The sequence below is a fragment of the Paraburkholderia sp. J94 genome (assembly GCF_905220285.1).
Taxonomy (GTDB): domain Bacteria; phylum Pseudomonadota; class Gammaproteobacteria; order Burkholderiales; family Burkholderiaceae; genus Paraburkholderia; species Paraburkholderia tropica_A.
On record NZ_CAJMZH010000006.1, the window covers coordinates 461,373 to 519,043 of the forward strand.

Below are 57,671 nucleotides of genomic sequence, written 5' to 3' on the forward strand. Positions count from 1 at the left end.
GGTGCGTCGTCATGCGCACGCGTTGCAGTTCGCCTTCCTTCAGTGCGAGGTAGGCGTCGATCATCGAATCCGTGAACACGCCACCGCGCGTCAGGAATTCGCGATCCTTGTCGAGCGCTTCCAGAGCCTGGTCGAGGCCGGCGCAAACGGTCGGGATCTTTGCATCCTCTTCCGGCGGCAGGTCGTACAGGTTCTTGTCGGCGGCTTCGCCCGGATGGATCTTGTTCTGCACGCCGTCCAGACCTGCCATCATCAGTGCCGAGAAGCACAGGTACGGGTTGGCCATCGGGTCCGGGAAGCGCGTTTCGATACGGCGGCCCTTCGGGTTCGAGACGTGCGGAATACGGATCGATGCCGAACGGTTGCGTGCCGAGTAAGCCAGCTTGACCGGTGCTTCGAAGTGCGGAACCAGACGCTTGTACGAGTTCGTCGACGGGTTCGTGATGGCGTTCAGCGCGCGAGCGTGCTTGATGATGCCGCCGATGTAGAACAGCGCGAATTCCGACAGGCCTGCGTAGCCATTGCCTGCGAACAGGTTCTGGCCGTCCTTCCAGATCGACTGGTGAACGTGCATGCCCGAACCGTTGTCGCCAACGATCGGCTTCGGCATGAACGTAGCCGTCTTGCCATACGTGTGCGCCACGTTATGGATGATGTACTTCATCTGCTGCGTCCAGTCCGCGCGCTGAACCAGCGTCGAGAACTTCGTGCCGATTTCGTTCTGGCCTTGACCAGCGACTTCGTGGTGGTGCACTTCGACCGGGATGCCGATCTGTTCGAGCAGCAGACACATTTCCGAACGGATGTCCTGGAACGTGTCGACCGGCGCGACCGGGAAGTAGCCGCCCTTGACGCCCGGACGGTGACCCGTGTTGCCGCCTTCGAATTCCTTGCTCGACGACCACGGTGCTTCTTCCGAGCCGATCTTGACGAACGAGCCCGACATGTCCGTGTTCCACTGGACCGAGTCGAAAATGAAGAATTCGGGTTCCGGGCCGAAGAAGGCCGTGTCGCCGAGGCCCGTGCTCTTGAGGTACGCTTCAGCGCGCTTCGCGAGCGAGCGCGGGTCGCGCTCGTAGCCCTTGCCGTCAGCCGGTTCGACCACGTCGCAGGTCAGGACCAGCGTCGGTTCTTCGTAGAACGGGTCGATGAAGGCCGTGTTCGCGTCCGGAACGAGCAGCATGTCCGAGGCTTCGATGCCCTTCCAGCCGGCGATCGACGAACCGTCAAATGCATGACCCGACTCGAACTTGTCTTCGTCGAAGTGCGACAGCGGAACCGAGACGTGTTGCTCTTTGCCGCGCGTGTCGGTAAAGCGGAAGTCGACAAACTTGACGTCTTCGTCCTTGACGAGTTGCATGACGTCGGCCACGGATTTACTCATAACCTATTCTCCTGATTAACGATTTCGGCGAACGCTGCCGCCGTCCCAATCCTTGTTAGTCGCCGGTTGCTGCCCGGCCCGCTTGCGCAGACCGGCTGCGAACGATCGCGACAGATAAAGCAGCTTCCGTGCCAAGTATGCGCCAACCTGGAACAAACCCAATGCTGACGCGCACCTGGACGAAAAATCCGCGCCTCGTCGGCGAGCGGACCCGCCGGCCGAAGCGCCTTCATGCACCACATCCGTGCAATCCCGGATTTGGCGCGTGAAACTCACTTCATTATGGTGCATAACGTCAATCATGCACCACGCTTGCGCAAAATTACCTCGCGGCTTCTGACGGCCCGCATGCGGCCGACCTGACTTGCCTTGACGCCGCCCCGCAAGCGGTCATGCGCGCGCCGTCATTGCGCGAGTATGCCCCGCAATGCGGGGTTCCCGCACCCATGCAGCGCGCTAGAATGATCTTTTGGACCCACCCTACATCCGAGGAGATCCGCTGTCATGAGTACGCTCGAACAGTTGCACGCCCAGGCCGACCAGCGACGCGTCGAGAACCAGCTGCCCTACGCGGGCGCGCTCTCGCCCGCCGAGGCGTTCGAGCTTCTGCAACTCGATCCGCGCACCCGCCTCGTCGACGTGCGCACGCGCGCCGAACTCGACTGGGTCGGCCGCCCCGTGATCGGCGACGGCCAGTACGCCCACGTCGAATGGACCCGCTATCCCGGCGGCGTGCCGAACACCGACTTCGTCGCCCAGCTCAGGAGCGCGGTCGGCGACACCGACGCCCCCGTGCTGTTCCTCTGCCGCAGCGCGGCCCGCTCGAAGCTCGCGGCCATCGAAGCGGCCAAGGCGGGCTTCACGCGCGCCTACGACCTGCTCGAAGGCTTCGAAGGCGACAAGAACGCCGAAGGTCACCGCAAGTCGGTCACGGGCTGGTGCTTCCGCGGCCTGCCCTGGCTCGGCGCCTGACCTGCGGCGGGGCGGCGCCCGCCGTCCGCCCAGCAGGCCACTCTGAGCGCCGCATGTGACACGCCGATGATCCGGCGCGGCGCGCTTACTGTGCGTTTTCGGCGGTGTTTGCATCGACGTTTGCATCGATTCACCCGCCCGCGCGCGCATCGGCGAACAGCCTCAGAACCCCGCGCGCGGGCCGCTGCGGCGCTCGCGGTCCGGCGATCCCTCGCCGGGCGCGGGCGGTTCCACGACATCACCGCCCAGCAGGTGCACGCCTTCGCGCAGCTTCACGAAGGCCGCCGCCACCGCCTCAGGCTCGCCCTTCACGCCCAGATCGATATGGCGGCGCGCGTAAATGCCGCCGCGCTCCGTGTCGCCGACGCTCGGCAGGCTGAACACGCGCACGCCCGGAAAATCGTGCTCGATGCGCTCCATCAGCGGCGTGAGCGTCGACTCCGGCAGCTCGAACACCAGCAGCGACTTCTCCGCATGCGGCGTCTGATGATGCAGATGCGCGTACTTCGTATCGAGCACCCATTCGATCATCGGCCAGGCCATCACCGGAAAGCCCGGCACGAAATGGTGATCGCGGATCGAAAAACCCGGAATCTTGTTATAGCCGTTCGGAATGATCTCGCAGCCCTGCGGGAAGGTGCCCATCTGAAAGCGATGCAGATTCTCCGGCGACGCGAAGTCGACCGGATCGGCGCCCGTATGCATGTCGCGGATGCGCTCACTGATCGCCGCCTCGGCGTCCGGGTGCAGCGCGAGCGGCACGCCCAGCGCGGCCGCCGCGCACTGACGCGTGTGGTCGTCGGGCGTCGCGCCGATGCCGCCCGTGGAGAAGACAATGTCGCCCGATTCGAACGAACGCTTGAGCGTGGCGGTGATACGCGCCGGATCGTCGCCGACGTATTCGGCCCAGTCGAGCGTGAGACCGCGCGCGCCGAGCAGTTCGATGACCTTCGGCAGATGCTTGTCGGTGCGGCGGCCGGACAGAATCTCGTCGCCGATGATGATGACGCCAAATGCCATGAGTTGCCTCGTCGAGGAAATGAAGTGATGGAGTTCAGTGGACGATGGTGACGTCGTGCCCGCTATGCTGCGCCTCTTCGTGACGCAGGCGCTGCAACGCGCGCAGGCAGTACTGGCCGAACCAGAGCGCCGTGAACACCAGAATGAAAGCGTAGATCCAGATGGTCAGCGCGGCGACCACCGGAAACAGCAGCACGAGCCACGCGGAAGCCACCCAGATCGCCGTGGGCAGCGAGCCGAGCAGACCGCTCGCCACGCCGATCGCGAGCAGCGGCAGGCGGTGGCGGCGCACGAGTTCGCGGCGCTCTTCGGGGCTCGCGTGCAGCGCGAGCGCGTCGTAGGTCATCACGCGATACGTGAGCCAGCCCCACAGCAGCGGCGGCACGAGCACGCAGAACGGCGGAATGAACCAGAACGGCAGCGTCACGATCAGCAGCACGATGCACAGCAGCGTGGTCCAGAGCGAATGCGCCATGCTGCCGAACCAGCTGCCGCCGCGCCGAGCCTCCAGGCCGGCGTACTGCCGCGCCGTGAGATGGCGGATCACGCGCGGCATCGCCACGGCGACGATCAGCAGCAGCACCGTGATGACGATCAGCGGAATCGTCAGGATGATGATCACGAACGGCCCGATCATGCTGCGCAGCGCCCCGAAACCGAGCGCGTCGAACGCGTGATAGAGCCAGGACATGGCCGGCCAGTTTTCGAAGGTGATGCGCACCGCGTCGATGAGCGGCTGCCAGAAGATATAGAGCAGGACGCCCCACGCCCCCGCCGCCACGACGAACGGCACGAAGGTCAGGAGCAGCATGGCGGGATGGAACACGCCGGAAAGCGCGCGGCCGAGCGAGCGCAGCAAATCGTTCATGCGAGCGGGAAAATAGCGGGAAGACGGTGAAGCGTCACGAAACCGGTGGATTCACTGCGACAAAACGACAGCATAAACCACGGCGCGCCGGTCGGGCGAAACGAGGCACAGGCGGAGGTTGAGACGGAAGAACAGGCGCAGGCGCAGCACAGGCGCAAGAAGCGCCCGGCGAAACGATGCGCGCGAGAAAGCGCGGCGAAAAGGTCTACGCAGCGAACGTGTCGTCGCGCGCGGCGGCCTTGCGCCCGCGTGCGCCAAGCCGACGTGCGATGCGCAGGAACGCGAGCCCCTGCTGCGCCCAGAAACCTTCGCCATAGCGCACGCCGTCGAGCTGGTCGCGAATGCCCGTAGGTTCGAGCTCGCGATTGAACGACGCGCTGCCGAACAGCATGTCCCACCACGGAAACAGCACGCCGAAGTTGCAGCCATACGTGGTGCCTTCGTGCCCATAACCGATGGCGTGATGGCGGCGATGAAAACGCGGGCTCACGATCAGCCGCTCGCCGAGCCAGCCGAAATGCGCGCGGATATTGGCGTGCTGGACGTTCTGCACGAAATTCGTGAGCGCGACGAGCACCACGAACTGCGCGGGCGGCACGCCTATCACGAGCGCGATGCCGGCGAACATGCACGACTGCATCAGCACGTCGAGCAGATGGTTGCGGTTATCGCACCAGAACGACATCCGGCGCTGGCTGTGATGCACCGCGTGCAGTTCCCACCAGATGCCGAAGCGGTGCGAGAGCCGGTGATACCAGTAGCCGAAGAAGTCGAGCACGATCAGATAGATCGCGAACGCCACGATGGGCTGCGTGGTCACGCCGGGCCAGAGATTGTCGATATCGACGCTCATCACGCCGTGCAGGCGCAGCCAGCCCTGCGCACGGTCGAACACCGGCTGCATGGCGAAGAAGAACAGCAGATTGAGAATGCCGAGCCGCGTGATCCATGTGTAGATGGCGTCCACGGCCACACCCTTGCGGTCGGGCCACTTTTCCGCGGGCATGAGCGCTTCGAGCGGACGCAGGATCGCGTACATCACGCCCACCTCCAGCACGCCGACGATCACCCAGTACAGCGCGTCGAAGGTGTCTTCGTCCACGTTCATCAGGCCGAAGCGGAACAGCAGCGGCTGCAGGACGTTCACGTAGACCAGCGTCTGGAGCCACGACACGCAGTCGTCGGCGCCGGACGCGAGCCAGTGAATACCGGAATTCAGCAACGTGAGCATGGCAAAACCGCTAGCAGTTCGCGCCGGATATCACGCGCCGTTCGGCGACATGACCGGCGCGCGGTCGAAGAAATAGATGCCGTGCGGCGAGCGGCCCACGTCGATCGTCTTGATGAGCTTCTTCGTCTGCATGTCGATCACGCCGATGCGCTTCGCGAAACGGAACGTGACCCACAGATAGCGCTTGTCGGCGGTCAGTTCCATGTCGTCCGGCCCGGGCAGCAGGCCGTTGATCTCGCCCACTTTCTCCAGCGATTCCTCGTCGATGATGCTGATGACGTTCGACACGCGGCTCGACACCAGCACGTGACGGCCATCCACCATCGAGCGGAAGTTGTGTGCGGCCTTGCCCACCTGGATGGTCTTGATGACCTTCTGGTTGCGCCAGTCCACCACCGCCACGTAGTCGGCGCCCGTCATGCCGACGAGCAGGTATTTTTCGCCGGGCGTGAGCCACAGGCCGGCGGGCGCGGCGCCCACTTTCATCTTCCAGAGCACTTTCTGCGTGGGCAGGTCGACGGCCGCGATTTCGCCCGAGACCTGCAGCGACACGAACACGATATTGCTGTCCTTCGTGAACGCGAGGTGGCTGGGCATGGCCGAGAGCGGCAGGCGCTTCGCGACCGTGAAATTGCCCGCGCCGCCGTAGTGGTAGATGTCCAGACGGTCGAGGCGCAGACCCGTGGTCACGAACCACTTGTTGTCCGGCGAGAACCCGAGCTGATACGGGTCCTCGACGTTCTCGATCCAGCGCTGCGGCTTGCCGGTTTTCGGATCGACGAACAGCAGGTTGTTCGACACCGAATTCGCGACGATCAGCGAGGTATTGTCGGGCGTGGGAAACAGGTGATGCGGCTCCTTGCCCGTGGGCACGGTGCCGACGACTTCATGCGTCTTGTCGTCGATGAGGCTCAGCGTGGCTTCACCGGAGTTGAGCACGATGATGTTGTTCGCGTGAGCGATGCTTGGCATCGCCGTGGCCAGCGCGGCGCCGACGAGCGCGGAGGAGGCAAACACAACGGCGCGTTTGGCAAAGCGTCCGGCGGCACGGCGGAATTCGTTTTTACGCATGAAGAGTCGTTCCCAGGCAGATCCGTGATTGTAGAACGCTTACCGCTTCGCAAGGTTGACGTAGGGCCGATGAAATAGAAAGGGGCGCGAATTTCGCGCCCCTTTCCGGTCATTTTCGAAGCTTTCTTAAGTCCGCTGTTGTGACCCGCATAAGTGGCCAGCATACGTGGCCCGCAAAAATCAGCGCATCGACAACGCGTGAACGCTCATCGCTGCATCGATTCCCACACTTTGTAGAGCCGCTTCACCGAAACCGGCATCGGCGTACGCAACTCCTGGGCGAACAGCGAAATCCGCAGTTCCTCGAGCAGCCAGCGGAACTCCGCGAGACGCGCGTCGAACACGCCGCCGCGCTGCGAAAGCGCGCGCTGATACTGCTGCGCGAGCGGCAGGAATTCCGAGGCCTGACGCGCGTCGCGGGCGGGATCGGCGCGCAGCTTGTCGATGCGCAGCGCGATGCCCTTCAGGTAGCGCGGGAAATGCACGAGCTGCGCGTACGGCGTCTCCAGAATGAAGCGCTTGCCGATGAGCGCGTCGAGCTGCGCCTGCATGTCGGCGGCCGGCGCGCCGAACGCCTTCGCCGCCACCAGCTTCTTCGACACCGACGCAAATTCCGCCAGGATCTGCCCGACGAGCCGCGCGATTTCCTGCGCGAGCAGCGAGAGACGCCCGCGCCCTTCGTCCTTGCGCGCGTGGAAACTCGCGTCGTCGTCGGGGAGCGGGTCTTGCAGGCAGGCGCGATCGAGCGCGAGTTCGACGAGCTGATCGCGCAGTTCCTCCTGCGTGGCGCGCGCCATGAACTGCATCGCCATTTCGCGCAGACCCGGCAGATTCCTCTCCAGATAGCGGATCGGCTCGCGCAACTGCAGCGCGAACAGACGACGCAGCCCCGCGCGATGAATGCGCGCCGCTTCCTCGGGCGAATCGAACACTTCCACGTCGCAATGCGTGGCGCGATCGACGAGCGCCGGATAGCCGAACAGCGTCTGGCCGCCACGACGGATTTCGAGCAGCTCGGGCAGCTTGCCGAAATTCCAGGTCGTGAGGTTTTCGTAGAGCGCCGTGGCGGGCGCGGCGTCGCTCGAAGCAGGCGTGTGGGGCGCGTTGGCCGGGTTGGTCCGCTTCGGCGCGCTCGCGTTCGGCTGCGGATCAACGCCGCCGCCCTTCTCGCTCGCCCCGCCCTGCGCGTGCGTTTCCAGCGCCGCCAGCGCGGTCGCGCTCGCGAGCTTCTGGAACTGCTGCTGCGCCTGCGCGCCGAGTTCCGCGCGCAACTGCGCGAGATTGCGACCCATCGCGAGCTGGCGACCGTGCTCGTCGATCACCTTGAAGTTCATGAACAGATGCGCGGCCAGCGTCTCCAGCTTGAAATCCGCCGACTTCAACTGAATCTGCTTCTGCTCGCGCACGTCGATGATCAGCGCCTCCAGCAGCCCGCCCGCGCCGAAGCGCTCGCCGCTCACGCGATCGGCGAAACCGGCCGCGTATTCGGGCAGCGGCACGCAATGGCGGCGCAGCTTCTGCGGCAAGGACTTCAGCAGCAGTTGCGCCTTCTCCTTGAGCATGCCGGGCACGAGCCATTCACAGCGGCGCGCATCGACCTGATTGAGCGCGTAGAGCGGCACCGCGAGCGTCACGCCGTCACGCGGCGAACCGGGCTCGAAGTGATACGTGAGCGCCATCGCCACGCCCGACATCGTCATGCGCTTCGGGAACAGATCGGTCGTCACGCCCGCCGCCTCGTGGCGCATCAGGTCGTCGCGAGAGAGATACAGCAGACGCAGCTTGTCCTCGGACTGACCGCTCTTTTTCACCTCGTCGCGATACCAGCGCTCGAAGGACGCGCCCGAATACATGCCCTCGGGAATCGCCTGATCGTAGAAACCGAAGATCAGTTCGTCGTCGACGAGCACGTCCTGGCGGCGCGATTTATGTTCGAGCTGCTCGATATCGGCGAGCAGCTTGCGGTTGTGCGCGAAGAACGGCAGCTTGGTGTCGAGCTCGCCTTCCACCAGCGCGCCGCGAATGAACAACTCGCGCGCGCGCGCCGGGTCCTGCTTGCCGAACGCCACACGGCGTCGCTGATACACCGGCAGGCCATAGAGCACGCCGCGCTCGAACGCGCTGACCTGCGCCGCGCGCTTCTCCCAATGCGGCTCGGACAGCGACTTCTTCAGCAGATGCGCGCCCACTTTTTCGAGCCATTCGGGCTCGATCTTCGCGATGCAGCGCGCGTACAGACGGCTCGTTTCCACGAGTTCCGCCGCCACGACCCAGCGCCCCGCCTTCTTCACGAGCGCCGAACCAGGCCACAGATGGAACTTGATGCTGCGCGCGCCGAGGTAATGCGGCTCGTCGTCGGCCTTGAGACCGATGTTGCCGAGCAAACCGGTCAACAGCGCGTGATGGATCTGCTCGTAGGTCGCGTCGGACTGGTTGATGCGCCAGCCGTGCTCGCGCACGACCGTCAGCAATTGCGAGTGCACATCGCGCCATTCGCGCAGACGCAGATGCGAAAGGAAGTTCGCGCGGCACGAATCGACGAGTTGCTTGTTCGACTTCTTGTGCGCGACGGCGTCTTCGAACCACGCCCAGATCTTGAGCCACTGAAGGAATTCGGAGCGCTCGTCGGCGAAGCGGCGATGCGCCTGATCGGCCTGCTCCTGCGCCTCGATCGGCCGGTCGCGCGGGTCCTGCACCGAAAGCGCGCTCGCGATGACGAGCACTTCGCGCAGCGACTGCTCGTCGCGCGCGGCCAGAATCATGCGGCCGACGCGCGGATCGAGCGGCAGACGCGACAGCTCGCGGCCGAGCGTGGTGAGCGCGTTGTCGTCGTCGACGGCGCCGAGTTCGTTGAGCAGCTGATAACCGTCCGCGATCGCGCGGCCCGGCGGCGGCTCGATGAACGGGAAGGTTTCGATCGCCGTGAGATGCAGCGACTTCATGCGCAGAATCACGGCCGCCAGCGACGAGCGCAGGATTTCCGGGTCGGAAAAACGCGGGCGCGCGACGTAATCGGATTCTTCGTAAAGCCGGATGCAGATGCCGTCGGCGACGCGGCCGCAACGGCCCGCGCGCTGGTTCGCCGCCGCCTGCGAAATCGACTCGATCTGCAGTTGCTCGACCTTGTTGCGGTACGAATAGCGCTTCACGCGCGCGAGGCCCGTATCCACCACATAGCGGATGCCGGGCACCGTCAGCGAGGTTTCGGCCACGTTGGTCGCGAGCACGATGCGGCGCGCGTTCGACGCCTTGAACACGCGCTCCTGCTCCTGCGCCGAGAGCCGCGCGAACAGCGGCAGGATCTCCGTGTGCGGCGGATGGTGCTTGCGCAGCGCTTCGGCGGCGTCGCGAATCTCGCGCTCGCCGGGCAGGAACACGAGCACGTCGCCCGAACCTTCGCGGCAGAGTTCGTCGACGGCGTCGACGATCGCGTCCATCAGATCGCGGTCGGTGTCGCGCTGCGATTTCTTCGTCGGAGCGTTGCCCTGCGCGTTCTTCACAGCCGGGCTGTCTTCCTGCACCGGGCGATAGCGCACCTCGACCGGATACAGACGCCCGCTCACCTCGATCACCGGCGCGGGCTTCTCGTCGCTGCCGAAATGGCGCGCGAAGCGGTCCGCGTCGATGGTCGCCGAGGTCACGATCAGCTTGAGATCGGGCCGGCGCGGCAGGATCTCTTTCAGATAGCCGAGCAGGAAGTCGATGTTGAGGCTGCGCTCGTGCGCCTCGTCGATGATGATCGTGTCGTAGGCCTTGAGCAGCGGATCGGTTTGCGTCTCGGCGAGCAGGATGCCGTCGGTCATCAGCTTGACCGAGGCGCCCGCCGCGAGGTTGTCCGTGAAGCGCACCTTGTAGCCGACCACTTCGCCGAACGGCGTGCCCAGTTCCTCGGCGATACGCCGACCGGTCGCCGATGCCGCGATCCGGCGCGGCTGCGTGTGGCCGATCAGGCCTGAGCCGCCCGCGCCGAGACCGCGTCCGAGCGACAGCGCGATCTTCGGCAGCTGCGTGGTCTTGCCCGAGCCGGTTTCGCCGCTGACGATCACGACCTGATTGTTGGCGATCGCGCGCGCGATTTCCTCGCGGCGGCCGGAGACCGGCAGCGCTTCGGGGAAGGTGATCGGCGGGATCGGATTCGGGATGACGTTCGCGCGCGGCGCGCGTTCACGGCGCTCCTTGCGCTCGCCTTCGGGACGCGGCGGACGGTCCTCGCGGGCGACCTGCGGGCGTTCGCTTTGCGGTTTCGCGGCGCGCGGCGCGTCGGCGGGCTGGCGCGGGGCGGCTTGCGGCTCGCGCTGGGTTTCCGTGCGCGCGGGGCGCTCGGCGCGCGGTTCGCGGGGCGCACGGGGTTCGCGTGATTCGCGCGGCTCACGTGCTTCGCGTGGCTTGCGATCGCCGCCGCGCGAGGCATCGCCCGATTGCGGCGCTTGCGGCACATTGCGCGATTCGCCGGTTCGCTGCCCGCCCTGGGGCGCACGTTGAGATTCGCGCGGCGTCTCCCGCTGAGATTGATCACGCGCGGGCGCGCGAGGCGTCGGCCGATTTTCGCGCGGCGCTTCCGCACGCGCTTCGGTTTTCTGCGGCTTTTGCGGCGCGGCGGGTTGCGAAGCAGGCTGCGAAGCGCGTTGAGAAACCGACGACGAAACCTCCGGCGCACGCTGCACGGCGGCCTGCGCCGGCTTCGACGCCGGTGCAGCCTTCGCACGCTGATCCTGCACGCGCGCGCCACCGAGCGCGCCGCTGCCCATCAGCGCGGCGAGCCGGTCCAGCGACGCCGGTTTCTGCGCATCGGGCTGCGCACCGCCATACTTCTGCGCGCCGCGCTTTTCGCGCGCGCCGCCGTGTGCGGCGTCATCGCCGGAAGGGGTGTTGCTGCCCTGCCCCGAGGCAGGTCTTTTGGGTACATTCGACATGGGGGCGCATTATAATCCCGGGCATGAATTCCCAAACCGACCTCGTCCCCGCCGCCCAAGGCGCGCCGGCCACTGCCGCCGCCTCGGACCCCGCGTCCCAGCAAGCCGCGCAGCAGATGGCGCAGCACGCGCAGTTCGTCGACTGGATGCGATCGGTCGCGCCCTACATCCACGCGTTTCAGGGCAAGACTTTCGTCGTCGGTTTCGGCGGCGAGGTCGTGCACCAGAACCTGCTCAACGCGCTCGTCGCCGACATCGCGCTGCTTCAGGCCATGGGCATCCAGATCGTGCTCGTGCACGGTTCGCGCCCGCAGGTCGAGGAGCAGATGAGCCTGCACGGCGTGGAGTCGGAGTTCTCGCACGGCATGCGCATCACGAATGCCCGCGCGCTCGAATCGGCGAAGGAAGCGGCCGGCGAAGTGCGTCTCGACATCGAGGCCGCGATCAGCCAGGGTCTGCCGAACACGCCGATGGCGCACGCGCACATCAGCGTGGTCTCGGGCAACTTCGTGACCGCGCGCCCGGTCGGCATTCTCGACGGCGTCGATTTCCAGCACACCGGCGTGGTGCGCAAGATCGACGCGGATTCGATCCGTCATTCGCTCTCGAGCCGCAAGCTCGTGCTGCTCTCGCCGCTCGGCTTCTCGCCCACGGGCGAGGCGTTCAATCTGTCGATGGAAGACGTCGCCTCGGCGGCGGCCATCGCGCTGCGCGCCGACAAGATCGTGTTCCTCACGGAAACGCAGGGTCTCATCGACGAGGAAGGCGTGCTGATCCGCGAAATGTCGCTCGACGACGCCTATCGCCTCCAGGAAGGCGGCACCGTGCTCGGCGACGCGGGCTTCTATCTGAAGCACTCGATTCGCGCCTGCCGCGGCGGCGTGGGTCGCGCGCACATCATTCCCTACGCGCTCGACGGCGGCCTGCTGCTCGAACTGTTCCTGCACGACGGCGTCGGCACCATGATCTCGTACGAGAATCTGGAGAGCCTGCGCGAGGCCACGCCCGACGACGTCGGCGGTATCCTCACGCTGATCGAGCCGCTCGAAAGCGACGGCACGCTGGTGCGCCGCGGCCGTCACCAGATCGAACGCGACATCGACCATTTCTCGGTGATCGAGCACGATGGCGTGCTGTTCGGCTGCGCCGCGCTCTACGCGTATTCGCAGGAACGCATCGGCGAAATGGCCTGCCTCACGGTCTCGCCCGAAGCGCAAGGTTCCGGCGACGGCGAACGCCTGTTGCGCCGTATCGAGCAGCGCGCCCGCGCGCGCGGCCTCACGCGCATCTTCGTGCTCACCACGCGCACGGAACACTGGTTTCTCAAGCGCGGTTTCGTCAAGGCCACGGTCGACGACCTGCCCGAAGACCGCCGCCGCCTCTATAACTGGCAGCGCAAGTCGCTCGTGCTGATGAAGCAGCTCTGAGCGCGCCGCCCATCCCCCATACGACTACAGGAGAAGCACAGCATGGCCCGTATGATTCAATGCGCAAAGCTCGGCAAGGAAGCCGAAGGTCTCGATTTCCCGCCGCTGCCGGGCGAACTCGGCAAGCGCATCTATGAAAGCGTCTCGAAGGAAGCCTGGCAGGGCTGGCTCAAGCAGCAGACCATGCTGATCAACGAGAACCGCCTGAACATGGCCGATCCGCGCGCGCGTCAGTACCTGATGAAGCAGACGGAAAAGTACTTCTTCGGCGAAGGCGCCGATCAGGCATCGGGCTTCGTGCCGCCGACGCAAGGCTGATCGCTCGCCGATCCGCGTTTCGATCTGCCCCTTTGCCGATCGAAGCAGCAGAAAGCACTGCAAAAACCGCGCCTCCCGCGCGGTTTTTTTATGCGTTTCGTCACCACGGCCAGCGTTCTTTGCTGCGCCGCCAAATCGCCGCAATCCCTTGCCACACAAGGGCTGACGCGCCTCCCCGGCGCCCTCGCGGACAGGCCGGTTTGCACGATCTTCCGTTATCGTGCTATCATGTCGCTTCGTTCAACAGGCATTAGCCATCAATTGCATTCAGTTCGGCGCCCGAAAACGCCTTTCCAGCTGAATGCGCTCGCACAAAAAGAACGCGCCGCCACGCGGTGATTCTTTTTCGTTCAGCGGCACTTTGCAGTCACACTCCGTGACAGCCCAGTGTCCTCAAGCGTCCTGCCCCCCTCTACGGCCACGCAGGCGCCACGCTTAATCACAATTCGTTCGAGTGTCGTTTCGCGACACTTCAGCATGCACTTTCGTGCGCCGCCGGACTTGCGCGTCATCGCGCGTCCGGCCAGGCTCGGGTCTCGCCCATGGCGCCCCCCATGCGCATCGCGCGCCGCGCACGAACGGCTGCCGCTATCGCGAAACGGCACTCTCCGGCAACCGTGGCGAGCTCCCCTGGAGTTCGTCGCAGTCATTGGAGATGCAGACCTTGACCGCTTCCACTTCCGGCTCGTCGGCCCAATCCGACCTCACCCTCGACGACATTACGATCGTCGACAACAGCCTCCTCAAACGCGCCGTCGGCGCCATGGCCCTTGGCAACGCCATGGAATGGTTCGACTTCGGCGTGTACAGCTACATCGCCGTCACGCTCGGCCAGGTGTTCTTCCCGTCGAGCAGCCCGTCGGCCCAGCTGATCGCCACCTTCGGCACGTTCGCGGCCGCCTTCCTCGTGCGCCCCATCGGCGGCATGGTGTTCGGCCCGCTCGGCGACCGTATCGGCCGTCAGCGCGTGCTCGCGATGACGATGATCATGATGGCCTGCGGCACCTTCGCCATCGGCCTGATTCCGTCGTACCACTCGATCGGCATCGCGGCGCCCGTGCTGCTGCTCGTCGCGCGTCTGGTGCAGGGTTTCTCGACCGGCGGCGAGTACGGCGGCGCGGCGACCTTCATCGCCGAATTCGCCACCGACAAGCGCCGCGGCTTCATGGGCAGCTTCCTCGAATGCGGCACGATGGTCGGCTACATCTTCGGCGCGGGCACGGTCGCGGTGCTGACCGCCCTGCTCTCGCATCAGCAACTGCTCGACTGGGGCTGGCGCGTGCCGTTCATGATCGCGGGTCCGCTCGGGATCGTGGGCCTGTACATCCGTACGAAGCTCGAAGAAACGCCGGCGTTCAAGCGCGAAGCCGAACTGCGCGAAGCGGAAGAAGTCGCGCGTCCGAAGCTCACGATTCAATCTCTGCTGACCCAGCATCTGCGCCCCTTCCTGCTGTGCGTGGGCCTCGTGCTGATCTTCAACGTGACCGATTACATGGCGCTGTCGTATCTGCCGAGCTATCTGTCGGCGACGCTGCACTTCGATGAAACGCACGGTCTTTTCGTCGTGCTCGCCGTGATGGTGCTGATGGTGCCGATGACGATCGCCTTCGGCCGTCTCTCGGATGCCATCGGCCGCAAGCCGGTGATGCTCGCGGGCTGTGTGGGCCTGATCGTGCTGGCGATTCCGTCGCTCACGCTGATCCAGACGGGCGCGCTCGTGCCGGTGTTCCTCGGCCTGATGATTCTCGGCACGCTGCTGTCGTGCTTCACGGGTGTGATGCCGTCGGCGCTGCCCGCGCTGTTCCCGACCGCGATCCGCTACGGCGCGCTCGCCATCGGCTTCAACGTGTCGGTCTCGCTGTTCGGCGGCACGACGCCGCTGGTCGCCGCCTGGCTCGTCGAGCACACGCAGAACCTCATGATGCCCGCGTACTATCTGATGGGCGCGGCTGTGGTCGGCATCATCTCGGTGCTGGCGCTGCACGAAACGGCGCGCCGTCCGCTGCCGGGCTCGGCGCCCAGCGTGAGCAGCAAGGCCGAAGCGCATGCAGTGCTGCGCGGCGTGCGTCTCGCCCGCGAAATGGACGACGACTACGCGACGGCCATGCCCGCGCGCGTGTAAGCCACACGACTGCGTCATGCCATGAAAAAGGCCAGCTTCTCGCTGGCCTTTTTTGCGTCTGGAATCCGCGCCGATCGATGAATCAGCCGATCAGGCGCGTGTGCTCGATATGCGGCACGCCGCCGTCGATCGTCAGCATGGCCGCCGAGATCGGCAACGTAAAGCGGCGCGGCCCCGCGCTGCCCGGATTCACGTAGATCACGCCGTCGCGCGTGTCGAGCGCGGGCTTGTGCGAATGCCCGCTGACGACGACCGCCACGCCCTCCGCACGCGGATCGCCGCGCAGATCGGGCAACTCATGCACGACCGCGATCGCGATCCCGCCGATGTCGAGCCGCGTCTGCACCGGCAGCGCCTCGGCCCACGCGCCGCGATCGTTGTTGCCGCGCACGGCGGTCAGCGGCGCGATGCGCGCAAGCGTATCGAGCACGCCCGATTCGCAGATATCGCCCGCGTGCACGATCGCATCGCAACCGGCGACGAAGCTCAGCAATTCGGGGCGCAGCAGATTGTGCGTGTCGGAAACGAGCGCGATGCGCAGCGGTGCCGGGCGTGACGAGGCAGACATGGAAAGCGGATCGGGTGGCGGAACACCCGCACCTTACCTGTTCGTGGACGTTTGCGCAGCCGCCTGGCCGTCGCTGCGCGCATCGGCGCACGCATCGAAATAAACCGCGAGCCAGACCGTCGGCAGCGCCGGATCAGTCCACGCGACGCGATGCCGGCAATGCGGCGGAATATGCACGTAGTCGCCGGGCAACATGCCATGCCGCACGCTGCCCTGCGCCTCGAACTCCAGCGCCGCCGCGCCCGCGAGCAGCACGACCCATTCGTCGCGCGGATCGTCGTACCAGAAGCCCTCGGGACTCGTCTGTCCAGTCGAGACGATGCGCTCGATCAGCACGCCGTCCTGCTTGAGCAGCGCGTCGAAGCGCTCGTCGCCCGCATAGACGTCGATCGCCGAAAAGAGATTGCCGGTCTTGCCGCAACGCGGCTGCGGCGCGCTCGCGCGCTCGCTCAAGTTCGCACTCATGTTCACGCTCGATTTCAGATTCGCGCTCGTGCTCATTCGAGCGGCCTCAGCCCGTCGAGCAAGGTCGGCACGAGTTCGCTCACCGTGGGATGCACGTGCATCGCATATTGCAACGTCGTATAGGGCACATCGGCCGTCATGATGTCGATGAAGGTATGAATCGCCTCGTCGCCCTCGATGCCGAAGATCGTCGCGCCGAGGATCTTGTGCGTTTGCGCATCGACGAGCGCCTTCATGAAACCCGCCGTCTCGCCACGCTCGCGCGCGCGCCCGACGCGCGACATCGGCATCGTCGCGATCAAGGCGGCGCGTTTCGATTCGCGGACTTCTCGCTCGCTCGCGCCCACGCGCGCGAGCGGCGGATCGACGAACACGGCGTAGGCCGGAATGCGCGTGTCGACGCTGCGATGCGCGCCGTCGAGCAGATTCGCCGCCACGATCTGGTAATCGTCGTATGAGGTGTGCGTGAACGCGCCGCGCCCGTTCACGTCGCCGAGCGCCCACACGCCATCGACGTTGGTGCGCAACTGCCCGTCGACCGCGATGATGCCGTGGGCGTCGCGCTGGATGCCCGCGGCGTCGAGGCCGAGATCGTCGGTATTCGGAATGCGGCCGGTCGCGAACAGCAGATGCGAAACGTCGAGCACGCTGCCGCCAAATTCGATGCGGATGCCGTCCGCGGGCGTCGCGCCGAGCGGCGCCACGCGCTGCGGCGACGCGCCGAAGCGGAACACCACGCCTTCGCGCGCGAGCACGTCCTGCACGGCCTTCGCGACGTCGTCGTCTTCGCGCGTGAGAATGCGCTCGCCGCGCACCAGCACCGTCACCTCGCTGCCGAAGCGGCGGAACATCTGCGCGAATTCGAGCGCGACGTAACTGCCGCCGCAGATCGCGAGATGCGCGGGCAATTCCGTGAGGTCGAGGATGCCGGTGTTGGTTTCGTACCAGATGCGCTCGAGCCCCGGCACGGGCGGCACGGCGGCGCGCGTGCCGGTGTTGATGAAGATTTCGGCGGCTTCGAGCGATTCCGATTCGCCGTTCGCGGACGTCACGCTCAGCGAATGCGGCCCGGTGAAACGCGCGTGCCCTTGCAGCACGGTGACGTTGTCCGCGTCGCGCAGCCAGCGCTCCACGCCGTCGCGCGACGCGCCGATGATGCGATCCTTGCGCGCCTTGATGAAGGCGAGATCGACGCTCACGTCGTCGCGATACGCGCCCAGTGCGCCGCTGCCGATACGCACGCCGTACTCGTCCGCGTGACGCGCCACGTGCGCCGCGCGCGCACAGGCCACGTAGGCTTTCGTCGGCGTGCAGCCGACGTTCACGCAGGTGCCGCCGAACTGCGCGCGCTCGACGATCGCCGTCTTGCGCCCGCTCGCGCCGAGACGCACCGCCAGCGGCGGACCGCTCTGCCCGGTTCCGATCACGATCGCATCGAATCGCTGTGCCATGCCGCTCTCCTTCGTGTGCTTCGTGTGAAGGGTCCAGGACGCGCACGGCGCATGCCGCGCTCGCGCCATCTTACGCCGCGGCTCGCCTGCGCCGCGCGAGCGCGGCCGGCGACGCGGCGTAGTGAAAATCGCGGAAATCGCGGAAATCGGGCAAAAAAAGAGCCGCCTCGGAACATGAGGCGGCTCACAGGGTGACGTCACAACAGCAAACGGGCGATGCCGCTGCACGTCGGGGGGGAAACCAAGGGACGTCGACGCAGGGCTATGTCGATGCAGGGGGGGTCAGTGCACGCGCTCGACCTCGACGGTCGCGACGCAGCCACGGCTCGCGCACCAGAGTTCGCGCGAACGCTGCACGGCGGCGCGCGCGCCGCGCGTGGCGACCATGAAGCCGACCTGGCTCATGTTGAAGTCGAGCGACACCATCAGCTGCATGAGGTCCACCATCGGCAGGACCAGGGCTGGCTGATAAAGTTGTCGTTCGATAAAGGATTTCATGACGGCTCCCGCTGTAGCCGCCGCGTCTGCATGACGCAGCGGCGATTCCATGGATGCCATTCTAGGAATGTAGCGTCCGCCGATAAATGGGCTGGACGCGAAGTCACTTGTCGTCAAACGCGAACAATCGTCGCAGCGGTTGCAGGGCGCACCGCGCGCACCCCGCTCCGTCCGCCCGCGTGCTCACTCCAGCGGCGTCGCCACGAATTCCGGCAGCGCCTCGGCGCGCAACGACAGCGCGGCCAGCGCCGGATAGCGCGCCGGATCGGCCGTGCCCGGCAGGATGTGCTGCGTGAAACGCCACGCCACCGCCGCCGTGATGTCGGCCTGGGTGATCCGGCCCGCGCACAGCCAGCCCTCGCGGCCGCTCACGAGGCGCTCCAGCTCCGCGTAAGCCGCGTGCATCTGCGCGTGGACACGCTCGAACCACGGCTCGTGCTGACGGTCCCCGGGACGCAACTGGCGCTCGTACACCTGCTGCACGGTCTTTTCCATCGCCGCCAGCGCGAAACCGTTCACGCGCAGCGCGAACGTGCGCTCCTGCGTCTCCTGCGGCATCAGGCGGCGCGCAGCCGGGACCTTGTGATCGAGGAAATCGAGGATCAGCGTCGAGTCGATCAGCATCGTGCCGTCGTCGTCGATGAAAGTCGGCGCCTTGACGACCGGATTGATCTTCGCGAACGCGTCGTAGTGCCGGAACACCGACACGCTCTGATGCTCGAATGGCAGCCCGAGCACATGCAGCGAGATCGCCACGCGGCGCACGTAGGGGGAATCCATCATGCCAATCAACTGCATTGTTCACCTCGCTCGAAAAAAGGACCGGACCATCGATGGTGCAGCATCGAGCGCCTGTTTTCAAGCCGGATTGACGGCGCGCAAAGCACTGGATCAAATCGGGGCGAAGCCGGCTTGTCAGCCGCTCGATTTTTCGTCGAAATTGCTCAGGCCATCTGATTATCTCTTCAGCTTGATTCTGATTTTCCGTAGGAAATCAGGTGCCGAATGTGTCGATTGCGTGACGGAACGGCGCGGAGGATTTTGCATTTTTAGCGCGCCCGTCGCGAAAAAACAGGCACGCAAACTGCCGTGTCGACGTGTCGCGCGCGCCGGATGTCCGCAAGGAGCAAGATTCGTTAGCTGACGTTGCACGTGACGCGACGCGGCAATGTTGCGGCGCAATGACGGCGCCGCCGGAACGCGCGCCGGGCGCGAGTCCGCGCCCATCAAGGCGCACCGGCTCGCACGCCGCAACCGCAGGATGCCGAACCATTAATCACCCTGCATTTACAGGGCTTTTCGCACGCCGCATGTGTTGCAGTGCATCGCCGGGAAACTCCTGGATTCGTACGTCGTAAGCCTGAGCTAGTCTGATTGCACTAGGAGACGAAATCATGAGACAAGCATTCAATGTTGGCATCGTCATCGTCCTCGCGCTCCTCCTCGGGAACCGCGTTCTGACTCGCGTGCAGGCGCACGAGGGCAGCACGGTCAGCTGCTCGAAGGGCTCCGAGCTCGTGCGGCTCGAAGCGCTCGCGCGCGGCTTCACGTCCCTCGGCGCGCGCAGTCAGGGAGAAAACTTCCTCTCGTCGTGCCTCGTGTCCGGCCAGGCTCAGGTCGGCAAGGTCGTCGCGCGCGACTGACGCTTCACGCACGACACGGGCTGCTTGCTGCCGGAACCGTCCAGCGGATCACCCCGCTGGATCGGGCGCCTGGCGGCGAGCGGCAGGCGCGCCGCGTTCTCGTCCGGGCCAAACCGCGCGAAACGTTTCGTGACGGTCAGGCTTAAGCGCTCGCCGTGCCCGCTCGCTAGCAGTCGGCGCGCTCGCGCCTCCCCTCTCCCGCGTCGCTTGCGCGCGCCGCGCAGCATCGCCCCTCGCTCACTCCCTTAATTCCGCCCGCTTGCCCAGTTGCGCGTCCCGCTCGCTTCGGCGCGCGCTCATGCCGCATGTTAGAGAACCTTTCTTTCGGGTTGCCAATGCGCGCGGATGGCAGCGACAATGGTGCGCAATCTGGAGGAAGTTCATGAAAGGAAGGATCCTGCTGCTTGGCGTCAGCATGCTGACGGCGTGTACGTCAGTCACCGGCGTCAATTCGCGTCAGGATGGTCATCTTTCTGTCACGAGCCGCGCGCGCTGGGATTTCGTCTCCTGGAACCACGTGCGAAGCGCCAGCCTCAAGGAAGCACAGGCTTATTGCCAGAAGCGCAAGAAGGAAATGCATGCCGTCGAAGTCCATAGCGAAGGACTACGAGGCCTTACCACTCAATCAGTAGAAGTAATCTTCGACTGCATCTGAAATCACCTCCCTTCCGCCTCAAAGCCCCGTCCCACAAGCCTTTCCGCTGGTAAGCACGCGGTTTTTTTCGCAGGTTCTTGCGCGCGTGCAATAGTTTGTTGTCGTTCTCCCTCATATTCAAAGCGCATGCCCGGGGTACACTTACCTAACACTTTGTTACGGTTTGTCTTAACTCGTATCATGCTTACCGCCTTTTTCATCGCGTCGCCGCTCGCCATTGCCGCTTTGTTCGGTTTTGCGCGGCTCGTGAATCCGCACACCGGTCAGATCGGCAACCGCTGATCGCTCTGGATCGTTCGCCCGGCGGCTTGCGTCGGGATGGGGGATCGCGTTGGCGCGCGGCCCGACGGTCTGGCGATTTCGCGACTTCTGCAATGACGCGGTTTTCGATGCCGCAGCGCGCGCTGGGGTGCAAAGGGGCGCTTCGCTCGATCTTCCTGCGTTTGCGCCCGTTCGCCGGTGCGTCAGTTTTCTTCTCATCGACTTCCCGCCGACTTTTCGCGCGCGCAAACAAAAAACCCGCGAAGCGTGACGCTATCGCGGGTTTCATGATTCCAGCGGAATCCACTGGAACAACATCTGGTGCCGGGGACCGGACTCGAACCGGCAAGCCGTGAGGCGGCGGATTTTCGTCACACTACGTCTTTCGACGCCACCCGCTCATCGTAGCGGGCGTTCGTGCGCTGGACTATGCCTTCGCCGTCGCCGTGCGCCGCGTGCCGCTTTCGCGTAACACGCCGCGCCAACCTTAGGCGCCCCCCGTCTAGTCTCTACACCTTCCGCGCCGGCGCATCACGCGCCAACCGGCTTGGCTCGGCGTTGCCTCGGTGCCCGCAGGCCCAGGGGGTTCGCCGAATTTGAGGGGTTCTGCACCGGCCGTTTCCGGCTGGGCACTCAATTTATTTTTAAGTCCGCTATGTTTACCAATTTCATCACCCCGGCAGGGCGGACGCGATTCTACCATTGCGCCGCGCCCCTCCCAAGCGCGCGCCCGTCATCGCGCCGTCATACGCGCTTCCCATAATCGGCCCGTCGAAAACGTTTACATCGCCCGGGCCTCCCGCATGACGCCAACCATCAAGGATGTCGCCGCACACGCCGGCTTCTCGATCGCCACGGTTTCGCGGGCGATCAACGCGCCGCACACGGTCAATCCGGTCACGCTCGCCCGCGTGCGCGAGGCGATCGACGCGCTCAAGTTCATCCCCAGCCCGCTCGGCCGCCAGTTGCGCGGCGAGCGCACACGCCTGATCGGCGTGGTGCTGCCGACGCTCGCGAATCCGGTGTTCGCGGAGTGTCTGCAAGGCATCGACGAACTGGCATCCGCGCAAGGCTTCCGCCTCATGCTGATGACGACGCAGTACGACGCCCAGCGCGAGCGCCACGCGATCGAAACGTTGCGCGCGCAACGCGTCGAGGGCCTGATCCTGACCGTCGCCGACGCGGACACGCATCCGCTCCTCGACGAACTCGACGCCGACGGCCCGCTCTACGTGCTCATGCACAACGACACGAAGCGCCGTCCGTCGGTTTCCGTCGATAACCATCAGGCCGCGTTCGACGGCGTGCGCACGCTGATCGCGCATGGGCATCGGCGCATCCTGATGCTCGCGGGCACGCTCGCGGCCTCCGACCGCGCGCGCCAGCGCCACGCCGGTTACGCACAGGCGATGGAACAGGCGGGCCTCACGCCCGCACCCGCGCTCGAAATCGATTTCAACACGGCGGAACTTGCGCCTTCGGTGCTTGCGCATCTGACGACCGGCCCGTCGCGGCCCACTGCGCTCTTTTGCAGCAACGACCTGCTCGCGATGGTGGTGATGCGCGGTCTGCGCCGCGCGCGCATGCGCGTGCCGCAAGACATGTCGATTCTCGGCTTCGACGGCCTCGCGGTGAGCGAGCTGCTCGCGCCGCCGCTCGCGAGCATCGGCACGCCCAATGGCGAGATCGGCCGCTCGGCGTGGCAGCGTCTGATGGCGCGCATCGGCGGCGAATACGCGGGTCCTTCGCTCGGGCTCACGCTGCCGCACACGCTGCGCGAGGGCGGCACGATCGCGGCCATCGCCAACGTGACGCACGCGGGTTCGCTGCGCACGCGCGGCAGCATCGTGTCGTAATCCCGTTCGGCATCGATCGGTCTTCGTCCGCCGTCGCTTCTCGTAGCCGACTTACGGAGCGTACGGGACGTACCCGAAGCACACGACACCCACACGGCCAGCGGGCCGCACGACGCATTCACGCGCGCGGCCCGAACGCCCACCCACTAACACCCATCCACGCCCTTCCGACCCGGAGACCCGACGTGACTCGCCGCTTCGCTTTCGCCAGTCCGCTTTCCTCGGCCATGCGGCCGACGCAGCCCACGCAAATTGGCACGCTCGCCGCCCTCGCCCGTCGCGCCGCGTCTACGCTCGGCCTCGCGCTCACGCTCGCGGCAGGCCTGGCCGCGCCGACGCTCGCGCACGCCGATGCCACCGCGATCTGCTACAACTGCCCGCCCGAATGGGCCGACTGGGCCGGCCAGATCCAGGCGATCCAGCGCAAGACCGGCATCCGCGTGCCGTTCGACAACAAGAACTCGGGCCAGTCGATCGCGCAACTGATGGCCGAGCAGAAAAGCCCGGTCGCCGACGTGGTGTATCTCGGCGTGTCGTCCGCGTTCCAGGCGAAGGACAAAGGCGTGATCGCGCCGTACAAGCCCGCGCACTGGGACGACATTCCGGCCAACCTCAAAGACCCGCAAGGCTACTGGTTCGCGATCCACTCGGGCACGCTCGGCTTCTTCGTCAACAAGGACGCGCTCGACGGCAAGCCGGTGCCGCGCTCGTGGGCCGACCTGCTCAAGCCCGAATACAAAGGCATGATCGGCTACCTCGATCCGTCGAGCGCCTTCGTGGGCTATGCGGGCGCCGTGGCCGTGAATCTCGCGCTCGGCGGCACGCTCGACAACTTCCAGCCCGCCATCGAGTGGTTCAGCAAGCTCAAGGCCAACCAGCCGATCGTGCCGAAGCAGACCGCCTACGCGCGCGTGCTCTCGGGCGAGATTCCGATCCTGCTCGATTACGACTTCGACGCCTATCGCGCGAAATACAAGGATCACGCCAACGTCGAATTCGTGATTCCGAAGGAAGGCACGATCTCGGTGCCCTACGTGATGAGCCTCGTGAAGAACGCGCCGCACGCCGACAACGGCAAGAAGGTGCTCGATTTCGTGCTCTCCGACGAAGGCCAGAAGCTCTGGGCCGACGCGTATCTGCGCCCCGTGCGCGCGAACGCGCTGTCGCCTGAAGCCGCCGCGAAGTTCCTGCCCGCGAGCGATTACGCGCGCGCCAAACCGGTCGATTTCGCGAAGATGGCCGCGCAGCAGCAGCGCTTCGGCGAGCGCTATCTGCAGGTCATGCACTGAGCGCGCCGTAGCCAACACGTTCGTCCCCATTCGTCCTGTCATGCACGATCTCACGTTTCCCCTGCGCTGGCGCGTGGCGCTCGTCGCGCCCGCGCTCGCGATCTTTCTCGCGTTCTGGCTGCTGCCGATGGTCGCGCTCGTCCAGGTCAGCGCCGACGGCCATCTGTTCGCCACCTACACGGCGCTGCTGAGCAACGGCCGCTACATGAGCGCGCTGCTCTCGACCGTGCTGCTCTCCGCGGCGGTCACGGCGGCTACGCTCGCGATCTCGACGATCTGCGGCCTGCTGCTCGCGCGCCGACGTTTCGCGGGACGCCGCGCGCTGGTCGCGCTGCTGACGTTTCCGCTCGCGTTTCCGGGCGTGGTGGTCGGCTTCATGGTGATCATGCTCGCGGGCCGCCAGGGCCTGATCGGCGCGCTCGCGCTGCGCTTCACGGGCGAGCGCTGGGTGTTCGCCTATTCGATGGCGGGCCTGTTCGCGGGCTATCTGTACTTCTCGATTCCGCGCGTGATCGTCACGGTGATGGCGGTCGCGGGCCAACTCGACGCCTCGCTCGAAGAGGCCGCGCGTTCGCTCGGCGCGTCGCCGTGGCGCGTGATGCGCGACGTGATCCTGCCCGCGCTCGCGCCGGGCCTGATCGCGGCGGGCGCGGTGTGCTTCGCGACGGCGATGGGCGCCTTCGGCACCGCGTTCACGCTCGCCACCGACATCGACGTGCTGCCGATGACGATCTACACCGAGTTCACGCTCAACGCGAACATGGTGACGGCGGCGGGTCTGTCGATCGTGCTCGGCGCCGTGACGTGGGCCGTGCTGACGCTCGCGCGCAGCCTCACGGGCGCCTCGGTGGCGGCGACCGCATGAGCCGTTTGCATCGAGCCGCCCTCAGCACGTCATCGACACCATCCGAAAGACGCATCGAACGACGCATGAACGCGATCACCACGCCCGCTTCCTCCTTGCCGCCCGCCGCGCGGCGCAAACGCCTCGCGTGGCCCGGCGCGCGCGCGTGGCTCGCCGCCGCGCAATGGGCCGTCACGCTCGCCACCTGCGCGTTCCTCGTGGTGCCTGTCGTGATGTCGATTCTCGCGGGCCTCACCGTCAACTATTTTCGCGGCGTGGCGAGCGGCCTCACGTTGCGCTGGCTCGATCAGGTCTGGACGCAGTATCACGACTCGGTGTTCCTCTCGCTCGAAGTCGCGGCGGCCACGCTCGCCGTCACGCTCGTCGTGGGCGTGCCTGCCGGCTACGCGCTCGCGCGCAGCCGCACGCGCCTCTCGCGCGTGATCGAGGAACTGCTCGTGATGCCCGTCGCGCTGCCCGGCCTCGCTTCGGCGCTCGCGCTGCTGGTGGTCTACGGCGGCTTCTCCGCGTTCCGCATGAGCGCGGCCTTCATCGTGGTCGGCCACGTGGTGTTCACGCTGCCCTTCATGGTGCGGCCCGTGGCGGCCGTGTGCGCGTCGAGCGATCTGCGCACGCTCGAAGAAGGCGCGGCGAGCCTCGGCGCAACCTTCGTGCAGCGCTTCGTCACGATCGTGCTGCCGAACGCGCGGCCCGGCATCGTCGCGGGCGCGCTCGCGGTGCTCACGCTCTCGATCGGCGAATTCAATCTCACGTGGATGCTGCACACGCCCGACACCAAGACGCTGCCCGTCGGTCTCGCCGATACCTACGCCTCGCTGCGCATCGAAGTGGGCAGCGCCTACACGATCCTGTTTTTCATCATGACGATGCCGCTGCTGGTGGCGATGCAGTGGCTCGGCGTGGACGCGAACGGCGGCAATACGAAACGAGCGACCGCCGCACCATCCACGCATAGTGAGGATGCCGAATGAAACTCGACTCGATTCCTATAACGCTCACGCACTGCGCGAAAACCTTTCGCGGCACGCGCGTGCTGGAGCCGCTCGACCTGAGCATCGGCGCGGGCGAGACGCTCGTGCTGCTCGGCCCGTCGGGCTGCGGCAAGACCACGACGCTGCGCCTGATCGCCGGACTGGAAACGCCCGACGCGGGCGGCCGCGTGGCATTCGGCGACGACGACGTCACCGCCCTGCCCATCGAGCGCCGCAAGGTCGGCATGGTGTTCCAGAACTACGCGCTGTTCCCGAATCTCAACGTGCGCGGCAACATCGGCTACGGTCTGAAGATTCAGCGCGTGAGCGGCGCGGCCGTGCGCGAACGCGTCGACGAACTGCTCGCGATGATGCGTCTCGAAGCGCACGCCGACAAACCCATCTCGCAGCTTTCCGGCGGCCAGCGCCAGCGCGTGGCGCTCGCTCGCGCACTCGCGCCGCGTCCGCGCGTGCTGCTGCTCGACGAACCGCTGACCGCGCTCGACGCGCGCCTGCGCGACGCGTTGCGCGGCGAGATGAACACGCTGTTGCGCGATCTCGGCGTGACGACCGTCTACGTCACGCACGACCAGGCCGAGGCGATGGAGCTCGGCGACCGTATCGTCGTGATGAGCCACGGCCGCATCGAGCAGATCGGCACGCCGCGCGACATCTACTACCGCCCGGCGAGCCGCGCGGTCGCGCAGTTCATCGGCACGCTCAATCGCCTCGCGGGCGAGTGGCGCGACGGCATGCTGCGCACCACGGGCGGCGCGGTGCACGCGCCGGGCAACGCCCGGAACGGCGCGAACGAACTCTTTTTCCGCCCCGAGGACGCCACGCTCGCCGATCCCGCCGCCGCCGCGCTGCGCGGCACGATCGAGCAGTCGACCTTTCTCGGCGAACGCACGCGCCTGACGATCGGCGGCGCCGCGCCCGATGCGCTGTTCATCGACGTGGCGGGCCGCATCGAACTCGCGCGCGGCACGCCCGTGGGCATCGCCATCGCGCCCGAAGCGCTGATCGCGCTCGCGTAACTTTTACAACCGAGGTCATCCATGCTGCTCGCCCAGATCAGCGATCTGCACATCAAGCCGCCGGGCGCGCTCGCCTACCGGCGCGTCGATACCGCCGCGCAGCTCGCGCGCACCATCGTGCGACTCAACGCGCTCGCGCCGCGTCCCGACGCGGTGCTCATCACCGGCGATCTCGTCGATTGCGGGAGCGCCGACGAGTATCGGCACCTGAAAAGGCTGCTCGACACGCTGGAGATTCCGTACTGGCTGCTGATCGGCAATCACGATGGCCGCGAAGGCTTGCGCGAGGTATTCGCCGATCGCACCGAACTTCAATCGCAGCAACCCGGCGATTTCGTGCAATACGCTGTCGATCTCGGTCCGCTGCGCGTGATCGCGCTCGATTCGATGCAGCCGGGACGCAGCGGCGGCACGCTCTGCGAAGCGCGCCTCGGCTGGCTCGCGCAGCAGCTCGACGCCGCGCGCGGCCGGCCGGTGATCGTCGCGCTCCATCATCCGCCGTTCGATTGCGGCATCGCGCACATGGACGCGATCCGCCTGGACGAACCCGCCGCCCGCGCGCTCGAAGCACTAATCGCGCAGCATCCGAACGTGGAGCGCGTGCTCTGCGGCCACGTCCACCGGCCGATGTTCGTGCGCTTCGGCGGCACCATCGCGAGCGCGGTGCCCGCGCCCGCGCATCAGGTCACGCTCGATCTCGCGCCCGACGCGCCCTCTTCGTTCACGCTCGAGCCGCCCGCGTTCGCGCTGCACCGCTACGACGCCGCGCGCGGCATCGTCACGCATCACGCCTATGTCGAGGCCTCGGACGGGCCGTATCCGTTCCACGAGCCGTCGGGCGCGCTGATCGTCTGATGCCCGTCAGCGCGCCGGACCCGCGCCAGCAGAAACCCCGGCGCTCCGGTATGATCGGCACGCCCGGCCCCGCGCCGGTCTGCCCTTTACGTATCGGGCCGTTCCGCCGCGAACGGCCGCCCCAGCGCCCATGTCCACACCCGAATCCGCATCCGCCGGCGAAAGCCGGTCGCTGCGCGGCCTCCTGCTTCTGCTCGCGACCATCGCGGGCATTTCGGTCGCGAACATCTATTACAACCAGCCGCTGCTCGACGACTTCCGCCAGGCCTTCCCGGGCGGCGCGGCATGGATCGGCGCGGTGCCCGCCGCGACGCAGCTCGGCTACGCCGCCGGCATGCTGCTGCTCGCGCCACTCGGCGACCGCTTCGACCGCCGCCGCATCATCCTCATGCAGACCGGTCTGCTCTGCTGCGCGCTGCTCGTCGCGACGACCGCGCCCACGCTGCCCGTGCTGATCGGCGCGAGCCTGGCCATGGGCGTGCTCTCGACGATCGCGCAGCAAGCCGTGCCGTTCGCCGCCGAACTCGCACCGCCCGAAGGACGCGGCCACGCGGTCGGCACCGTCATGAGCGGCCTTCTGATCGGCATTCTGCTCGCGCGGACCGCCGCCGGTTTCGTCGGACAGTACTTCGGCTGGCGCTCGGTGTTCGGCGCGTCGATCGTGGTGCTGCTCTGCCTCGCCGTGGTCATCGTCAAGAAGCTGCCTAAGAGCCAGCCGACTTCGACGCTCAGCTACGGCAAGCTGCTCGGTTCGATGTGGCATCTCGCGGTGGAATTGCGCGGACTGCGCGAAGCCTCGGCGACGGGCGCCTGCCTGTTCGCCGCGTTCAGCCTGTTCTGGCCCGTGCTCACGCTGCTGCTCGCGGGCGAGCCGTTCCATCTCGGGCCGCAGGTCGCGGGGCTGTTCGGCATTGTCGGCGCCGCGGGCGCGCTGGCCGCGCCGTGGGCCGGACGCTCGGCGGACAAGCGCGGGCCGCGCGCGGTCATCACCATGTCGATCGGCCTGATGGCGCTCGCGTTCGTGATCTTCGCGTTCTCGGGCAAGAGCCTGATCGGGCTCGTGATCGGCGTCGTGGTGCTCGACGTCGGCGTGCAGGCCGCGCAGATCTCGAATCAATCGCGCATCTACGCGCTGCGGCCCGAGGCGCGCAGCCGCGTGAACACCGTGTTCATGGTCTGCTATTTCATCGGCGGCGCGACGGGATCCGCCGTGGGCGCGGCGACGTGGCATGCGTTCGGCTGGGTCGGCGTGTGCGTGGCGGGCCTAGGCTTCACGGCGCTGGCCGCGTGGGTGCATTACGCCACGCGCCCGCGCGTGAACGCGAGCGCGCAGACTTCCTGACGATCATTGCCTGACGACCACGGCGGGCGACGCGCCTACTTGCCCGCATCGAGCAGATCGGTCATGTCGTCGGCATGTTCCTCCTCGACGGCGAGAATCTCCTCGAAGATGCGCCGCGTGGTGGTGTCGCTGTCGCCGAGGTAATGAATGATCGCGCGATAACTCTCGATCGCAATACGCTCGGCGATCAGGTTCTCGCGGATCATGTCGTGCAGATCCTTGCCCTCCTTGTACTCGGAATGCGAGTGCTCGACGAGATGCGAAGGCGAAAAATCCGGCGCGCCGCCGAGCTGAACGATACGCGCGGCCAGCATGTCCGCGTGCTGTTCCTCCTGGGTGGCGTGTTCGAGAAACTCGGCCGCCACCGACTCCGATTCGATCCCCTTCGCCATGAAGTAGTGCCGCTTGTAACGCAGCACGCAGACAAGCTCGGTGGCGAGCGAATCGTTGAGGAGCTTGAGCACGGTTTCGCGGTCCGCGCCGTAGCCCGGCGTGACCGGGCCTTGCTCCAGATTGCGCCGCGCATCCTCGCGCACGCGTTTCAGATCGATCTCAAACGAAGCGTGTGACTTCGACATCTGACTCTCCTTCGAACGGTTGGCAGGCTGACGAGCGTTCGTGCGCGGTGACTCTGCGCGCCCTCCTCGCTGGTGTCCCCAAATTGCCCAAACTTCTCGACATGGGTTACTGACGGGTTACTGATGCGGCGATTGGCATTGCGCAAGCAGCGGACCCGAGCGCGTGCGCGCGTCGCCGCGAAATGCGAGAAAAGCCCTTGAAACAAGGGCTCGGCATGGAGTTGGGATGAGGAGAAACGGCGTCAGGCACGCCGCGTGCTGGAGGAGGATTCCCTTAATCGTGGAGGAATCCCTCATGAAACGCCTGATTGCCTTGCTTCTCGTTGCCGCGTCGGCTGCGGCACTGGCCGCCTGCAACACCGTGGCGGGCGCTGGCCAGGATATTTCTTCCGGTGGTCACGCCATTTCGAACACCGCCGAGCAGGCGAAGTAAGCGGCGGACCGCGATGAAAAACGGCTGCGGGTTCCGTTCACCACGCGCCGTTTTTCATCCTTTTTTATGGTGAATTTCGGAAGAAATTCGAAAACCTGGCAATCCGAACGATCAATCTACATCGTCGATTGAATCGCTTCGATTCAGGCCGATTCAGCTCGTCCGGCGACGGTCGTCGAAGATGAACGAGAGCCCGACGCTGCCGAGAATCAGCACGGTCGCGACGATCGTGCCCGTGGTGATCGGCTCGCCGAGCATCACCGCGCCCAACGCGACCGCCACCACCGGATTCACATACATGCAGCTACTCGCGACGAGCGGGCTCGTCTGGCGAATCAGATAGCCATAGGCGACGTACGCGGCCATCGTGCCGATCAGCATCAGATACGCGAAGGCGACGAACGGCAGGAAATGCAGCGTGCCCATGCGCTCGCCGGTGATCCACGCGACCAGCGTCGAAATCGCGCCGCCGAGGCCGATCTGCAAGGCCGTGGCGATAAACAGGTCGGACGGCAATTCGAGCCGTCCCGCCAGATGCGCGCCGACCGCCCAGAACAACGCGCCGCCGAGAATCGCGAGCGAGCCGCCCGCCGTGCCGCTTGCGCCGCCGCCGTGACTCAGGATGGCGATGCCGACGAGCCCGAGCGCGACCGCCGCCCACTCGCCTTTCGCGACGCGCCGTCCGGCTGCGGCGGCGATCAGCGTGGCGAACAAGGGAACGGTGGCGACCATCACGGCCGCGGTGCCGGTGCCGACCGTGCGCATGCCGTACGCCAGCATGCCGCTCGACAGCCCGACCAGCAGCGTGCCGACGACGCCCGCGTTGCGCACCTGCGCGAGCGTCGGCATGACGGGACGCCGCCGCATCGCGAACACGAACAGGCCGATGCCCGCCAGCAGGTTACGCAGGCCTGACAGCAGCAGCGGCGGAAACGAGCCGAGCGCGACGTGCACGCCGAGGTAAGTCGAACCCCAGACGAAGTAGACGACGGCGAGCGAGAGCGCGACGCGGCCGCTGCGCGTCTGCGGCAGCCGCATGGCACGCGCGCTGCGCCAGCACCAGGCGCCGGCCCGCATCAACGCCTGAAGGAGCCCTTGCGCGAGCGACAAAGCAGTCTGGCCGGAAGGCAAACGGGGCATCATCGTCAATGCTCCGTGGCGGCGCTGAAGGGGGAAAGGACGAAGCACGGGCATCCCGCCGGACGTGGGACGGGACGAGCAAAGCGCGACGGCATGATGGAGGCGGCGAACGGAGCGAGAGTGCGAGAGAGCGTGCCGATGAGGGCGAAGCTGAACGCGCCCGAAACACGATTGAAAGCTCGAACGGGCGCCACGCATTATGCAACAAGGTGCTTCATTGCGGACGACGCGCGTCGGCTTTATGCGCGGGGGCGCTGCGTGCGCGCAACGGTGTGGGTATCCACGCGAAAAACGGCATCGGTCCGGCCGCCCTCGCCCCGCTTTTCTGAGACCGTGCTAGGATGATAAATCCTTTCGATTTACTTTCATCCACTTTTCTCTGTTCGTCGAAACCGATGCGCCAGCCGCCCTCGATCCTCGCCGCCTGCCCGCCGTCGCGCCCTGCGCGCGGTGCGGTCGCGCGTGTTCGGGCGGCGCAGGCCAATGCGGCGCAAGCCCGCCCATCGGCCCGACGACGTCTGCGTCAACCCACCGGCATCCGCGCCCCGCACGCCACCGCCCGGCGCCCGCGCTGAACTCCCCTCCGCTTCTGGAGCCGTTCGGCCAGGCTCCGGGCCGAACGATCCTCGATTTCATCCTTTCACTTTTCCGGATCGCCGGGAGAACCGCCATGTCCAAGAAAATCCGTTACCTGACCGAACTCGATCTCGCCCGCCTCGAAAAATGCGCCGCCGAACCGGGCGCAGCGCCCGCGCGCCAGGCGATGCTCGACGAACTGCTCGAACGCGCCGAGATCGTCGACCCGCACAAGGTGGCCTCGAACGTCGTCACCATGAACTCGCAGGTCACGCTCGTAAGCGAGCGCACGGGCGAGCCGGTGACGTTCACGGTCGTCTATCCGGCTGGCGCGAATGTCGAAGCCGGACGGCTGAACGTGTTCTCGCCAGCCGGTCTCGCGCTCCTCGGCGCGAAGCGCGGCGACACCGTGCGCTTCACGCCGCCGAGCGGCGCCGTCGAAACGCTCAAGATCGATCGCATCCTGTTTCAGCCCGAAGCTTCCGACAATTTTTCGCTGTAATCGCGCGCGGATTTTTGCTGTTCATCGCTGGCGCTTCGCTCTCTTCCCGTCGTTCCTTTTGCCGTTTTTTCGCTGCTTTTTCACCACTACGCGCGACGCAAAATGCGCGCGCATCGCTATATGAGCGCGCGCGCGAAACCCGCCGCGCTTAGCGCATCGCGTGCGAATTCGCACTTGCCAGATCGTCGCAGCGCGGTGTATCGTTTGGCCTGCTTACGCGGGGGTCCTGCGTCATGCGCCGCTTCGAATCCTTCATACGAAGAGTCGAGCTGCGTATTTCGCGGGTGAGAAATACCCTTTGAACCTGATCTGGATAATGCCAGCGCAGGGAAGCGTCCGGACTTCGCAGCACCATCGCCTTGCTTCATCCATCAAAGCGAAGTCCGTCCACGTTCCGTTTCGTCTCCTGCTAAGCCGTTGTTCCCCCACTGCTTCATGGAGAGAGAGACGCATGAACGCGAATCCCAAGTTCATTTCCGCTACCGCGCACGTCGACGAAGCCGCGATCGCGCCGCTGCCCAATTCCCGCAAGATCTACGTCACCGGCTCGCAGCCCGATATCCGCGTGCCGATGCGTGAGATCACGCAGGCCGATACGCCCACGGGCTTCGGCGGCGAGAAGAATCCGCCGGTCTATGTCTACGACACCTCGGGTCCGTACACCGATCCCGAAGCGAAGATCGACATCCGCGCGGGTCTGCCCGCGCTGCGCCAGGCATGGATCGAAAAGCGCGGCGACACCGAATCGCTGCCGGGCCTCTCCTCCGACTTCGGCCGCGAGCGCGCCGCCGATCCGGCCACGGCCGAACTGCGTTTCCCGGGCCTGCACCGCACGCCGCGCCGCGCCAAGGCCGGCAAGAACGTCACGCAGATGCACTACGCGCGTCAGGGCATCATCACGCCCGAAATGGAGTACATCGCGATCCGCGAAAACCAGCGCCGCGCCGAGTACCTCGAAAGCCTGAAGTCGAGCGGCCCGAACGGCGCGAAGCTCGCGGCGATGATGGGCCGCCAGCATCCGGGCCAGGCCTTCGGTGCAGCCGCATTCGGCGCCGACGCGCTCAAGGAAATCACGCCCGAATTCGTGCGCGACGAGATCGCACGCGGCCGCGCGATCATCCCCGCGAACATCAACCACCCGGAAAGCGAACCGATGATCATCGGCCGCAACTTCCTCGTGAAGATCAATGCGAACATCGGCAATTCGGCGGTCACGTCGTCGATCGGCGAGGAAGTCGACAAGATGACGTGGGCGATCCGCTGGGGCGGCGACACGGTCATGGATCTGTCGACGGGCAAGCACATTCACGAAACGCGCGAGTGGATCATCCGCAATTCGCCGGTGCCGATCGGCACGGTGCCGATCTATCAGGCGCTCGAAAAGGTCAACGGCAAGGCCGAGGACCTGACGTGGGAAATGTTCCGCGACACGCTGATCGAGCAGGCCGAACAGGGCGTCGATTACTTCACGATTCACGCGGGCGTGCGTCTGCAATACGTGCCGCTCACGGCCAACCGCATGACGGGCATCGTCTCGCGCGGCGGTTCGATCATGGCCAAGTGGTGCCTCGCGCACCATAAGGAATCCTTCATTTATGAGCATTTCGAAGAGATCTGCGAAATCATGAAGGAATACGACGTGAGCTTCTCGCTCGGCGACGGCCTGCGTCCGGGCTCGATCTACGACGCCAACGACGAAGCGCAGCTCGGCGAACTGAAGACGCTCGGCGAGCTCACGCAGATCGCGTGGAAGCACGACGTGCAGGTGATGATCGAAGGCCCCGGCCACGTGCCGATGCAGCTCATCAAGGAGAACATGGATCTCCAGCTCGACTGGTGCAAGGAAGCGCCCTTCTACACGCTCGGGCCGCTGACCACCGACATCGCACCGGGCTACGACCACATCACCTCGGGTATCGGCGCGGCAATGATCGGCTGGTTCGGCACGGCGATGCTCTGCTACGTCACGCCGAAGGAGCACCTCGGCCTGCCGAACAAGGACGACGTGAAGGAAGGCATCATCACGTACAAGCTCGCGGCGCACGCGGCCGATCTCGCGAAGGGTCATCCGGGCGCGCAGGTGCGCGACAACGCGCTCTCGAAGGCGCGCTTCGAGTTCCGCTGGGAAGACCAGTTCAATCTCGGCCTCGACCCGGACAAGGCGCGTGAATTCCACGACGAAACGCTGCCGAAGGACTCGGCGAAGGTCGCGCATTTCTGCTCGATGTGCGGCCCGCATTTCTGCTCGATGAAGATCACGCAGGACGTGCGCGACTTCGCGGCCAAGCAAGGCATGAGCGACGACGAGGCCCTGAAAAAAGGCATGGAAGTGAAGGCCGTCGAGTTCGTGAAGCAAGGCGCGGAGATTTATCAGCGTCAGTAAGCCCCATCGAAGCGACGTTCGTTGCTTCGCTGCGCCGCACGATGACGATTGATCATCACAACCGTCGTGCGGCGCATCGATACATTTTCTAACGACTCCGACAACTCGCTGACAAGCGCACACACCCTGATACGCGGCGCGTGGCTAGGATGGGTGTACTGGAGGTGCGGATCGGGCCTGAAATGTGCGGCGAGATCGGCATCGCATAGCTGATCTCAGCGATCTCAGGGAGTCGAAAAATGAACACGTTCGCCCATACCCGCACCCTGCTCACGGCCGCCGCGCTGGTCGCCGTGATCGGCAGCCTCAGCGCTTGCGACAACATGTCCCGACGCGATCGCGACACCGCCATCGGCGCGGGTGTCGGCGGCGCGGCGGGCGCCGTGATCGGCGGCAGCGCGCTGTCGACGGTGGGCGGCGCGGCGGTCGGCGGCATTATCGGCAATCAGGTCGGCAAGTAAGCGCGTGTAATCCGGGGACGCCCACAACAAAAACACCATCGACAGGCAAAACGCCGGCAGCGCCGGTTTCAGAGAGGATGCGCGGCGCATGTTCCCATCGGGGCATGCGCCGCGCTGGTTTTGGGCGATGGTATGCGCGGGTGCAAGCGGGTGCAATTGCGGATTCAATCGTGGAAGCAATCGCCCGAAATAATCGGTGACGCGCGTGCAATACGCCACGCGGACAACGCGAGTAAGCTCAATCGACTACGCCGCGATCCGCACCGGCACGGAGTCCGCCATGCCACGCACGTCTGCCTCAGTCTTGATGTCGTCCTCGTCTTGCCGCGCATCCACGCCAGGCCGCTACGCGAAGCGCGCGGCTTCGGCAGGCGCAGCCGCCGCGCTGCTCGCGCTGTCGGGCTGTTATTACTACGCGCCGTACGGTTACGCGCCGTATTCACCGTACTACTACGGCGCGGTACCCGCCGCAGGGACGCAGCAGGAAACCTCGCCCTATCCCACCGCGCAATCGCCACAGGCGACACATGCGGCTCAAGCAACCTACGCCGCGCCGCCCAACCCCGCGCCCGCCGCGATTCCCGACGCGCAGTATCCCGGTTCGCTCACGGCCACCGCGCCCGTGTGGCCGGTCTGGCCGGCGTATTACCCCGCCTACCCGGCCTATCCCGCGTACTACCCGTATCCCGCCTGGGGCTGGGGCGCGCCGGCGATCTCGTTCGGCTTCGGCTACTGGGGCGGCGGCGGCGGGCACTGGCATCGCTGATCGCTCAGCAACGCCCGTCACCGACCGGCATCACCGCCCGGCCCGCGCCGCCCGCGCCACCCGCCCCGCCCGCGCACGACCGTACTTTCCCTCCTTGACGCTCCGCGCCCATTTTCTATCCTGCTTATGGGCATCGGGGATTGAAGCACTGCCTTACTAAATTCGCCCGCCTCCGCGACGATACCCGCGACGACGCCCGCGCGCCGCCCGCCCCGCCGACGCCACGCCCGGCCCACCTTTGCGCCCGCGCATCGATGCGCCGATACGAACCAGCACAAAGGAGACGTCATGTTTCATCAGCTGTTGACACCCATCGGCAACTCGCTGTTCCTGTCGTTCATCGTGGCTGTCCTGCCGATCGCCGTGGTGCTCGTCCTGCTCGGCTGGGCGCGCCGCCCCGCGTGGCAGGCGTCGCTCGCGGGCCTCGTGGTCGGGCTGATCGTGGCCATCGCGGGCTGGCAGTTCCCGGTCAATCTGGCGGTCAGCGCGGTGCTCAACGGCGTGGTGTTCGCGCTGTGGCCGGTCATGTGGATCGTCGTCACGGCGATCCTGCTCTACAACATCGCGCTGCGCTCGGGGCGCTTCGCGGCCTTCCGCATGTGGCTGCTCGACAATCTGCCGAACGACCGGCGCATCGTGCTCGTGGTGGTGGGCTTCTCGTTCGGCGCGCTGTTCGAAGGCATTTCTGGCTTCGGCACGCCGATCGCGATCACGAGTTCGCTGCTCATCATGCTCGGCTTCCCGACGCTCGAAGCGCTCACCTTCACGCTGATCTTCAACACCGCGCCGGTGGCGTTCGGCGCGCTCGGTGTGCCGATCACGGTGCTCGGCGCGGTCACACACCTGCCCGCCGACGTGCTCGGCCAGATGGTCGGCCGCCAGCTGCCGTTCTTCGCGCTGCTGCTGCCGTTCTATGTGATCGCCATCTACGCGGGCGTGGGCGGCATGCTGCGCATCTGGCCGGTGCTGCTGGTCTCGGGCGGCAGCTTTGCGATCACGCAGTTCATCACCGCCAACTTCATCAACTACAGCCTGACCGACGTGCTCTCCTCGCTCGTCTCGCTGATCCTCACGATCGTGTTTCTGCGCGTCTGGAAGCCCGCGCCCGACCCCGCCTTCGAGATCAAGGTCGACCGCGCGAAGGAAGTGCGCGGCGACATTTCCGGCGCGCAGGGCTGGTATCCGTGGATCATCGTGGCCGTCGTGGTGATCCTCTGGACCGTCGCGAAGGTGTTCGCGATCGGCGACGTGAAGGTGCCGTGGCCGGGCCTCGACAAGGCGGTCTTCATCACGCTCTACAAGACGCCGTACGGCGCGATCTGGGACTTCCAGCCGCTCGCCACGGGCACCGCGATTCTGGCCGCGGCGATCATCACGGCCTTCGTCGTGCGCCTGAAGCCCGCCGACTTCGGCGGCGCGATCGTCGATACCTGGGTGCAGACGCGCATCGCCATTCTCACGGTGGCGACCATCGTCGGGCTCGCGTTCCTGATGAACTACTCGGGCCTCACCTACACGCTCGGCCTGGGCGTGGCGTCGGTGGGCGCGTTCTTTCCGCTCGTGTCCGCGTTCCTCGGCTGGGTCGCCGTGTTCCTCTCGGGCAGCGACACGTCGGGCAACGCGCTGTTCGGCAATCTGCAGGTGGTGGCCGCGCAGCAGCTCAACCTCAATCCCGTGCTGATGGCGGCGACCAACTCGTCGGGCGGCGTGATGGGCAAGATGATCTCGCCGCAAAACATCGCGACGGGCGTCGCGACCACCGAACTCAAGGGCAAGGAAGGCCACGTGTTCGCGCGCACCTTCAAGCATTCGATCCTGATGACGGTGCTGCTCGGCCTGCTCGTGTGGCTCCAGCAGAACGTCTTCACGTGGATGATTCCGCCGCATTGAGCGCGCCCTCCGCGTGATATCGCGGGGCAAAGAAAAAGCCCGCCTGCTGGATGCAGGCGGGCTTTTTTAATGCATTCGCGTCGGGCGAAGGCGGTGAACAGAAGGCGGCAAATATCCGCCTTCGTGCCCCGCCTTCGTGCAGCTTAGTGCAGTTCTTCGACCATCAGGCCCATGATCTCGCGCGCCGGGCGCGACGAGTCGATCTGACCGTTGTCGTCGACCACGGCGATGCGGGTCTGGTTCTCGGTCACGGCGCGCACGTTCACCTTGTACTGCTTGGCGATCTTTTCCTTGCGGCCATGGAAGATCTGGTTCCAGAAGCCCTGTTCCGCCGACGTCATATCCTGCGGATCGACGTAACGCACGTAGTACATGCCCTTCGCGCGGTCGCGGTCGTCCACGGTGAAGTTGGCGCGGTCGAGCGCGATGCCCACACGCAGCCACGCGCGGTCATACGGCTCGCCGAGCGTAAGCTCGGTCGACGTGTACTGACCCGACGTGTTCGCCGACGACTTGCCCGGCTGGCTCTGGCCCACCGCTGCCACGTTCTGCGCGGCGATGGCGGCCGCTGCCGCGTCCGGCGCCTTCGACTTCGTGTCCTTGGCGTTGGCCTTGGCGTCGACGTCCTTCGCGACCTGCGCGTCGGGCACGCCCGGCTTCGCGTTGGCGAGCGTCATCATGAGGCGCTTCAGGTATTCCTGCTCGAGCGCCGGATCGTTGGGCTTCGGCACCCACTTGCTGGTCTCGTTGTTGGTGCCCGACAGCTGCTCGCTCAAGCCCTTCTGGCTGATGAACACGTAGGTGCCGCCGGTGGGCGACGTTTCGAGACGCGTGCGGTACTTGTTGCGCTCGGCCGTGACATACGAGTTGCCCGTGGCCCACGACAGCGTGTTGCGGATCAGGCCGTCGTTGATCTTCGGATGGGTTTCGTTCCAGTCCGTTTCCATCACGCCCTTGTCGCGCTGGTCGACCACCAGCAGGAAGCCCTGTTCCTGCCAGAAGCGGCGCACCTGGGCCCAGACGTCGGCGGGCGTGCGGCTGTCGATGACGAGCCAGCTTTCCGTACCGTCGCGCTGGATGTGCATGCCCGGCACCTGCGGCAGCACCTGGGTCTGCTGGTCGGCCGCGGGCGCATCGCTCTGGACCTGCTTGAGCGTGGACAGCGAGGCCTCGCCGCCCTGCGGCGGCACCGAACGCTGGTCGGACGTTTCGTCCAGCAGATTCGGCGGTACAGCCAGCGACGCCTGCTTCGCCTTGGCGTCGCTGCGGTAATCGATCTTGTTCGGCGACGGCGAACTGCAGCCGGCGACCAACCCGCCCGCCATCAGGAGCGCAAAGGCGCGTGCGGCAAGACGTTGATGAAAATCACTCATGTTCGGGTAATCCCTTCGGCTTAGGCCACGTCCGGTTTCGTGGATCAACCAAACATTTTACCGGCGAGTCGCCGTGCTGTGCAAAAAGCCGGAGGCGGCTACGCCGCGCGACAAGCTTTCTGCGCGTGCCACGGCCCGTCCGCGCGGGCTGCGCGAGCCATTCGTGCGATCAAATTAACGTTTCTCAACATTCGGTAAGGCTTGCCGATTCGCGCAATTCGGTCGACTTTTCCTTACGAATCAATCGCCTGCGGCGCCTATCGAGATTGATTCGAGTTTGCGCGCTGCGGTGTCGCCAGCGCGGCAGGCTTGCCCGGAACGGCTCGGTGCTACTTTTCCCAAAAATAAGAAAAACATCTCGAAAAAGAGTCAAACGGAGAGAATCATGACAATTTGCAGCCTCAACCAGGCGGGTCGCGCCGCGGCCGCCGCCTGCGTCGTCGCGTGCGTTGCCGCTCTGCCCGGCGCGGCGCGCGCCGCGCTCGGCGACCCCGCATCGGCCGCCGACATCGCCGCCTCGGCCTCACACAGCGTCGCCAGCGGCGCGGCGCGCGTGGCCAGCCATGCCGATGCCGCCGGCACCACCGTGAACGTCTACATCGACGCCCGCAGCCGCCGCATCTTCGCCTACACGTGGCAAGGCCCCACCCCGCCCGATCTCGATGCCCTGCTCGGCCAGTACGCCGCCGCCTGGCACAGCGGCGCGGCCGCGCTGCACGCCGCCGGCGGCGACGAACTGCACGCCGCGCGCGTGGAAACGCCCTCGGTCATCGTCGAAACCGGCGGACCCATGCGGGGCTATATCGGGCGCGCCTGGCTGCCGGGCGCGCTGCCCGCCGGCATGACGGAAGGAGCCCTCGAATGAACGCACACGACAATCCCCCATGGCATGCGCGCGCACGCGGTGCGGCGCTGGCGTGCGCCTTCGGCCTGGCATTGAGCGCCGCGCTCGCCGCATGCGGCGGCGGAGGCGGCGCGGGCACCGCAGCCTCCGCAAGTCCCGCGACCGCCGCGAGCGCGGCGAACCCGTCCGCCGCCGCCCAACCCGCGAGCACGCCCGCCTCGACCACCGGCGGCACCACCGTGCCCCAATCGACCACGCCCAACGTGCACGTCGTGCAGGTCGCGGCCACGCCGACTTCGACGCGCAACATGCTCACCACCAGCGTGACGGTCTGCGTGCCGGGCACCGCCACCTGCGCGACCATCGGCAACGTGCAGGTGGACACGGGCTCGCAGGGTCTGCGCCTGCTCGCCTCCGCGTTGCCCGCGGGCCTGAACCTGCCGGCGGTGACGGCGGGCAGCGGCGCGGACATCGCCGGCGAATGCGCGGGCTTCGGCACCGGCTACACCTGGGGCGCGGTGCGCCGCGCCGACGTGCGGCTCGCGGGCGAAGTGGCCCCGGCGCTGGCGATCCAGGTCATCGCCGACCCGGCCGTGCCGACCACACCGAGCGCCTGCCAGAGTCGCGGCCTCGCGATGATGACGCTCACGACGCTGCGCGCGAACGGCATCCTCGGCGTGGGGCCGTTCAATGCCGACTGCGGCGCATCGTGCGTCAATCAGGCGTCCGGGGCGTGGTACTACACGTGTCCGTCGGGCAACTGCACGGCCAGTGCGCAGCCGCTCGCGCAGCAGGTGCGCAACCCCGTCGCCGCCTTCGCGACCGACAACAACGGCGTCGTGCTCGACCTGCCCGCCGTGGCCGACAGCGGCGCATCGAGCGTGACCGGTTCGCTGATCTTCGGCATCGGCTCGCAGCCCAACAACACGCTCGGCGGCGCGAAGGTGCTGCGCGCGAACACGGCAACGGGCTTCGTCTCGACGACGACCTCGGACGGCAGCGTCTACGCGCAAAGCTATCTGGACAGCGGCTCGAACGGCCTGTTCTTCGCCAACCCGACGCTGACGCGCTGCGGCGTCTGGTATTGCCCGTCGTCGCCGCAAAGCCTCAGCGCGACGATCAAGGGCGTCGACGGCGCGACAGCGCCCGCCGCGCTCTCGATCGCGAGCGCGCTGTCGCTCTTTTCGAGCGGCAACTGGGCGTTCGCGAATCTCGCGGGCTACAACAGCCGTGCGTTCGGATGGGGGCTGCCGTTCTTCTTCGGCAAGCGCGTCTTTACGGCGATCGAGGCCCAGGCGACGCCGGCGGGCGCGGGGCCGTATTTCGCGTTCTGACGATGAGGGGAGCGTGGGACAGCAAGGCGCGCGCGGCGCGCCTTGCGCGTGATCGCTTAGTCGTCCGCGCTGGCGTCGGACGCGGGCGTGGTCTTGGCGAGCGCGGCGGGCGCGAGCCAGTGGAACGACGTGAGGCTGCCGGTCTGGTCGTAGGTGCACTCGGCGGCGGCGGGCGTGGGCGGCGTCTTGTGCAGGCCGAGCTTCTGGGCGATCAGCGCGACGGGCGTCGTGGGCTTGGGTTCGGCCGCCTGTTTGGCCGACGCGTCGGAAGCCTGCGAAGCCGCAGCAGCCGAGGCCGTAGTGGCAGTCGTAGCAGTCGCCTTCGCGCCTTGCGCGCCGCTCGCACCGACAGCCGCCGAAGCCGCTGAAACGCCCGACGCGCCCGAAGCCGCGACCGCCCCGGAAGCCGGCAACATGGGACGTTCGAGATGCCCCTCGATCACCACGCGTTTGCCGCGATACGCGACGGCGGTATGCGTGACGTCGAGTTCGCCCAGCGACGTCTGGGTCAGCCGCGTGCGCATCTCCTGCGCGCACGCGCCCGGATTCTGGTACTGCGCGACGCATCCCGCGAGCAAGGTGACGCCGGCCACGAGGCCGACGAGGCTGACATTCCGTTTATTCATCGCTGTGTTCATGCGCTCGAAGCGCGGTTCGGTTTTCAGGCTGCGGCAATTGTAGCCTACGGCCGCCCGCGGCCCGCGTGGAACCGATGCGCGGCGGCGCGAGCCTGCTATCATCGCTGCTGTATATCCGTACAGTGCCGCGCGTGCTTCCCGACTCTCCCGATCCGTTCTATTACCTCGCGAACTTCGAGCGCGCGCTCGGCTGGCTCGACGCGCGCTGCGCCGACCTGTTCGACGACGAGGAGCGCCGTTTCCTGCGTGACTTCGGCGCGTTGCCGCGCGCCTCGCGCGCGCTGTTCGTGCGCATGCTGATGCGCAAAGGGCCGGATTTCCGCGCCAGCAAGCTCGACTATGCCGAGATCGGCTGTCCGCGTGCGGCCGCCGCGCCGCTGGTCGCGACTGGCTGGCTCGACGGCGCGCCCGTGCTCGCATTCGATGCGCTCGCCGCACTCGTCACGAAGGCGGAATTGCAGGCGCTGGCCGCGCGACTCGTTGACCCGCTCGCGCAGCTTGAACAAGCCGACGCCGCTTCGGCCTCGCGTGAAATCGACAACCCCGCCGCACTGGAAGCCCTGAAAACCCTGAAAGCGCTGGACAGACGCAGCGCCACGCGCGCCGCCCTCGTCGGCGCGCTCGAAGCCGCGCTGGCAACCGGCTCGCCCGCCGCGCGCGAATGGGCCGCGTGGTTCCCCGGCTCGCCCGACAGCGTGTTCCGCTTCAGCGCCGCCCCGCTCTGCGAGCGCCTGCGCCTGATGTTCTTCGGCAATCTGCGTCAGGACTGGACCGAATTCGTGCTTGCCGATCTGGGCGTCTACCGCTACGAACAGGTGCCGCTCGATGCGGCGTCGCGCGCGTTCCAGCAGCGCGACGACATCGACGCGTATCTGGCGCTGCGCGACTGCCGCGAGGCGCTCGAACTCGCCGACGATCCGGCCACGGGCCTCGCCTGCGCGCTCGATACGCTCGACGCGCTCGCGCCCCGCACGCACGGCAACGCCTGGCTGCGCGCGCGCCACGACCGTCTGCGCCACGCCGTGGGCCTCGCCGCCGAGCGCGCGAGCGCCGCCGAACTCGCCTGGCGCGCCTACGTGGACAGCGCGCACCCCGAATCGCGCTACCGGCGCGTGCGCGTGCTCGAACAACTCGGCCGACGCGACGAAGCCGAGGCGCTCGCGCAGACGATCGCCGCCGCGCCCGTCAACGAGGAAGAAGCGCAGCGCGCGGCGCGCACGCTCGGGCGCCTGCAACGCACGCGCGCGCGAAAACACGCCGATGCCGCGGCATCCGACGAAAAATCAACGTCAACGCCCACGCACGCCACGCTCACGCTGACCTTGCCCGCCGCCTGGGCCGATCTGCGCGTGGAAGAAGCGTCGCGCCTCGCGCTCACATGCGCCGACGCGCCCGTGTTCTACGTCGAGAACACGCTGATCAACAGCCTGTTCGGCCTGCTGTGCTGGCCTGCGCTGTTCGCGCCGCTGCCGGGCGCGTTCTTCCATCCGTTTCAGCGCGGCCCCGCCGACCTGCACGCCGCCGACTTCGTCGCGCGTCGCGCCGAGCGTTTCGCGGCCTGCCTCGCCGAACTCGACAGCGGCGCCTATCGCGCGACGATACGCGCGCGCTTCGCCGAAAAAACCGGCATCCAGTCGCCCTACGTCGCGTGGCCCGCGCTCGACGAGACGCTGCTCACCCTCGCGCTCGACTGCTTTCCGGCCGCGCATCTGCGCCTGTGGTTCGAGCGTCTGCTGCGCGAGCCCGCCGCCAACCGATCGGGTCTGCCCGACCTCGTGCGCTTCTGGCCGCGCGAGCGCCGCTACGAACTGATCGAGGTGAAAGGCCCCGGCGACCGCCTGCAGGACAACCAACGCCGCTGGCTCGCCTACTGCGCGGCCCACGGCATGCCTGTCACGGTGCTGCAGGCGCGCTGGGGAAGCGACGAGAGCGACAACAACGATCCGGCCACGCTCGCGGCCAATCCGGCATCGACGCGATGAGCTACACCGTCGCCGTGCGCACGCTCTGCGAGTTCACCGCGAAGCGCGGCGACCTCGACCTGCGCTTCACGCCCTCGCCCGACGCGAGCGAAGGCCGCGCCGGACACGCCGCCATCGCATCGCGCCGTCCGCCCGGCTATGAAACCGAAATCGCGCTCACGGGCACCGTCGGGACGCTGACCGTGCGCGGCCGCGCCGACGGCTACGATCCCGCGCAACGCCGCCTCGAAGAGTTCAAAACCTATCGCGGCGATCTCGACGCCATGCGCGAGAACCAGCGCGCACTGCACTGGGCGCAACTGCGCGTCTACGGCGCGCTGATGTGCGAAAAGCTCGGGCTCGACGCCATCGAACTCGCGCTCGTCTACTACGACATCGCCACGGCCCGCGAGACCGCGCTCACCGAACAGGCGAACGCCGCCGATCTGCGCGCCGCCTTCGAATCGCAGTGCGAACAATTTTCCGCGTGGGCCAAACAGGAAAGCGCCCACCGCGTCGCGCGCGACGCCGCGCTGATCGCGCTGCAACTGCCGCACGCGGACTTCCGTCACGGACAGCGCGATCTCGCCGAAGCCGTCTGGCGCGCCGCCACGCAAGCACGCTGCCTGCTCGCGCAGGCGCCCACCGGCATCGGCAAGACGATCGGCACGCTGTTTCCGCAATTGAAGGCGTGCGCGCGTGCGGGCATCGACAAGGTGCTGTTTCTGAGCGCGAAAAGCCCGGGACGTCAGCTCGCGCTCGATGCACTCGCGACGCTCGCCGATGCACAGCCGAATCGCGACACGCCGCTGCCGCTGCGCGTGCTCGAACTCGTGGCGCGCGACAAGGCCTGCGAGCATCCCGAACTCGCGTGCCATGGCGAATCGTGTCCGCTCGCGCGCGGCTTCTACGACCGCCTGCCCGCCGCGCGCTCGGCGGCGCTCGCACGCGTGCGGCTCGATCGCGCGGCGCTGCGCGACGTGGCGCGCGAGCACGCGGTCTGTCCGTACTATCTCGGCCAGGAACTCGCGCGCTGGAGCGACGTGATCGTCGGCGACTACAACTATTACTTCGACGTCAGCGCGATGCTGTTCATGCTCGCCGCGCACAATCAATGGCGCGCGAGTCTGCTCGTCGACGAAGCGCACAATCTGCCCGAACGCGCCCGCGCGATGTACTCGGCCGAACTCGTGCAGACACGCGTCGATGCCGTGAAGCGCGGCGCGAGCGCGCCGGTCAAGCGCGCGCTCACGCGGCTCACGCGCCACTGGAACGCAGAAAACGCCGTGCAGCCGCACGCGTGGCGCGCGAGCGACGCGTTGCCCGACGGCCTGATCGCCGCGCTCGGCGACGTGATCGGCGCCATCGGCGATCAGCTCGCGGAACCCGCGCTCGTGCGCGATCCCGAACTCGAACGCTTCTACTTCGACGCGCTGCATTTCGTGCGCATCGCCGAGCGCTTCGATTCGCATTCGATCTTCGACGTCACGCCGCTGCCCGCCGCGAGCACGGCGAAACGCACGCGCTCCACGCTCTGCATCCGCAACATCGTGCCGGCGGGCGCGTTGCGTCCCCGCGTGGCGGCGGCGCACAGCGTCACGCTGTTTTCCGCGACCCTCGCGCCCACGCACTATTACGCCGACATGCTCGGCCTGCCCGCAAACACGGTGAGCGTCGAGATCGGCACGCCGTTTCGCGCGGAGCAGCTCGACGTGCAGATCGCGCGTGACATTTCCACACGCTACAAGGACCGCGAGCGCTCGCTCGATGCGCTGGTCGCGCGCGTGGCCGCGCAATATGCGGCGCGGCCCGGCAACTATCTGTGTTTCTTCAGCAGCTACGAGTATCTGCAACGCGCCGCCGATGCGTTCGTCGCGCGTCATCCGCACGTGCCCGTGTGGATGCAGTCGCGCACGATGGACGAGGCGCAGCAGCAGGACTTCGTTGCGCGCTTCAAGGAAGGCGGCAGCGGCGTGGGCTTCGCGGTGCTCGGCGGCGCGTTCGGCGAAGGCATCGACCTGCCCGGCACGCGGCTGATCGGCACCTTCATCGCCACGCTCGGGATGCCGCAGGTGAACCCCGTGAACGAAGCGATTCGCGCGCGCATGGAGACGCTTTATGGCGCGGGCTTCGATTACACCTATCTGATACCCGGGCTGCGCAAGGTGGTGCAAGCCGCGGGCCGCGTGATCCGCACCGAAAGCGACAGCGGCGTGGTGCATCTGCTCGACGACCGCTTCGCGCGTCCCGACGTGCGTGCGCTGCTGCCCGGCTGGTGGGAAATCGGCTGAACGCCTTTCATCAGCATTCCGAATAAAATCTCGACGATAAAAAACTGGCGCCGCACACGACGCCAGTTTCGCTACGAACCCATCACGCCGATTTCGACTTGCCCGCGCCCTTGCCGTTCTTCTTCGACGGCGGTGGCGGCGGATCGCCTTCGGCGTCGTCGGCGGCAAGCTCCGGCGCGATCTCGTCGACATCGAGCTTCGCGGCTTTTCCGTCACCCTTCGCCTTCTTCGCGGGCTTGCTTTCCTTCACATCGGGCGGCACCGCGATCTTCTCGATGGTGACTTCCTCGGCGCTCGTGTCGTAGCCCAGTTCGACCGTATCGCCCGATTGCAGCGCGTCGCCGAGTATCTCCTTCGCGAGCCGCGTCTCCACGGCTTGGCGGATCTGCCGCTTGAGTTCGCGCGCGCCGAACTCGGGCTGATAGCCCACCTCGACGAGATGATCGACGAGCGCCGCGCTCATCTTCAGCGTGATGCCCTGCGCCGCCGCCGTGCGCGTCACGCGGTCGAGCTGGATCTGCACGATGTTGCGGATGTTGTCCTTCGAGAGCGCATGGAAGACGATGATCTCGTCGATGCGGTTAAGGAACTCGGGACGGAAATGCCCCTTGAGCACTTTCATCAATTCGCCGCGCACGTCCTTCTCGCTCTTGCGCTTCGCCTCGGGCTGCTCGAGGTTCTCCATGATGATCGACGCGCCCAGATTGCTCGTCGCGATGATGATCGTGTTGCTGAAGTCCACGACGCGCCCTTTGCCGTCGGTGAGGCGGCCGTCGTCGAACACTTGCAGCAGCACGTTGTACACGTCGGGGTGCGCCTTCTCGATCTCGTCGAGCAGAATCACGCAGTACGGGCGGCGCCGCACGCGTTCGGTCAACTGTCCGCCTTCGTCGTAGCCCACGTAGCCCGGCGGCGCGCCGATCAGCCGCGCGACCGCGTGGCGCTCCATATACTCGCTCATGTCGATGCGGATGATCGCCTGCTCGTCGCCGAACACGGTTTCAGCCAGCGCCTTCGCGAGTTCGGTCTTGCCGACGCCCGTCGGCCCGAGGAACAGGAACGTGGCAATCGGCCGATGCTCCTGGCCGAGCCCCGCGCGCGACAGCCGCACCGCGTCGCTCACGGCCACTACGGCGTCGCTCTGTCCGACCACGCGTTCGCGCAGCGTCTCTTCCATCTTGAGCAGCTTCTGGCGCTCCTCCTGCGTGAGATCGGCGACCGGAATGCCGGTGAGCCGCGACACGACTTCGGCAATCGACGCCACCGTGACTTCAAGCGTTTCCGAACCGGTCTTGCGCTGCCACGCCTCGGTGAGCTCGTCGAGCTTCGCCTGCTTGTCCTTGATGCGCTCCTCGAAATTCTTGGCCTCGTCGTAGCGCTTGCGCGAGGACGCGTAATCCTGCTCGCGCTTGAGCTGCACGATCTCTGCTTCGAGCTCCTGAATATCGGCGGGCCGCGAGGTCGCGCCGATTCGCACGCGCGCGGCCGCCTGATCGATCAGATCGATCGCCTTGTCGGGCAGAAAGCGCGACGTGATATAGCGATCCGACAATTCGGCGGCGGCTACGAAAGCATCGTCGGCGAAGGTGACCTGATGGTGCGCCTCCAGCTTGTCGCGCAAGCCGCGCAGAATCACGATGGTTTGTTCGACCGTCGGCTCGGGCACCAGCACGGGCTGGAAGCGCCGTTCGAGCGCCGCGTCCTTCTCGATGTACTTCTGATACTCGTTGAGCGTGGTCGCGCCGATCAGACTCAGCTCGCCGCGCGCGAGCGCAGGCTTGAGCACGTTCGCGATATCGAGCCCGCCCTCGCCGCCGCCCTGCCCCGCGCCCACGATGGTGTGCAGTTCGTCGATAAAGAGAATCAGCTCGTCGTTCTTCGCGGTCACTTCGTCGATCAACTGCTTGGCGCGCTCCTCGAATTCGCCGCGATATTTCGCGCCCGCGACCATCGAGTTGATATTGACCTCGACGAGCCGTTTGCCGCGCAGCACCTCGGGCACGTCGCCGTTCACGATACGCTGCGCGAGCCCTTCGACGATGGCCGTCTTGCCCACGCCCGGCTCGCCGATCAGCACCGGATTATTCTTCTTGCGGCGCGCGAGCACTTCGATCGTGTTCTCGATTTCCTGCGCGCGGCCGAGCACCGGATCGAGCTTGCCCTGGCGCGCCATCGCGGTGAGATCGCGGCCGAACTTGTCGAGCGTGGGCGTGTTGGTGGGCGCATCCACGCGGCCGTCTTCCGCGCCCTTGCCCACCACCTTCACCACTTTCTGGCGCAGCGCCTCGGGCGTCACGCCGTACTTCTTGAGCAGCGTGCCCGCGATGCTGTCCGGCACCGCAGCAAGACCGATCAGCAGATGCTCGGGACCCACATAGGAATGGCCGAGATCGCGCGACGCCTGAAACGCGAACTGAAACGCTTTCTTCAGACGCGGCGAGATCGTCATCTTGTCGATGGCCGCATCCTCGCGCGCGGTGCCTTGTTGCGCGTGCGCGTCGATATAGCCCTGGATGTCCTGCGGCGAAAGCTTCAGCTCCTTGAGCAGCGCCGCGCAAACGTCGGTGTCGGCGAGCACGTAGAGCAGGTGCTCGGTGTCGAGTTCGGTGCGGCGCAACTCGTGCGCTTTCTCGGCCGCGCGTTGCAGGATTTCGAGGGTCTGTTCGCTGAACGCGTCGGTGGCGTCGACCGATTCGCGCGGCACTTCGGCGGAAAAGCCGTGGTCGTCGTCATCATCGTGACCGCCGCCTTCCATGCCGCCGAAGAAGCGCGACAAGCCGCCGCCGCCCAGCAGCGAATCAAAGGGATTGACCATGCTTTGATGGCGCATCAGCTGGCGATAGTCGTAGTCGCAGATCGACATCGACTTGCGCTCGCCGTTTTGCACGACGGTCACGCGCGCGACCGCGGGCCGCGCATTGCAGATTTCGCAGAGGGTAGGCATGACGGACTTGTCTCCTGTTCGGCACCGTGCCGCAGCGCGCGGAACGGCACGACGCAACGCGGGTTGCGCCGGAAAAGTGACAGAGCGGCGGTGACGCACACGAGGCGCGCGACACCGTGGCGAAGAAGGCCGGGCGGGCGGCGTAAGACACGCGCCAGAGGCACACGGCGAAACGATTGTGGCAGGATTCCCGGCGACACGTCTCGAAGCTGCATCAGGCGTACGCATTGCTGCGCGCCCTGCAATAAACCATGACGAACGACGGAAGCATGCGTTCATCATGCCCGCAGCCAGCGGGCCGTGATAGCACGTCAGGCCGATAAAAGAAAACGGGCGGAACCGATGGTCCGCCCGTTTTAGTCTGCGCGTTGTACTCGCCCACTACACATTCGCGCGATGTGCGTCACATGTCCGGCTTCACGCGAGATCAATCACGTTTGCTATTGCCGCCCTATTTCGTCAGCGACATCAACAACATCAACGACGATTCGATCCCGACACCACATCCACCCACACGGCGAGCACGAGAATGCCGCCCTTCACGATCATCTGCCAGTACGCGTCCACATCGAGCATCGACATGCCGTTGTCGAGACTCGCCATCACGAGCGCGCCGATCAACGCGCCATAGACCGTGCCCGAGCCGCCGCGCATCGACGTGCCGCCGATGAAGCACGCCGCGATCGCATCGAGTTCGCCCATCGTGCCCGCCGACGGCGAGCCCGCCGCGAGACGCGCGGTGTTCACCATGCCCGCCACCGCGCACATGAGGCCCATCAGCGCGAAGATCGCGAGCTTCACGCGATTCGTGTTGACGCCCGAAAGACGCGTCGCTTCGAGATTCGATCCCACGGCGTAGATGCGGCGGCCGAACACCGTTTGCGTGGCGACCCACGTGAAGATGCCGAGCAGCGCGAGCAGCAGCAGCACTGGCACGGGAATGCCACCGTAGCTGTCGAGCATGAGCACGAAAGCCAGCACGATCGCGCCCGCGCCGACGATCTTCACGGCGTCCTGCCAGAGCGGCACCACGCTCAACTGATAACGGCGGCGATTCGCACGCTGACGCACCGTGAGCACGGCGAGCAGCACGAACAGCGCAAACGCAATCACGTCGCCCACGACACGCGGCAGATAGCCTTGACCGATAAATACAAAGGAATCCGAAACGGGTGCAATCGTCGATCCGCCCGTGATGCCCAGCAGCACGCCGCGAAACGCCAGCATGCCGCCGAGACCGACGATGAATGACGGCACGCGACGATACGTCGACCACCAGCCGTTGAACAGCCCGATCAGCACGCCGAGCGCGAGCACCACGGGCACCGTCACGCCAATCGGCCAGTGCCGGTTCACGTCGAGTATCGCCGCCACGCCGCCGAGCAGACCGAGCAGCGAACCCACCGACAAATCGATCTCGCCCGCGATGATGACGAACACCATGCCGCACGCGAGCATGCCGGTGATCGACATCTGCCGCAGCAGGTTCGAGACGTTGCGCGGCGTGACGAACGCGCCGTGCGTGAGCACCGAGAAAAACACCCAGATCGCCGCGACGGCGAGCAGCAAGGCGAGGATCTTGTAGCGCGCGAACAGTTGCTGGAAGCGCAGGCCGAGGCCGCTGCCGCCCGGCAACTGATCTTCGCGCGCGGCGGGGGTCGTGACGTCTGGGGTCATGCTGCACTCTCTGCGATAGGTTGGGCACGCGCGCTCTGAATCGCGGCGCCGAGAATATGTTCCTGCGTCAGGCCTTCGTTGACGAAGTCGCCGCGCAATTCGCCCTCGCCGATCACGAGCACGCGGTCGCTCACGCCAAGCACTTCCGGCAGCTCCGACGACACCATCACGATCGCCACGCCGCGCTTCGCGAGCTGGAACATGAGCTTGTAGATCTCGTACTTCGCGCCGACGTCCACGCCACGCGTGGGTTCGTCGAGGATCAGCACCTTCGGGTCGGTCAGCAGCATCTTCGTGAGCACGGCCTTCTGCTGATTGCCGCCCGAGAGACTCGCGATCGACAGCATGGGATTGGCCGCGCGCACCGACAAACGCTGCATTTCCGTGCGGATCGTGTCGAGTTCGGCGGCGGCGTCGATGCGTCCGCGCTTCGCGAAACGCTCCAGCACCGAGAGCGTGATGTTGTGGCCCACGCCCAGTTGCGGCACGATGCCGTGACGCTTGCGGTCCTCGGGCACCATGGCGATGCCCGCGCGAATCGCGTCGAGCGGCGAGCCGATCTTGAGCGGCTTGCCTTCGAGCATGACGCTCGCCGAATACGCGCCCGCATACGCGCCGAAGATCGCCTGCATGGTCTCCGTGCGCCCCGCGCCCACGAGCCCGGCCACGCCGAGAATCTCGCCGCGCCGCACTGAGAACGACACATCGTCCACGCGTTTGCGGCGCGGATTCGTCACGTCGTAGCAGGTCACGTTGCGCGCCTCGAACATCACTTCGCCGATCTCGTGCGGCTCGCGCGGAAAGAGGTTTTTGATCTCGCGGCCCACCATCATCGCGATCACGCGGTCGGTCGTGAGCGAGGCCATCGGCTCGGTCGCCACATGCTTGCCGTCGCGGATCACGGTGACGGTATCGCAGACGGCTTCGACTTCATCGAGCTTGTGCGAAATGTAGACGCAGGCCACGCCGCGTCGCTTCAGATCGCGCACGATGTCGAGCAGGATCTTCGTCTCGGCCGCCGTGAGCGACGAGGACGGCTCGTCGAGAATCAGCAGCTTCGCGCGCTTGTTGAGCGCCTTCGCAATTTCAATGAGTTGCTGATGGCCGCCGCCGTAATTCATCACGGGCTGCGCCACGTTGATGGCGTCGATGTTCAGTTCGCGCAGCAATTCGTCGGCGCGCCGGTACATCGCCGCGTAATTCATGCGCCCGCCAGGCAGCGTGATTTCGTTGCCGAGAAAGATGTTCTCGGCGACGGAAAGCTCCGGCACGAGCATCAATTCCTGATGGATGATGACGATGCCCGCGCGTTCGGTGTCGCGCACGCTGTGCGCTTCGAGCGGCGCGCCTTCCCAGCGGATTTCGCCGCTCCAGGTGCCATGCGGATAGACGCCCGAGAGCACTTTCATCAGCGTGGATTTGCCCGCGCCGTTCTCGCCGCACAGGCCCACGCATTCGCCAGGGCGCACCGTGAGGTCGATGCCGTCGAGCGCCTTCACGCCCGCGAAGGATTTGACGATGCCGCGCATCGTCAGCAAGGGTTCGGTCATACGCTATGCGCCAATCTGTCGAGGTCTGCTTGTTCGGGTGAGCGTGACGACACCGCTCACTGCGCCCGCGCGCGGCGCGTTTTAATTCGCCGCGCGCGGGCCCCTGCACTGCCTGACTGCGTGCCAGTCGACCTTATTGGCTCGCCAGTTGCGCCTGCGTATAGAAGCCGTCCTTCACGACCACGTCGACATTGCTCTTGGTAAGCAGCGTCGGTTGCAGCAGCACCGTGTCGACCTTCTTCTTGCCGTTGTCGTATTGCGCGTTGAAGGCAGGCTTCTGGCCCTTCGCGAGATCGACGGCGAGCTTTGCCGCTTCGCCCGCGATCAGCTTGAGCGGCTTGTAGACCGTCATCGTCTGCGTGCCGGCGACCACGCGCTTGACCGCCGCGAGATCGGCGTCCTGGCCCGAGACCGGCACCTTGCCCGCGAGATGCTGCGCGGCCAGCGCCTGAATCGCGCCGCCGGCCGTGCCGTCGTTCGAGGCGACCACCGCGTCGATCTTGTTGTTGTTCGCCGTGAGCGCGTCTTCCATGATGCGCAGCGCCGTCGAAGCGCTCCACTCCGGCACCCACTGCTGGCCGACCACCTTGATGTCGCCGCGATCGATCGCGGGCTTGAGCACCTTCAGCTGGCCTTCGCGCAGCATCTTCGCGTTGTTGTCGGTCGGCGCGCCGCCGAGCAGGAAGTAGTTGCCCTTCGGCTGCGCGTTATACACGCCCTGCGCCTGCAGCTCGCCGACCTTCTCGTTGTCGAACGAGATATAGGCGTCGATGTTGGCGTCGAGAATCAGGCGGTCATACGACACCACCTTGATGCCCGCCTTCTTCGCTTCGGCCACGACGTTGCCGAGCGTCTTCGAATTGAACGGCACGATCACGATCACGTCCACGCCGCGCGAGATCAGATTTTCGATCTGCGAAATCTGGCGTTCCTCGCTCGCGTCCGCGGATTGCACCGACACTTTCGCGCCGAGTTTTTCCGCTGCCGCCACGAAATAATCGCGATCGCGCGACCAGCGCTCGACGCGCAGATCGTCGATACAGAAACCGATTTCCGGATGATCCTTGCTCGCGTGGGCGAGCGGCGCGGCCAGCGACAGGCTCGCGAGCACGGCGCCGCAAACGAGCGACCCCAGAACCGAACGGCGTTTGGCGAATTGCATGTCTCCACTCCTCGTAATGGCGAGCGCCGGCCGCGCACTGCGCGGCGACGGCGCGTCATGGCGTTGTAGTTGATGATGAAGTGCACGCGCGGGAAGCTTGCGCGGAAAACGAACTAACCGGGAACGATCCAACTTCTGGCGATGCAACTGCGGGTCTTGCAGGAAACCGCGCGGCTACGCTGGCCGCGCGGAAACTTCGTCGTCGCCGCCGCGTTTCAGGCGCCGGTGGCGAAAACCGGTTCGAGCGCTGCATAGAGCGCACGAAATGTCGGACGGCGCGCCTCGCGATACCACGCATGACGCGCGGCATCGGGTTCGCGCAAGGCGAGCACGGGCGGCTGCGGACACACGGATTCGAGCGGCGCATCCGGTTCGAGCGCGAGATGCGCGAGACGCGCCGCGCCCAGCGCCGGGCCGACTTCACCGCCCGCGCGCAAGGTAAGCGCGCGGCCGCTGATATCGGCGAGCATCTGCGTCCAGTAGGCGCTGCGCGAGCCGCCGCCGATCACTGTGATCGTCTCCGGCACGAGCCCCGCTGCGTGCAGTGCGTCCATGCCGTCGAGCAGCGCGAAACCCACGCCTTCGAGCGTGGCGTTGGCGAGATCGGCGCGCGAGGTTTGCGGCGTCATGCCGTAGAACACGCCCTTCGCGTTGACGTTGTTGTGCGGCGTGCGCTCGCCGCTCAGGTACGGCAGGAACCACGGACGGCGCGCGTCGAGATCGACGTTCGTGTGCGCCTGCGCATCAGCCAGCATCGCGCCGACGTTCTCGTAGTTCGTGAGTTGCGCGGTGAAGTCGAGACAGCTCGCCGCGTTGAGCATCACCGACATCAGATGCCAGGTGCGCGGCAGCGCATGGCAGAAGCTGTGCACGGCGGAATCGGGGTTGGCGAGAAAGCCGTCCGAGACCGCGAAATACACGCCGGAAGTGCCGAGCGAGAGCATGGCGTCGCCGGGACGCACGATGCCCACGCCCACCGCGCCCGCCGCGTTATCGCCGCCGCCCGCCACCACGGGAATCTCGCGCAGGCCGAATGCCTTCGCGAGTTCGGGACGCAGCTTGCCGGTCACCTGATTGCCTTCGACCACAGGCGGCATCTGCGCGCGCGTGAGTCCGCAGGCGGACAGCAGCGTGTCGCAATAGTCGCGCTTCGCGACGTCGAGCCAGAGCGTGCCCGCCGCGTCGGACGGATCGGTCGCGAACACGCCCGTGAGCAGCCAGCGAAGATAGTCCTTCGGCAGCAGCACATGCGCGATGCGCGCGAAGATGTCCGGCTCGTGCTTGCGCACCCAGAGCAGCTTGGGCGCGGTGAAGCCCGGCATCGCCAGATTGCCCGCCAGCGCGTGCAGTTCCGGCACCGCGCGTTCGAGTTCGATACATTCGGTGTCCGAACGACCGTCGTTCCAGAGGATCGCGGGACGCAGCACCTCGCCGTTCGCATCGAGCAGCGTCGCGCCGTGCATCTGGCCCGTGAGGCCGAGCGCTTCGATGCGATCCGTGTCGATGCCGTTGCGACGCGCCTCGTCGAGCAACGCGCCCAGCGCGGCGCGCGCGGCCTGCCACCAGTCCTGCGGCGCCTGCTCGGACCAGCGCGGCTGCGGGCGGCTTGCCGTGAGCGGCGCGCTCGCGGTGCCGAGCACGTCGCCCGCGCGATCGAGCAGCACGGCCTTGACGCCCGAGGTGCCGAGGTCGATACCGATGAACATTGTCTCCATCCTTTATTCTGGCGGCGCGCGCTCACTGGCGCGCGTCCGCCTGCTTCACCGACTTAGCGCAGACCGTAAATCGCCTGATTGACGACGTTTTCGAGCCGCTCCTGGTGACCGCTCGCATGGTGCGGATTGACGCCGTGCGCAGCCGCGTCGGCCGCCAGCGACGACAGCGAGAAACCGCCCGAGAGAATCTTGCGGCCGAACTCCGTATCCCAGCCCGCGTAGCGCTGCCGCTTGAACTGTTCGAGCCGATCGTTTTCGACCAGCACAGCCGCGCGTTCGAGCGCCAGCGCGAGCACGTCGATGGCGCCGACGTGGCCGTAGAACATGTCAGCGGGATCGCTGCTCTGGCGGCGCACTTTCGCGTCGAAATTCATGCCGCCGGTCGTGAAGCCGCCGTGGCGCAGAATCTCGTAGAACGCCAGCGTCAGTTCCTCGACGCTGTTCGGGAACTGGTCGGTATCCCAGCCGTTTTGCGGATCGCCGCGATTGGCGTCCACGCTGCCGAAGATGCCGAGCGCGTAAGCCATGGCGATTTCGTGATGGAACGAATGGCCCGCGAGCGTCGCGTGATTGGCCTCGATGTTCACGCGGATTTCATTCTGGAGTCCGTACTGTGTGAGGAAACCGTGCACGGTCGCCACATCGTAATCGTACTGATGCTTGGTGGGCTCCTGCGGCTTCGGCTCGATCAGCAGCGCGCCCTTGAAGCCGATGCGCTCCTTGTGCTCCACCACCATCGAGAGAAAGCGCGCGAACTGGTCGCGCTCGCGCACGAGATCGGTATTGAGCAGCGTGTCGTAGCCTTCGCGGCCGCCCCACAGCACGTAGTTGTCGCCGCCGAGCTTGTGCGTGGCGTCGAGCGCGTGGCACACCTGGGTGGCCGCGTAAGCGAACACTTCGGGGTTCGGGCTCGTGGCCGCGCCGCCCGCATAACGCGGATGCGAGAACAGATTCGCCGTGCCCCAGAGCAGCTTCATGCCGCTCGACTGCTGCTTCGCGCCGAGGTAATCGACCATGCGCGCGAAGTTTTCGGTGTAGTCCTTCAGGTCCTTGCCTTCGGGCGCGACGTCGGTGTCGTGGAAGGTATAGAACGGCACGCCGAGTTTCGTGAAGAATTCGAACGCGGCGTCGGCCTTCTGATGCGCGCGCTCCATGGCGTCGCCGGGCTGCTGCCACGGACGATTGAACGTGCCCTGCCCGAAGATGTCGACGCCCGGCCACACGAACGAATGCCAGTAGCACGCGGCGATGCGCAGATGCTCCTCGAGCGTCTTGCCGAGCACCTTCTTCGTGCGGTCGTAATGGTGATAGGCAAGCGGATTATCCGATTGCGGACCTTCGTAGCGAATCGCGGGAATGGCTTCGAAATACGACATGGCGTCTCCGGTTATGTTGCGGCGCAACGGCACGCGCCTTGCAATGTGACGCCATACTGCCCGCGACGCGCGAAGGCGGGCAATTGCGAAATTGCGCGACCCGCGTAACGTTTCCTGCCAGTGCACTGCCGCGTACGCGCACACGGGCCGCAGTGAGCCTAAAATAACCGCACACTTAAAACAGCCCGCGCCGCGCGCACCCTGCGCCGCGCCAGACACGGAGACAGCCGCGCCCGCGAACCGCAGGTTTGCAGACGCCCCGCGACACGCCATGAACCGCGCCCCTGCTTCCCAGACATCGCATCGGATCGCGCTCCTCTTCAACGCGAACAAGGTGTACGACCGCGAGATCATCGCGGGCATCGGCCATTACCTGCGCTCGACGCGCGTGGCGTGGGATCTGTTTCTCGAAGAGGACTTCCGCTGCCGCCTCGCGGGCATCGAGCGCTTCGAGGGCGACGGCATCATCGCCGACTTCGACGACCCCGCCGTGGCCGAGGCGCTGCAAGGCTGCCCGCTGCCGGTCGTGGCCGTGGGCTCGTCGTTCGAGGACGCCGCGCACTATCCCGCCGATCTGCCCTATATCGCCACCGACAACCGCAAGCTCGTCTCGCTCGCGTGGACGCATCTGATCGGCGCGGGGCTGCCGCATCTGGCGATGTACAGCCTGCCCGTCGCGCAGGAGAACCGCTGGGCGCAGGAACGCGAGCTCGCGTTTCAGGCGCTCGCGCGCGAGGAAGACGTCGAAGCGCCGATCTATCGCGGTCTCGCGACCAGCGCGCCATCGTGGAATCAGGCCTCGGAGCAACTGGGCGTCTGGCTCAACGCGCTGCCCAAGCCCGTCGGCGTGATCGCCGTGACCGATGCGCGCGCGCGCCAACTGCTGCAAGCCTGCCTGATGCACGGCATCGCGGTGCCCGAGCAGGTGGCGATCATCGGCATCGACAACGATCCGCTCACGCGCACGCTCACGCGCATTCCGCTGTCGTCGGTGA

46 protein-coding genes and 1 riboswitch (2 of these 47 cut by a window edge) are annotated in these 57,671 nt (G+C 66.3%); of the genes, 25 read left to right on the forward strand and 21 right to left on the reverse strand.

Annotated elements, in window-relative coordinates:
• Window positions 1-1,384: the 5' portion of a type I glutamate--ammonia ligase gene (gene glnA / locus U4Y88_RS15640; RefSeq protein ID WP_205994438.1), read on the reverse strand. The gene continues 32 nt to the left of window position 1, outside the view; the window shows 1,384 of its 1,416 coding nt (coding positions 1-1,384); it begins with the start codon at window positions 1,382-1,384; the stop codon falls past the left edge of the window.
• A gap of 504 nt (window positions 1,385-1,888) precedes the next feature.
• On the opposite strand from glnA, the gene U4Y88_RS15645 reads away from it, so the two are divergent.
• Complete coding sequence (locus tag U4Y88_RS15645; protein WP_224015341.1) at window positions 1,889-2,356, forward strand: rhodanese-like domain-containing protein; 468 nt, start codon at window positions 1,889-1,891, stop codon at window positions 2,354-2,356.
• Window positions 2,357-2,518: 162 nt separating this feature from the next.
• Here U4Y88_RS15645 and U4Y88_RS15650 read toward each other — a convergent pair whose 3' ends face one another.
• The 5 genes from U4Y88_RS15650 to hrpA all read right to left on the reverse strand — a co-directional run bounded on the left by U4Y88_RS15650 (window position 2,519) and on the right by hrpA (window position 11,459).
• Window positions 2,519-3,376 (reverse strand): competence/damage-inducible protein A, encoded by an 858-nt coding sequence (locus U4Y88_RS15650; RefSeq protein WP_224015339.1) that lies wholly within the window; start codon window positions 3,374-3,376, stop codon window positions 2,519-2,521.
• Between the two features lie 34 nt (window positions 3,377-3,410).
• Entirely contained in the window at window positions 3,411-4,244 is an 834-nt protein-coding gene (locus U4Y88_RS15655) for an EI24 domain-containing protein (RefSeq protein ID WP_224015337.1), read from the reverse strand.
• A gap of 205 nt (window positions 4,245-4,449) precedes the next feature.
• Window positions 4,450-5,475, reverse strand: a complete 1,026-nt coding sequence (locus U4Y88_RS15660; RefSeq protein ID WP_224015335.1) for a sterol desaturase family protein — start codon at window positions 5,473-5,475, stop codon at window positions 4,450-4,452.
• 30 nt (window positions 5,476-5,505) lie between these two features.
• Window positions 5,506-6,546 carry a beta-propeller fold lactonase family protein gene (locus U4Y88_RS15665; RefSeq protein ID WP_405045034.1) on the reverse strand — a complete coding sequence of 347 codons (1,041 nt, stop codon included), beginning with the start codon at window positions 6,544-6,546 and terminating at the stop codon, window positions 5,506-5,508.
• 206 nt (window positions 6,547-6,752) lie between these two features.
• The gene (gene hrpA, locus U4Y88_RS15670) at window positions 6,753-11,459 is read right to left on the reverse strand and encodes an ATP-dependent RNA helicase HrpA (RefSeq protein ID WP_321784881.1); all 4,707 of its coding nucleotides are present in this window, start codon (window positions 11,457-11,459) and stop codon (window positions 6,753-6,755) included.
• A 23-nt stretch (window positions 11,460-11,482) separates the two neighbouring features.
• Here hrpA and argA point away from each other — a divergent pair, with 23 nt between their 5' ends.
• From argA to proP, 3 genes are all read left to right on the forward strand, one after another.
• Window positions 11,483-12,886 (forward strand): amino-acid N-acetyltransferase, encoded by a 1,404-nt coding sequence (gene argA, locus U4Y88_RS15675; protein ID WP_224015331.1) that lies wholly within the window; start codon window positions 11,483-11,485, stop codon window positions 12,884-12,886.
• 42 nt (window positions 12,887-12,928) lie between these two features.
• Window positions 12,929-13,204 (forward strand): oxidative damage protection protein, encoded by a 276-nt coding sequence (locus tag U4Y88_RS15680; protein ID WP_065060302.1) that lies wholly within the window; start codon window positions 12,929-12,931, stop codon window positions 13,202-13,204.
• Between the two features lie 664 nt (window positions 13,205-13,868).
• A complete protein-coding gene (proP, locus tag U4Y88_RS15685; protein ID WP_405045035.1) occupies window positions 13,869-15,326 on the forward strand; it encodes a glycine betaine/L-proline transporter ProP in 1,458 nt (485 codons plus the stop codon).
• An 82-nt stretch (window positions 15,327-15,408) separates the two neighbouring features.
• Here proP and U4Y88_RS15690 read toward each other — a convergent pair whose 3' ends face one another.
• The 5 genes from U4Y88_RS15690 to U4Y88_RS15710 form a co-directional block, all read right to left on the reverse strand.
• Window positions 15,409-15,894: a metallophosphoesterase family protein gene (locus U4Y88_RS15690; protein ID WP_321784883.1), complete on the reverse strand. Its 486-nt coding sequence runs from the start codon at window positions 15,892-15,894 to the stop codon at window positions 15,409-15,411.
• Window positions 15,895-15,927: 33 nt separating this feature from the next.
• On the reverse strand, window positions 15,928-16,359 hold the full coding sequence (locus tag U4Y88_RS15695; protein ID WP_321784884.1) for a cupin domain-containing protein: 432 nt from the start codon (window positions 16,357-16,359) through the stop codon (window positions 15,928-15,930).
• A gap of 32 nt (window positions 16,360-16,391) precedes the next feature.
• Window positions 16,392-17,810, reverse strand: coding sequence for an FAD-containing oxidoreductase (locus tag U4Y88_RS15700; protein WP_321784886.1), 1,419 nt, complete (start codon window positions 17,808-17,810; stop codon window positions 16,392-16,394).
• 282 nt (window positions 17,811-18,092) lie between these two features.
• On the reverse strand, window positions 18,093-18,308 hold the full coding sequence (locus U4Y88_RS15705; protein WP_224015319.1) for a hypothetical protein: 216 nt from the start codon (window positions 18,306-18,308) through the stop codon (window positions 18,093-18,095).
• Between the two features lie 183 nt (window positions 18,309-18,491).
• The gene (locus U4Y88_RS15710; RefSeq protein WP_321784888.1) at window positions 18,492-19,106 is read right to left on the reverse strand and encodes a glutathione S-transferase; all 615 of its coding nucleotides are present in this window, start codon (window positions 19,104-19,106) and stop codon (window positions 18,492-18,494) included.
• On the opposite strand from U4Y88_RS15710, the gene U4Y88_RS15715 reads away from it, so the two are divergent.
• From U4Y88_RS15715 to U4Y88_RS15760, 10 genes are all read left to right on the forward strand, one after another.
• Window positions 19,090-19,452, forward strand: coding sequence for a hypothetical protein (locus U4Y88_RS15715; protein WP_321784890.1), 363 nt, complete (start codon window positions 19,090-19,092; stop codon window positions 19,450-19,452). The genes U4Y88_RS15710 and U4Y88_RS15715 overlap by 17 nt on opposite strands.
• A gap of 250 nt (window positions 19,453-19,702) precedes the next feature.
• On the forward strand, window positions 19,703-19,951 hold the full coding sequence (locus tag U4Y88_RS15720) for a hypothetical protein (protein WP_224015314.1): 249 nt from the start codon (window positions 19,703-19,705) through the stop codon (window positions 19,949-19,951).
• Between the two features lie 382 nt (window positions 19,952-20,333).
• Window positions 20,334-20,606, forward strand: coding sequence for a hypothetical protein (locus U4Y88_RS15725; RefSeq protein ID WP_224015312.1), 273 nt, complete (start codon window positions 20,334-20,336; stop codon window positions 20,604-20,606).
• Between the two features lie 1,064 nt (window positions 20,607-21,670).
• Window positions 21,671-22,723, forward strand: a complete 1,053-nt coding sequence (locus tag U4Y88_RS15730; RefSeq protein ID WP_321784892.1) for a substrate-binding domain-containing protein — start codon at window positions 21,671-21,673, stop codon at window positions 22,721-22,723.
• Between the two features lie 227 nt (window positions 22,724-22,950).
• The gene (locus U4Y88_RS15735; protein WP_321784961.1) at window positions 22,951-24,012 is read left to right on the forward strand and encodes an ABC transporter substrate-binding protein; all 1,062 of its coding nucleotides are present in this window, start codon (window positions 22,951-22,953) and stop codon (window positions 24,010-24,012) included.
• Window positions 24,013-24,052: 40 nt separating this feature from the next.
• The gene (locus U4Y88_RS15740; RefSeq protein WP_310631776.1) at window positions 24,053-24,877 is read left to right on the forward strand and encodes an ABC transporter permease; all 825 of its coding nucleotides are present in this window, start codon (window positions 24,053-24,055) and stop codon (window positions 24,875-24,877) included.
• Window positions 24,878-24,942: 65 nt separating this feature from the next.
• A complete protein-coding gene (locus tag U4Y88_RS15745; RefSeq protein ID WP_321784894.1) occupies window positions 24,943-25,848 on the forward strand; it encodes an ABC transporter permease in 906 nt (301 codons plus the stop codon).
• Entirely contained in the window at window positions 25,845-26,885 is a 1,041-nt protein-coding gene (locus U4Y88_RS15750; protein WP_321784896.1) for an ABC transporter ATP-binding protein, read from the forward strand. Before U4Y88_RS15745 ends, U4Y88_RS15750 begins: the two co-directional genes overlap by 4 nt.
• Window positions 26,886-26,906: 21 nt before the next feature.
• The gene (locus U4Y88_RS15755; RefSeq protein WP_321784898.1) at window positions 26,907-27,740 is read left to right on the forward strand and encodes a phosphodiesterase; all 834 of its coding nucleotides are present in this window, start codon (window positions 26,907-26,909) and stop codon (window positions 27,738-27,740) included.
• A 130-nt stretch (window positions 27,741-27,870) separates the two neighbouring features.
• Window positions 27,871-29,082 carry an MFS transporter gene (locus U4Y88_RS15760; RefSeq protein WP_321784900.1) on the forward strand — a complete coding sequence of 404 codons (1,212 nt, stop codon included), beginning with the start codon at window positions 27,871-27,873 and terminating at the stop codon, window positions 29,080-29,082.
• 35 nt (window positions 29,083-29,117) lie between these two features.
• Here U4Y88_RS15760 and U4Y88_RS15765 read toward each other — a convergent pair whose 3' ends face one another.
• The gene (locus U4Y88_RS15765) at window positions 29,118-29,660 is read right to left on the reverse strand and encodes a ferritin-like domain-containing protein (RefSeq protein ID WP_224015296.1); all 543 of its coding nucleotides are present in this window, start codon (window positions 29,658-29,660) and stop codon (window positions 29,118-29,120) included.
• Between the two features lie 295 nt (window positions 29,661-29,955).
• Between U4Y88_RS15765 and U4Y88_RS15770 the strand changes: the two genes are divergently transcribed.
• On the forward strand, window positions 29,956-30,093 hold the full coding sequence (locus tag U4Y88_RS15770; protein WP_074984383.1) for an entericidin A/B family lipoprotein: 138 nt from the start codon (window positions 29,956-29,958) through the stop codon (window positions 30,091-30,093).
• Between the two features lie 153 nt (window positions 30,094-30,246).
• On the opposite strand, the gene U4Y88_RS15775 is transcribed toward U4Y88_RS15770, so the two are convergent.
• Window positions 30,247-31,170 (reverse strand): EamA family transporter, encoded by a 924-nt coding sequence (locus U4Y88_RS15775; protein ID WP_321784963.1) that lies wholly within the window; start codon window positions 31,168-31,170, stop codon window positions 30,247-30,249.
• 733 nt (window positions 31,171-31,903) lie between these two features.
• Here U4Y88_RS15775 and U4Y88_RS15780 point away from each other — a divergent pair.
• The 5 genes from U4Y88_RS15780 to U4Y88_RS15800 all read left to right on the forward strand — a co-directional run bounded on the left by U4Y88_RS15780 (window position 31,904) and on the right by U4Y88_RS15800 (window position 37,811).
• The gene (locus U4Y88_RS15780; RefSeq protein WP_321784902.1) at window positions 31,904-32,311 is read left to right on the forward strand and encodes a GreA/GreB family elongation factor; all 408 of its coding nucleotides are present in this window, start codon (window positions 31,904-31,906) and stop codon (window positions 32,309-32,311) included.
• Window positions 32,312-32,520: 209 nt separating this feature from the next.
• A riboswitch (TPP riboswitch) is annotated at window positions 32,521-32,660 on the forward strand.
• Window positions 32,661-32,762: 102 nt separating this feature from the next.
• Entirely contained in the window at window positions 32,763-34,694 is a 1,932-nt protein-coding gene (thiC, locus tag U4Y88_RS15785) for a phosphomethylpyrimidine synthase ThiC (RefSeq protein WP_224015292.1), read from the forward strand.
• Between the two features lie 239 nt (window positions 34,695-34,933).
• Window positions 34,934-35,155 carry a glycine zipper 2TM domain-containing protein gene (locus U4Y88_RS15790; protein ID WP_224015290.1) on the forward strand — a complete coding sequence of 74 codons (222 nt, stop codon included), beginning with the start codon at window positions 34,934-34,936 and terminating at the stop codon, window positions 35,153-35,155.
• Between the two features lie 280 nt (window positions 35,156-35,435).
• Entirely contained in the window at window positions 35,436-35,921 is a 486-nt protein-coding gene (locus tag U4Y88_RS15795) for a hypothetical protein (RefSeq protein ID WP_321784904.1), read from the forward strand.
• Between the two features lie 288 nt (window positions 35,922-36,209).
• Entirely contained in the window at window positions 36,210-37,811 is a 1,602-nt protein-coding gene (locus U4Y88_RS15800; protein WP_321784906.1) for an L-lactate permease, read from the forward strand.
• 143 nt (window positions 37,812-37,954) lie between these two features.
• On the opposite strand, the gene bamC is transcribed toward U4Y88_RS15800, so the two are convergent.
• A complete protein-coding gene (gene bamC / locus U4Y88_RS15805; protein WP_321784908.1) occupies window positions 37,955-39,184 on the reverse strand; it encodes an outer membrane protein assembly factor BamC in 1,230 nt (409 codons plus the stop codon).
• 385 nt (window positions 39,185-39,569) lie between these two features.
• Here bamC and U4Y88_RS15810 point away from each other — a divergent pair, with 385 nt between their 5' ends.
• Window positions 39,570-40,049 (forward strand): DUF2844 domain-containing protein, encoded by a 480-nt coding sequence (locus tag U4Y88_RS15810; protein ID WP_321784910.1) that lies wholly within the window; start codon window positions 39,570-39,572, stop codon window positions 40,047-40,049.
• A complete protein-coding gene (locus U4Y88_RS15815; protein ID WP_321784912.1) occupies window positions 40,046-41,362 on the forward strand; it encodes a DUF3443 domain-containing protein in 1,317 nt (438 codons plus the stop codon). The genes U4Y88_RS15810 and U4Y88_RS15815 overlap by 4 nt, the downstream gene beginning before the upstream one ends.
• A 56-nt stretch (window positions 41,363-41,418) precedes the next feature.
• Here the strand turns inward: U4Y88_RS15815 and U4Y88_RS15820 are convergent, their stop codons facing one another.
• A complete protein-coding gene (locus U4Y88_RS15820) occupies window positions 41,419-41,988 on the reverse strand; it encodes a hypothetical protein (protein WP_321784914.1) in 570 nt (189 codons plus the stop codon).
• A 143-nt stretch (window positions 41,989-42,131) separates the two neighbouring features.
• Between U4Y88_RS15820 and U4Y88_RS15825 the strand changes: the two genes are divergently transcribed.
• Together U4Y88_RS15825 and U4Y88_RS15830 are read left to right on the forward strand one after the other, a co-directional pair.
• Complete coding sequence (locus U4Y88_RS15825; protein WP_321784916.1) at window positions 42,132-43,982, forward strand: VRR-NUC domain-containing protein; 1,851 nt, start codon at window positions 42,132-42,134, stop codon at window positions 43,980-43,982.
• Complete coding sequence (locus tag U4Y88_RS15830; RefSeq protein ID WP_321784918.1) at window positions 43,979-46,252, forward strand: ATP-dependent DNA helicase; 2,274 nt, start codon at window positions 43,979-43,981, stop codon at window positions 46,250-46,252. Before U4Y88_RS15825 ends, U4Y88_RS15830 begins: the two co-directional genes overlap by 4 nt.
• An 82-nt stretch (window positions 46,253-46,334) precedes the next feature.
• Here the strand turns inward: U4Y88_RS15830 and U4Y88_RS15835 are convergent, their stop codons facing one another.
• From U4Y88_RS15835 to xylA, 6 genes are all read right to left on the reverse strand, one after another.
• Window positions 46,335-49,196 carry an ATP-dependent Clp protease ATP-binding subunit gene (locus U4Y88_RS15835; RefSeq protein ID WP_321784920.1) on the reverse strand — a complete coding sequence of 954 codons (2,862 nt, stop codon included), beginning with the start codon at window positions 49,194-49,196 and terminating at the stop codon, window positions 46,335-46,337.
• A 477-nt stretch (window positions 49,197-49,673) separates the two neighbouring features.
• Window positions 49,674-50,873, reverse strand: a complete 1,200-nt coding sequence (locus U4Y88_RS15840; protein ID WP_224012586.1) for a sugar ABC transporter permease — start codon at window positions 50,871-50,873, stop codon at window positions 49,674-49,676.
• Window positions 50,870-52,423 (reverse strand): D-xylose ABC transporter ATP-binding protein, encoded by a 1,554-nt coding sequence (gene xylG / locus U4Y88_RS15845; RefSeq protein WP_224012585.1) that lies wholly within the window; start codon window positions 52,421-52,423, stop codon window positions 50,870-50,872. The genes U4Y88_RS15840 and xylG overlap by 4 nt, the downstream gene beginning before the upstream one ends.
• 133 nt (window positions 52,424-52,556) lie before the next feature.
• Complete coding sequence (gene xylF / locus U4Y88_RS15850; RefSeq protein ID WP_224012584.1) at window positions 52,557-53,585, reverse strand: D-xylose ABC transporter substrate-binding protein; 1,029 nt, start codon at window positions 53,583-53,585, stop codon at window positions 52,557-52,559.
• Window positions 53,586-53,800: 215 nt separating this feature from the next.
• Window positions 53,801-55,291: a xylulokinase gene (gene xylB, locus U4Y88_RS15855; protein ID WP_321784922.1), complete on the reverse strand. Its 1,491-nt coding sequence runs from the start codon at window positions 55,289-55,291 to the stop codon at window positions 53,801-53,803.
• 62 nt (window positions 55,292-55,353) lie between these two features.
• Entirely contained in the window at window positions 55,354-56,676 is a 1,323-nt protein-coding gene (xylA, locus tag U4Y88_RS15860; protein WP_224012582.1) for a xylose isomerase, read from the reverse strand.
• A 271-nt stretch (window positions 56,677-56,947) separates the two neighbouring features.
• Between xylA and U4Y88_RS15865 the strand changes: the two genes are divergently transcribed.
• Window positions 56,948-57,671, forward strand: partial view of a DNA-binding transcriptional regulator gene (locus U4Y88_RS15865; protein WP_321784924.1) — the 5' portion only. It continues 539 nt past the right edge of the window; the window shows 724 of its 1,263 coding nt (coding positions 1-724); its start codon is at window positions 56,948-56,950; its stop codon lies beyond the right edge, outside the window.

What these genes read in the sequence shown, in the direction of transcription:
- U4Y88_RS15790 (WP_224015290.1), top strand. Translation starts at nt 34,934, where the DNA reads ATGAACACGTTCGCCCATACCCGCACCCTGCTCACGGCCGCCGCGCTG.
- hrpA (WP_321784881.1), bottom strand. Translation starts at nt 11,459, where the DNA reads ATGTCGAATGTACCCAAAAGACCTGCCTCGGGGCAGGGCAGCAACACC.
- U4Y88_RS15800 (WP_321784906.1), top strand. Translation starts at nt 36,210, where the DNA reads ATGTTTCATCAGCTGTTGACACCCATCGGCAACTCGCTGTTCCTGTCG.
- U4Y88_RS15820 (WP_321784914.1), bottom strand. Translation starts at nt 41,988, where the DNA reads ATGAATAAACGGAATGTCAGCCTCGTCGGCCTCGTGGCCGGCGTCACC.
- U4Y88_RS15745 (WP_321784894.1), top strand. Translation starts at nt 24,943, where the DNA reads ATGAACGCGATCACCACGCCCGCTTCCTCCTTGCCGCCCGCCGCGCGG.
- U4Y88_RS15795 (WP_321784904.1), top strand. Translation starts at nt 35,436, where the DNA reads ATGCCACGCACGTCTGCCTCAGTCTTGATGTCGTCCTCGTCTTGCCGC.
- U4Y88_RS15660 (WP_224015335.1), bottom strand. Translation starts at nt 5,475, where the DNA reads ATGCTCACGTTGCTGAATTCCGGTATTCACTGGCTCGCGTCCGGCGCC.
- U4Y88_RS15645 (WP_224015341.1), top strand. Translation starts at nt 1,889, where the DNA reads ATGAGTACGCTCGAACAGTTGCACGCCCAGGCCGACCAGCGACGCGTC.
- U4Y88_RS15730 (WP_321784892.1), top strand. Translation starts at nt 21,671, where the DNA reads ATGACGCCAACCATCAAGGATGTCGCCGCACACGCCGGCTTCTCGATC.
- U4Y88_RS15690 (WP_321784883.1), bottom strand. Translation starts at nt 15,894, where the DNA reads ATGTCTGCCTCGTCACGCCCGGCACCGCTGCGCATCGCGCTCGTTTCC.
- U4Y88_RS15715 (WP_321784890.1), top strand. Translation starts at nt 19,090, where the DNA reads ATGCCAATCAACTGCATTGTTCACCTCGCTCGAAAAAAGGACCGGACC.
- U4Y88_RS15810 (WP_321784910.1), top strand. Translation starts at nt 39,570, where the DNA reads ATGACAATTTGCAGCCTCAACCAGGCGGGTCGCGCCGCGGCCGCCGCC.
- xylF (WP_224012584.1), bottom strand. Translation starts at nt 53,585, where the DNA reads ATGCAATTCGCCAAACGCCGTTCGGTTCTGGGGTCGCTCGTTTGCGGC.
- argA (WP_224015331.1), top strand. Translation starts at nt 11,483, where the DNA reads ATGAATTCCCAAACCGACCTCGTCCCCGCCGCCCAAGGCGCGCCGGCC.
- xylB (WP_321784922.1), bottom strand. Translation starts at nt 55,291, where the DNA reads ATGTTCATCGGTATCGACCTCGGCACCTCGGGCGTCAAGGCCGTGCTG.
- U4Y88_RS15755 (WP_321784898.1), top strand. Translation starts at nt 26,907, where the DNA reads ATGCTGCTCGCCCAGATCAGCGATCTGCACATCAAGCCGCCGGGCGCG.
- U4Y88_RS15750 (WP_321784896.1), top strand. Translation starts at nt 25,845, where the DNA reads ATGAAACTCGACTCGATTCCTATAACGCTCACGCACTGCGCGAAAACC.
- U4Y88_RS15695 (WP_321784884.1), bottom strand. Translation starts at nt 16,359, where the DNA reads ATGAGTGCGAACTTGAGCGAGCGCGCGAGCGCGCCGCAGCCGCGTTGC.
- U4Y88_RS15710 (WP_321784888.1), bottom strand. Translation starts at nt 19,106, where the DNA reads ATGCAGTTGATTGGCATGATGGATTCCCCCTACGTGCGCCGCGTGGCG.
- U4Y88_RS15830 (WP_321784918.1), top strand. Translation starts at nt 43,979, where the DNA reads ATGAGCTACACCGTCGCCGTGCGCACGCTCTGCGAGTTCACCGCGAAG.
- U4Y88_RS15650 (WP_224015339.1), bottom strand. Translation starts at nt 3,376, where the DNA reads ATGGCATTTGGCGTCATCATCATCGGCGACGAGATTCTGTCCGGCCGC.
- U4Y88_RS15705 (WP_224015319.1), bottom strand. Translation starts at nt 18,308, where the DNA reads ATGAAATCCTTTATCGAACGACAACTTTATCAGCCAGCCCTGGTCCTG.
- xylA (WP_224012582.1), bottom strand. Translation starts at nt 56,676, where the DNA reads ATGTCGTATTTCGAAGCCATTCCCGCGATTCGCTACGAAGGTCCGCAA.
- U4Y88_RS15780 (WP_321784902.1), top strand. Translation starts at nt 31,904, where the DNA reads ATGTCCAAGAAAATCCGTTACCTGACCGAACTCGATCTCGCCCGCCTC.
- thiC (WP_224015292.1), top strand. Translation starts at nt 32,763, where the DNA reads ATGAACGCGAATCCCAAGTTCATTTCCGCTACCGCGCACGTCGACGAA.
- U4Y88_RS15840 (WP_224012586.1), bottom strand. Translation starts at nt 50,873, where the DNA reads ATGACCCCAGACGTCACGACCCCCGCCGCGCGCGAAGATCAGTTGCCG.
- U4Y88_RS15815 (WP_321784912.1), top strand. Translation starts at nt 40,046, where the DNA reads ATGAACGCACACGACAATCCCCCATGGCATGCGCGCGCACGCGGTGCG.
- U4Y88_RS15770 (WP_074984383.1), top strand. Translation starts at nt 29,956, where the DNA reads ATGAAACGCCTGATTGCCTTGCTTCTCGTTGCCGCGTCGGCTGCGGCA.
- U4Y88_RS15740 (WP_310631776.1), top strand. Translation starts at nt 24,053, where the DNA reads ATGCACGATCTCACGTTTCCCCTGCGCTGGCGCGTGGCGCTCGTCGCG.
- U4Y88_RS15680 (WP_065060302.1), top strand. Translation starts at nt 12,929, where the DNA reads ATGGCCCGTATGATTCAATGCGCAAAGCTCGGCAAGGAAGCCGAAGGT.
- U4Y88_RS15765 (WP_224015296.1), bottom strand. Translation starts at nt 29,660, where the DNA reads ATGTCGAAGTCACACGCTTCGTTTGAGATCGATCTGAAACGCGTGCGC.
- U4Y88_RS15665 (WP_405045034.1), bottom strand. Translation starts at nt 6,546, where the DNA reads ATGCGTAAAAACGAATTCCGCCGTGCCGCCGGACGCTTTGCCAAACGC.
- U4Y88_RS15835 (WP_321784920.1), bottom strand. Translation starts at nt 49,196, where the DNA reads ATGCCTACCCTCTGCGAAATCTGCAATGCGCGGCCCGCGGTCGCGCGC.
- U4Y88_RS15725 (WP_224015312.1), top strand. Translation starts at nt 20,334, where the DNA reads ATGAAAGGAAGGATCCTGCTGCTTGGCGTCAGCATGCTGACGGCGTGT.
- U4Y88_RS15720 (WP_224015314.1), top strand. Translation starts at nt 19,703, where the DNA reads ATGAGACAAGCATTCAATGTTGGCATCGTCATCGTCCTCGCGCTCCTC.
- xylG (WP_224012585.1), bottom strand. Translation starts at nt 52,423, where the DNA reads ATGACCGAACCCTTGCTGACGATGCGCGGCATCGTCAAATCCTTCGCG.
- U4Y88_RS15775 (WP_321784963.1), bottom strand. Translation starts at nt 31,170, where the DNA reads ATGCGGGCCGGCGCCTGGTGCTGGCGCAGCGCGCGTGCCATGCGGCTG.
- U4Y88_RS15735 (WP_321784961.1), top strand. Translation starts at nt 22,951, where the DNA reads ATGCGGCCGACGCAGCCCACGCAAATTGGCACGCTCGCCGCCCTCGCC.
- U4Y88_RS15655 (WP_224015337.1), bottom strand. Translation starts at nt 4,244, where the DNA reads ATGAACGATTTGCTGCGCTCGCTCGGCCGCGCGCTTTCCGGCGTGTTC.
- U4Y88_RS15760 (WP_321784900.1), top strand. Translation starts at nt 27,871, where the DNA reads ATGTCCACACCCGAATCCGCATCCGCCGGCGAAAGCCGGTCGCTGCGC.
- U4Y88_RS15700 (WP_321784886.1), bottom strand. Translation starts at nt 17,810, where the DNA reads ATGGCACAGCGATTCGATGCGATCGTGATCGGAACCGGGCAGAGCGGT.
- bamC (WP_321784908.1), bottom strand. Translation starts at nt 39,184, where the DNA reads ATGAGTGATTTTCATCAACGTCTTGCCGCACGCGCCTTTGCGCTCCTG.